Source organism: Brevibacillus sp. (assembly GCF_003521185.1).
In the GTDB taxonomy this organism is placed as follows: Bacteria; Bacillota; Bacilli; order Brevibacillales; family Brevibacillaceae; genus Brevibacillus; species Brevibacillus parabrevis.
In genome coordinates, this window is the sequence record NZ_DOTK01000034.1 from 226,242 (window position 1) to 268,069 (window position 41,828).

Here is a 41,828-nt window from a genome sequence, read left to right on the forward strand (position 1 = left end):
GGAGCGATTACCGAGTCCGACGTAACCTTGGCGAACGCATCGAATGCCATCATCATCGGTTTCAACGTGCGTCCTGAGCCAAACGCTCGCAGCATGGCTGAACAAGAGAAGATCGACATTCGCCTGCACCGCGTTATCTACACCGTCATCGAAGAGATCGAGCAAGCCCTGAAAGGCATGCTGGACCCTGTTTACAAAGAAAACATCATCGGTCAGGCAGAAATCCGCGAAGTATTCAAAGTATCCAAAGTCGGAAACATCGCTGGTTGCTATGTAACCGAAGGCAAGCTGAGCCGTGATGCAGGTGCCCGTCTGATTCGCGAAGGCATCGTCATTTACGAAGGCAAGCTGGACACCTTGAAACGCTTCAAGGATGACGCTAAAGACGTAAACGCAGGTTACGAGTGCGGTCTGACCTTGGAACGCTTCCAAGACCTGAAAGTTGGCGACGTTGTCGAAGCTTTCGTCATGGTTGAAGTGAAGCAATAATGATAGCGGGGGTGCAGATCGAACTGTTTCTGCCCGCTTGCCAAAACTTGAAAGAAAAACGGGCCATCGTCAAAAGTCTGATTGCCAAGCTGCGAAGCCGTTTCAATGTCTCCGCAGCTGAGGTGGCTTATTACGAGCAGTGGCAGCGTACCGTGTTGGGTATCGCTGCCGTTGCTAATGAAATGTCATTTTTACAACAAGAAATGCAGGCTGTGGTGCGATTTGTGGAAAACCATCCCGATGCCGAGTTGATTCGGGTCGATACGGAATACTACGAATAGGACAGCCAGCGGAGGTGAGAGTAAATGAACAAAACACGGATTAGCCGCGTCGGTGAAGAAATCAAAAAAGAACTGAGCCTCGTTTTGCAGCGTGGATTGAAAGATCCTCGCGTCGGCTTTGTCACAGTAACGGATGTAGAAGTAAGCAGCGATCTTCAGCTTGCCAAAGTATTCGTCAGCATTTTTGGGTCTGAGGAAGAGCGCAAAGCCTCTCTGGCAGGACTGACAAAAGCAAAAGGCTACCTGCGTACCGAAATTGGCAAACGCGTGAAGCTGCGCCATATCCCTGATTTCGTCTTCAAGCTGGACGAGTCGATTGACTACGGTACCAAAATTGAGTCGATCCTGCGGGAAATCTCCACAGAAGGAGAGAAACAGGATGAATCGTAATCAAGCAACAGTAGAGGAAGCGGCCCGTTTTTTGCGGGAGCATAACCGCTTCCTGGTTCTTTCCCATATCAGTCCAGATGGCGATGCTACCGGCTCCGCACTGGGAGTCGTGCTCATGCTAGAGCAGCTGGGAAAAGAATACGTGGTGGTAAACGAAGGGGAAACGCCGCTCAAGTTCAACTTTTTGCCGCGTTTTGACCGCTTGCGGGACCTTCGCAAACAACCGCTTGCTGAAACATTTGAGGCCGTAATCGCCGTAGACTGTGCCGATGAGTCACGGATGGGCGATGTACGGTCTTTATTTGCTTCTGGAGCCGCTTTGTTGAATATTGATCATCATCCGACAAATGACGATTTCGGAAGCGTCAATCTCGTTCGTCCGGAAGCGGCAGCTACGGCGGAGATTTTGTTCGATGTGGCAGAGCAGGCGGGGATTGCTTTTAACGAAGAACTCGCTCTGTGCATCTACACAGGGCTTTTGACGGACACAGGCGGTTTTCGCTATTCCAACACGACGCCGCGCGTCATGGAAATTGCCGCACGCTTGCTCAGCTATGGCGTGAAGCCGGGCGAGGTTGCGGAGCGCTGCCTGGAAGAGATCACTTTTGCCCATGTCAAAGTGCTGCGGCGTGCGCTGCAGACGCTGGAGCTGTCTCATGGAAGTCTCGTCGCTTCGATTGCCGTATCTGTCGGCGATTTTTCAGAAGCAAATGCTCAACGCGAGGATGCGGGTGGTCTGGTGAACTACTGCCGCAATATCGAGGGCGTCGAGGTAGGCGTTTCTTTTGTCGAGGCAGAGTCGGGAGTCGTCAAGGTGAGTATGCGCGCCCGCGATCGCGTCGACGTGTCTGCCATCGCCAAGCAGCTTGGCGGCGGAGGGCATGCCAAAGCATCCGGCTGCACGGTCAGGGGAACGATTGCAGAAGCGAAGCAAAAGGTATGGGACGTATTGGAACCAGCATTAGGAGTGAAACACGATGAGTAGCAACCATGGCGTGCTGGTAATCGACAAGCCGGCGGGTATGACCTCCCACGACTGCGTGGCGCGTATCCGTCGGCTGTATGGTACAAAAAAAGTCGGGCATACGGGAACACTCGATCCGGATGTGACCGGAGTGCTCCCGATATGTGTCGGGAACGCTACCCGGCTGGTGGAGTATTTGCAAGAACTGCCCAAGCGCTATTCGGTGGTCATGCGCCTCGGCTCCGCGACTACGACGGAGGACGCTTCGGGAGAGCTGCTGGAACAGGCGCAAGTAGACGCTGCGTCCATTACGCAGGAGCGCATCGAAAGCTTGTTTGCCTCCTTTTTGGGGGAAATCGAACAAGTGCCGCCGATGTTTTCAGCCGTCAAAGTAAATGGAAAGCGTCTTTACGACTTGGCGCGAGAAGGCACTGTGATTGAGAGACAGGCGCGCAAAGTTACGCTTTACGAGTTGACGCTTCAGGAGATCAAGACAGACCAAGACTATGTCGACATCTCTTTCTCCTGCACGTGCTCGAAAGGTACATACATGCGCACCTTATGTGTTGACCTCGGACGCTCTCTGGGTTATCCTGCCCATATGAAGCTGCTTCGGCGAATCAAGAGCGGTCCGTTCATGGAAGGGGAGGCGATTCCTCTTCAGGAACTGGAGGAGCGGGCTGCCAATGGGGGGGATCTCTCCCGTTATCTTGTCTCCATCCCACAGGCGATTTCATTTTTGCCGTCTTATCAGGTCAAGCCGGAGCGAACCCGCGCGGTACGCAACGGACTGGCGACTGCACTGCCGGGTGTAACGGCCGAGGTTGGCAGCTTGATCTGCCTGTTTGCAGGGGAAGAGCTGCTTGGCATTCATCGCGTGTGCCGTGGGGACAAAGGTCTTTTCGCCAAAGCAGAAAAAGTCTTTCCAGCCGAGGTGTAAACCGTGAAAACGATCTCCCTGACCTATCCACTACCGAATGAATTGCAAGCGAAGCCGTGCGCAATTGCACTTGGCTACTTCGATGGTGTACATATTGGACATCGCCGAGTCATTCAAAAGGCGATTGATACAGCAAAAGCGAACGGATGGGAAAGTACCGTTCTGACTTTTGACCCTCATCCGCGCGAGGTTCTTGGGCAGAGCGGCTATACGAGCTACCTGACTCCTCTGTCGGACAAACTGGAACAATTCGAGAAGATGGGGGTAGACACGACGTATGTCATGAAGTTCGATATCGGGTTTGCTGCGGTTTACCCGGAGGACTTCATTACCGAGTGCATGCTCCCGCTCGCTTGCCAGCATGTTGTGGTCGGATTTGATTACACTTTTGGATACAGAGGAATGGGAACGGCCCACACGCTGCAGGAGATGAGCAAAGGCCGCTATGGCCTCGACATCATCAGCCCGGTTAACCGCTTGGGCGAAAAAGTGAGCAGCACGATCATTCGCGAGTATCTCCACCACGGCAACGTAGAGCAAGTGCGTCACCTGCTTGGCCGTCCGTACAAGGTTCGCGGCAAAGTCGTGCACGGCGACAAGCGCGGGCGCACAATCGGCTTCCCTACAGCAAACGTTCGGGTCAACGCTCCGTATTTGATCGGCAAAAACGGCGTGTACGGAGTGCGGTTTACAGTCGATGCGAAAAGCTACTACGGGGTTATGAATGTGGGGATCAAGCCTACGTTTGAACTGGAGAAGAAAGAAAAATCGCTAGAAGTACACATTTTCGAGTTCTCTGGTGAGATTTACGACAAAGAGGTAGAAGTAGAGTTCCTCTTCTATATCCGCGAAGAGCAAAAATTCGCTGGTGTGGAAGCTCTGATTGCGCAAATTGGCCGGGATGTAGACGCGGCGAAGCAAAAGTTTGCGAGCGGAGTCTCGTAAAACGAATCTCTTTGCTTTTTCAAAAATGGTATGCTATAATTCAAAACGTTGTACAGATAACCGCAGCTTGGCTGTCCGATGCTCACCGACGGCAGACTCGGCTAACGGGATATAAAAAAAGGAGGTGAGTCATGATGGCATTGTCTCAAGAGCGTAAAACTCAACTGATTCAAGAGTTCCGTACTCATGACAACGACACCGGTTCTCCGGAAGTTCAAATCGCTATCTTGACCGAAAACATTAACAACCTGAACGGACACTTGCGTACGCACAAAAAAGATCACCACAGCCGTCGTGGTCTGTTGAAAATGGTAGGTCAACGCCGTAACCTGTTGACATACTTGCGTGAAGCAGATGTTCAACGCTATCGTTCGGTTGTAGACCGTCTGGGTCTGCGCCGCTAGTCAGCGTTTTGCAAAAAGCGGGTTCTTCCCGCTTTTTCTATCGTGTAGGGGAGCTTGGCACATCTGTTGTCAGGCTCTCTGAAACGATACAAATAAAGTGATTCAAGCGTGATGAAAATGGCTTCAAAAGAAGCTTTTTTTATTATCCAAAATGACTGCCAAAGCTCACCATTTAATTTTCATGGTGGCAGGAAATAATACATACAGGTAGAAAACAAAGTGTAGATATGCACATTGTCGTGAAGGAGGACTGCTAGCATCATGGAGCAACAATACCGTACATACGATTTTGAACTGGCAGGCCGCAAGCTGACCCTGGAATTTGGCAAAATGGCCAAACAGGCTCACGGATCGGTTCTGGTTCGGTACGGCGATACGGCAATCCTGTCTGCAGTTACAGTCTCGAAAGAGCCAAAAGCCCTTGATTTCTTCCCGTTGACTGTTAACTATGAGGAACGTCTCTATGCAGTCGGAAAAATTCCCGGCGGCTTTATTAAAAGAGAAGGTCGTCCAAGCGAAAAAGCGATTTTGGCAAGCCGCTTGATTGACCGCCCAATTCGTCCCCTTTTCGCAGAAGGATTCCGTAACGACGTACAAATTGTCAATACTGTTCTGTCGGTTGATCAGGACTGCTCACCGGAAATCGCCGCTATGATCGGTACGTCTGCCGCTCTTTGCGTTTCCGAAATTCCGTTTGAAGGTCCGATTGCCGGTGTCATCGTTGGGCGCATTGACGGCGAGTTCATCATCAACCCGACTGTGGAGCAGGCAGAAAAAAGCGATATTCACCTCGTAGTCGCAGGTACACACAAAGCGATCAACATGGTCGAGGCTGCCGCAAATCAAGTGCCGGAGTCTGTCATGCTCGAAGCAATCATGACAGGTCACGAGGTTATTAAGAAGCTGGTTGAGTTCCAAAACCAGATCGTGGCAGAAATCGGCAAAGAAAAAATGGAAGTCATCCTGCATGAAGTCGATCCGGAAATCGATCAGGCTGTGCGCGCATTTGCAGAAGCACGTCTGAAAGAAGCGGTTCGGATTGAAGAAAAGCAGGCTCGTTACGACGCGATTGACGCGATCAAGGACGAGACGAAAGCGCATTTCGCTGCCAAAGATCCGGAAAACTATCCGGAGCAGGAAAAGATGATTGGCGAAGTGTTGGGCAACATCGTCAAAGACGAAGTTCGCCGCCTCATTACCGAAGAAAAAGTTCGTCCGGATGGACGGGCTCTTGGCGAAATTCGCCCGCTTTCCAGCGAGACAAGCATCTTGTCCCGTACGCACGGTTCCGCGATGTTCACCCGTGGTCAAACACAAGCTTTGAGCGTGTGCACGCTTGGGGCGCTGGGTGATGTGCAAATCCTGGACGGACTCGGTCTGGAAGAGTCGAAGCGATTCATGCACCATTACAACTTCCCGCCATACAGCGTAGGTGAAGCTCGTCCACTGCGTCCTCCAGGCCGTCGTGAAATCGGGCACGGGGCGTTGGGTGAGCGCGCGATTGAGCCGATCATTCCATCTGAACACGAGTTCCCGTACACGATCCGACTGGTTTCCGAAGTCATCGAGTCCAACGGTTCGACGTCGCAAGCTTCCATTTGCGCGAGCGTATTGGCTCTGATGGATGCAGGGGTGCCGATCAAAGCACCTGTAGCAGGTATCGCAATGGGCTTGATCATGAGCAAGGACGAACAGTCTTTCTCGATCTTGACAGACATCCAAGGCATGGAAGACCACTTGGGCGATATGGACTTCAAAGTGGCTGGCACCGAAGCGGGTGTAACCGCGATCCAGATGGATATCAAAATTTCCGGGATCAACCGCGAAATCTTGGAGCAAGCTTTGGAGCAAGCGCGTGAAGGTCGTTTGCACATCCTGAAGCACATGATGAGCACCATTTCCAAACCGCGTGAAGAGCTGTCTCCTTATGCGCCTAAGATATTGACCATGTCGATCAATCCGGAGAAAATCCGCGATGTCATCGGCCCACAAGGTCGCGTCATCAACAAGATTATCGAAGAAACCGGCGTAAAAATCGACATCGAGCAAGATGGACGAGTTTTCATCGCTTCGATCAATCACGAAGCGAATCTGCGTGCGAAACAAATCATCGAGGACCTGGTTCGCGAGGTTGCTGTCGGCCAGATTTATCTGGGAACCGTCAAGCGCGTAGAGAAGTACGGAGCGTTCATCGAGCTGTTTGCAGGCAAAGAAGGCTTGTGCCATATCTCCCAATTGGCAGAAGAACGCGTAGCCAAGACGGAAGACGTAGTTGCTGTTGGCGACAAGGTGCAAGTGAAGGTGACAGAGATTGACGATCAAGGTCGCATCAATCTGTCCCGCAAAGCTGTACTCAAAGAGCAAGCTGCGGCTCAGGCCGAAAATGCTCCGACCCAAGCAGAATAATCAACAAACAAAAGGCTTCGTCACTCGAAGAAATTCGTGTACGGAAGCTTTTTTCTTTTGGCCAAAAATGTCTAAGTCACTCGGTATGCTCATACATTGGACAAAGAGAGACTTGTACGTACATAAGGAGGGCTGGCTCCACGATGGCGGAAAGAAAGAGCAGGCTTTGGGTTACGGTCTTTGTCGCAGTCGGAATGATCATGCTGCTGCAATACCAGCCAATTCACGAATATATCAGCTTTGTGAAAAAGGAACAGACCGTAACGGCGGAAAAAATTTTGGATGAAAAAGAACGGTTGCGCGCCCAGGTGGAGAAGTGGAAAGCCGAGCGGGATGAAGCGCCGATCGACGCGGTCATTGATCCGACATGGAAAGCCATTCCCGGCTACAACGGGCGAATCGTCGATGTGGACGCTTCCGTCGAGAAAATGTTGGCAACGGGAGTAGCAGGACCGGAAATGTTGGTATATAAAGAAGTACCTCCCGCGATTTCACTTGACCAGCTTGGAGCACAGCCGATCTATCGCGGAAATCCGAAAAAGCCGACGATCTCCTTCATGATAAATGTGGCCTGGGGCAACGAATATTTGGACTCCATGCTGGATACGTTGGATAAGCATCAAGTGAAGACGACGTTTTTTCTGGATGGCTCGTGGGTCAAACGCTATCCGGAAGAGGCGAAAAAAATTGCAGCGCGTGGACACGAGATTGGCAACCATGCCTACTCGCACCCTGACATGAGCACCCTGGGCACGCAGCGCATTCATCAAGAGATCAGTCGGACACAGGAGATCATCAGCAAGACGCTGGGGATCAAGCCCATCTTGTTCGCCCCTCCTTCGGGTGCATTCAACAAGCAGGTGGTTCAAATTGCCCACTCCTCGTACCAGATGAAGACGATTATGTGGACGGCGGATACGGTAGACTGGAAAAAGCCTTCTCCCAGCTTCGTGATTAAAAAGATCAGCGGTTTGATGAGCAACGGAACATTGGTGCTGATGCACCCGACAGCCGCGTCACAGGCGAGTCTCGACCAGTTGCTGACAATCGCCAAGAAAAAGGGGCTTCAGCCCGTCACCGTCTCGGAAGTTTTGTCCAGCCGCCGACTCCCGTGATGGGAAAACAAGCTCATTTATTGTGGAGACAAAAGAAGTTTGCTATAGTTAGACGTGTTTACAGCCATTTCCCGGAAGTTGCGGATAGAGAGATGATCAACCGAGGAGGATTTGCGTGATACAACGTCATACATGTGAAAACGGTCTTCGAATTGTGACGGAAAAAATTCCGTCCGTTCGCTCTGTTGCTTTGGGCATCTGGGTGGGGACCGGTTCGAAATATGAACAGGAGAAAAACAACGGGATTTCCCATTTTCTTGAGCATATGTTTTTTAAAGGTACAAGTACCCGGTCTGCGAAAGAAATCGCGGAGACTTTTGATGAGATCGGCGGAAACGTAAACGCCTTCACATCGAAAGAGTACACCTGCTATTATGCGCGAGTGCTCGACCAGCACGCACCGATCGCGTTAGACGTGCTTTCCGATATGTATTTCCACTCTGTCTTCGACGCAGAGGAACTGGAAAAAGAAAAAAATGTCGTCATTGAAGAAATCAGCATGTACGAGGATACGCCTGACGATCTTGTGCACGATTTGATTGCCAGGGCTACTTACAGCAAACACCCGCTCGGCTACTCGATTTTGGGTACGGAAGACGTCCTGCGCAGTCTGAAACGCGACGATTTGCTGAGCTACATCGACGCCCACTACCTTCCGTCCAATACAGTGGTGACGGTAGCGGGGAACTTTGATGACAACCTCATTGAAGAGATCAAGAAGCGCTTCAGCGGCTTTTCGCGCCAAGGCAAGCTGGCGCCTCTGTCAGAACCCGAGTTTGCTGCGAATGTAATCGCCCACAACAAAGCGACTGAGCAGGCGCACTTGTGCCTGTCCCTGCCAGGGTTTAAAGTCGGTCACCCGGATGTGTACTCGCTCATTTTGCTGAACAACGTATTGGGAGGCAGCATGAGCTCGCGTCTCTTCCAGGAAATTCGCGAAGAGCGGGGATTGGCATACTCGGTCTATTCGTACCATTCTTCCTACAAGGAAGCGGGAACTTTCACTGTGTATACGGGCACAGCGCCTGAGCACGTGGGTCAAGTGTTCGATATCGTGACAAACGTCCTGCGCGATGTGGCTGACCGCGGCATCTCCGACAAAGAGCTGAACAAAGGAAAAGAGCAGCTGAAAGGCAGCCTGATGCTCAGCCTGGAAAGCACCAACAGCCGGATGAGCCGCCTTGGCAAAAACGAGCTGCTCCTGGAACGCCACCTCAATCTGGACGAGATCATCGCCAAAATCGACCGCGTCTCGCACGAATCTGTCCTGGCTGTCGCGCAGGAGCTGTTCCGCTCGAAGCTGGCGATGGCGATGGTAAGCCCGCTTGAGGGATACCCTGCCAACGTGAAAAACGACATTTTGCTATAGCTTTTCCCTTTGCGAAAAATCCGGCATAGCCCGGATTTTTTTGCGTATATCAACAGTAACGCAAACAAGGACAAAGGGGGGCTTGGCCAATGCGGCTTAGCGAACTGGGCGGCAAAGAAATCATCGGCTTGGACAACGGGGAAAAAATGGGGGTGATCAGCGACTCCGACCTCGTCATCCAGCCGGAAAACGGCGCGATTCAGTCGATCATTTTGCCAGGCAGCAGCTTTTTTGGCTTCGGCAAAAAACGCGAAGACCTGGTGATCCCGTGGAGCTCCATCGTGAAAATCGGTCCGGACATGGTCATCGTCTCGCTCGGACAAGAAGAGACACAGGCTTCGCAAAAGTAGGCTCTGCTGTCACCGAAGTAGCGCAAGCCGAATAGGATGGGGGTAGAGCGCATGGACTTCCGACAACTTTTTCAAAAGGAAAACCTTTGCGTTCCGATCATTTAATGCAGTAAAATGTGTGGAAAGGGGAACGCAGCATGCTAACGGGCATACATGTTGCCTTCATTGGCGGAGACGCTCGCCAGCTGGAAGTCATCAAGCGATGCATTCAGCTGGACGCCAGTGTCACGTTAGTTGGCTTCGACAACCTGGAAAGCAATTTTACAGGGGCAACGAAGAGACCATTAACATGCGATGTGTTGAAAGACGTGGACGCCCTCATCCTGCCCATCGTAGGAACCGATGACCAAGGCTTTGTGGAAAGCATTTTTTGCTCCAAACAAATGCAGCTTCTGGATCAACACGTGGAGAGCTTGCCTAAGCATTGTGTGGTATATACGGGAATGGCTAAACCTTACCTGAAAAAACTGTTGGCATCCAAGCAAGTTCCGCTTGTGGAACTGCTGGATCGAGATGACGTAGCCATATACAACTCCATCCCTACTGTGGAGGGAGCGCTGATGATGGCGATTCAAAATACGGATATCACGATTCATGGATCTTCGTCAATTGTTTTGGGATTGGGACGAACAGGTTTGTCTATGGCCCGGGCCCTGCATGCACTGGGAGCCCGTGTAAGAGTGGGGGCTAGGCGTCAGGAACACTTGGCACGCATCTATGAGATGGGATTGACTCCCTTCCCGATCAGTGAGCTAAAGCAACAAGTCACGAATGCTGATTTCATTTTTAATACCATCCCGCAGCTACTACTCACGGCAGAGGTAATCGCTCAAATGCCGCAGTCGGCGTTTATTCTCGATCTTGCCTCCAAACCGGGAGGGACAGATTTTCGATACGCCGAAAGAAGAGGCATTAAAGCGCTTCTCGCTCCCGGATTGCCTGGAATCGTTGCACCGAAAACCGCAGGGCAGATTTTGGCCCAGACTTTGTCTCGTCTCATTGCGGAGCAGAGGAAAACCAGGGGGGAGTCATCATCATGAGCAGTCTGCAGGGGAAGACCATTGGTTTCGGATTGTCTGGATCGCATTGCACGTTTGAAGAGACGATGCCGCAGATCAAGCGATTTGTGGATGCTGGAGCAAGAGTCATCCCGATTGTTTCGAATACAATCATGACGACGGATACGCGTTTTGGCACCTCGCAAAGCTGGCAGCAGCAAATCAAGGATTTGACAGGGGAGGAACTGATTTCAACGATTCCCCAGGCAGAACCTTTGGGCCCTTCAAAATTGTTGGACGTTATGTTGATTGCACCATGCACAGGCAGCTCGACCAGCCGCCTGGCAAACGCGATTACCGACAGCGCCGTCCTCATGGCGGCCAAAGCGACCATGCGCAATTTGCGACCGCTTGTCATCGCAATCTCCACGAACGATGGTTTGGGATTAAATGCTGCCAATATTGCCAAGCTGTTGGCGGCGAAGAATATCTATTTCGTGCCATTCGGGCAGGATGCTCCGGATAAAAAGCCAAACTCGCTCGTAGCCCGCATGGATCTGTTACTGGAAACATGCGAGGCAGCATTGGAAGGTAGGCAATTGCAACCCTTGCTCATCGAAAGGTTCAACTACTAAACAAAACGACAGAAAAAACAATTTACCTGCTTTTTTGCGATTAGGAGGAGAGTAAGAGATGGCTAACCAACTGACTTACAATGTAGCAGTAGTCGGTGCGACTGGCGCAGTCGGACAACAAATGATTCGCTTGCTGGAAGAGCGCAACTTCCCCATTAAACAGCTCAAGCTGCTTGCTTCTGGACGTTCTGCCGGCAAGACGGTCACGTTCAAGGGACAAGAAGTTGTCCTGGAAGAAGCAACTCCTGATAGCTTTGCGGGAATCGATTTTGCCTTGTTTAGCGCGGGTGGCTCCGTGAGCAAGGAACTGGCTCATCATGCAGTGCGCCACGGTGCTGTCGTCATTGACAATACCAGCGCGTTCCGGATGGACCCGGATGTTCCTCTGGTGGTGCCTGAAGTAAACATGGATGCCGCTCTCGCCCATAATGGAATCATTGCGAATCCGAACTGCTCCACCATTCAGATGGTAGCCGCTCTGAAACCCTTGTATGATCGTTTTGGAATAGACCGCATTATCGTTTCTACTTACCAGGCAGTTTCTGGCGCAGGCCAATCGGCAATCAATGAGTTGCACGAACAGAGCCGCGACGTGCTTGACGGCAAAGAGGCACAATGTCAGGTTCTGCCTGTTGGCAAGCTGCCTGTTCACCATCAAATTGCCTTTAACGCGATTCCGCAAATTGATGTGTTTACCGACAACGGTTTTACTTACGAAGAGATGAAAATGGTGAATGAAACCAAAAAAATCTTCGGTGATGACACGGTGCTGGTTTCTGCCACATGCGTACGCATTCCGGTCGTTTACGGACACAGTGAGTCGGTATACGTCGAATTGAAACAGGATTACGACCTGAACGAAGTAAAAGCACTCTTGGAAAACGCCCCTGGCGTAGTGGTGGTAGACGCGCCGCAAGAACAGCAGTATCCTCTGGCTACGGATGCTACTGGCAAGCTGGATATTTTTGTCGGCCGCTTGCGTCGTGATCTCCATCACCCTCGAGGACTGCATATGTGGATCGTATCTGACAACCTTCTCAAAGGTGCAGCATGGAATACAGTACAAATCGCTGAAGAACTCATCAAAGCAAGAGCATAGGGGAGAGGTTTGTGAAGATTCTCGTCCAGAAGTTCGGTGGTTCTTCCTTGACGACGGAAGATTGCCGGATGCGGGCAATCTACCATATAGAAAAGGCGATCGACGAAGGCTATGCCCTCGTCGTTGTCGTATCGGCCATGGGGCGCAAGGGTGACCCATATGCAACCGATACTCTTTTGCAGTTGGTTCGCTCCAATGGGAACCAACTGCCTCGTCGTGAAATGGATATGCTGATGCATACGGGGGAAATCATCTCCGCTACAGTCATGTGCAGCATGTTGAACGCGCGTGGAATCAAAGCGACGATTTTGACAGGCGGTCAGGCCAACATCGTGACCAGCGACGATTTTACCAACGCGCAAATTACGACCATTGACCCGAGCCGCATTTTGCAAGACTTGCAAGCGGGTCAAGTGGTGATCGTTCCCGGGTTTCAGGGAAGGACGGTCGATTGGGAAATTACGACGCTCGGCCGCGGGGGCAGCGACACGACAGCAACAGCGCTCGGCGTTGCCCTGCAAGCGGAAATGGTGGACATTTTTACCGATGTGGAAGGCATCATGACAGCGGACCCGCGGATCGTCGAAGAAGCGCAGCCGCTGGAAATGGTGACTTACACGGAAATTTGCAACATGGCTCACCTCGGAGCAAAAGTCATCCATCCACGAGCGGTAGAAATCGCGATGCAGGCCAACGTGCCGATTCGTGTCCGCTCTACGTTTTCGGACGACCCTGGCACACTTGTGACGACCATGCTGGAGATCGGCAAAAAAGGCTACTCGGTTCAGGACAGAGTCGTCATGGGGATCGCCCACGTGCCGAATATTACGCAGATCAAGGTAGCCAACAAGGAAGGGTACTACGATACACAGCTGCAAGTTTTCAAAACCATGGCAACCAATAATATCAGTGTCGATTTCATCAACGTGAATCCGTTAGGGGTTGCTTACACGGTTCACGATGAGATGGGAGCCAAAGCAGCCGAGCTGCTGACGGACATGGGATATGAGCCGCAGCTCTTGCCGCATTGCGCGAAAGTGTCGGTAATCGGGGCAGGAATGACGGGAGTGCCGGGCGTCATGGCACAAATCGTAGAGGCATTGACGCAGGAAGACATCCAGATTCTTCAGTCAGCTGACTCCCATACGACCATCTGGGTTTTGGTGCATGAGATGGATATGGTGCGGGCCGTACGCGCCTTGCATCAGCAGTTCAATCTCCATGCCCACCATATGTGAGCGATCTTATCTTCATTTTTGATGCCTACTGATCACAACAAGAGGAGTTGGAAAGCTAGTGGCACGTTTTGGTCGGCTTGTTACCGCGATGGTAACGCCTTTTAATGAACAATTACAGATCGATTTCGATAAAACGGAACGCCTGATCGATCACCTGATCGCAAACGGAACGACAGGGATCGTGCTGAGCGGCACAACTGGCGAATCGCCGACGCTCTCCCGTGCGGAGAAGCTGGAGCTGTTTCGCCACGCAGTCGCTTATGCAAAAGGGAAGTGCCATATTATCGCTGGAACAGGCAGCAATGACACCGCAGCGAGCATCGAGTTCACCGAGGCTGTTCAATCGATTGGCGTAGATGCCGTGATGGTCGTCGCTCCTTACTACAGCAAGCCGTCTCAGGAGGGCCTGTACGCTCATTTCAAAGCGCTGGCAGAGTCCACAGAGCTTCCGGTCATGCTGTACAACGTGCCGGGCCGTTCTGTCGTGAATATGACTGCGGAGACGACCTTGCGCTTGGCCCAGCTGCCCAATGTGGTCTGCATCAAAGAAGCATCCGGCAATTTGAGCCAAATGGCGCAAATTATCGAGCATGCTCCGGAAGGCTTTGAGCTGTACAGCGGTGATGACGGACTGACTTTGCCGATTTTGTCCATTGGCGGAGTGGGGATTGTCAGTGTAGCCAGTCACGTTGTCGGCCGGCAAATGACGGAGATGATGGACGCTTTTTTCCAGGGCAACCATGCGGAAGCGGCGAGCATTCATCGCAAGCTCGTGCCTGTGTTCGACGGACTGTTCGCTTATCCAAGTCCTGGGCCGACAAAAGTCGCTCTGGAAAAACTGGGAGTAGCCACTGGTGGAGTTCGTCTGCCATTGGTCGAGCTGAACGAACAGGAAAAAGCGTTTGTCCACTCCTTGTTCGCCTAAGAAGCCCAATAACAAGAAGACCAAGAGCCATTCCATAAACGGGATGGCTCTTTTTCCTTGTGTTCAGGTTTTCACTTCGGGTATAATGAAAACAAGTGATTTGGGGCGGTTTTTTTGAGTGGACATGACAACTAAATATAGGAGGTTACACGTTTGGCAAAGTCGAATCACTCTGTTCTCATTTTCGCCCTGGGCGGAGTCGGCGAAATTGGGAAGAATATGTACGTGGTACAAAGCGGGGACGACATCGTAGTGATTGATGCCGGATTGAAATTCCCGGAAGAGGAAATGCTGGGAATTGACATGGTGATTCCGGATATCACCTACTTGGAAGAGAACCGTGATAAAGTTCGGGGTATTATTATTACGCATGGACACGAAGACCACATCGGCGGCCTCAGCTACGTGCTGAAGCATTTGAAAGTCCCGGTTTATGCGACAAAACTTACCCTCGGTCTGATTGATGCAAAATTGAAAGAAGCGGGTATTCTAAACGAAACGAAACGAGTATTGATCAACAGTGATTCAGAGGTTGTCCTCGGGAAAATGAAAGCGACCTTTTTCCGGGTGAATCACAGTATCCCGGATTGCGTGGGAGTATGCCTGGACACACCGGAAGGCTACGTCGTCCACACCGGGGACTTCAAGTTCGATCAAACACCAATCAATAACCAGGCAGCCGACTTGGCCAAAATGGCGATGATTGGCGATCGTGGAGTGCTGTGCCTGTTGTCGGACAGTACCAATGCAGAACGTCCAGGATTTACCGGATCGGAGCGCTCTGTTGGCATCGCGATCAAGGATGTTTTCAGCAAGGCGACGGGACGCATCGTCGTTTCTACCTTCGCATCCAACGTTCACCGCATTCAGCAGGTCGTGGATGCAGCGGTGCAGTTCAACCGCAAGCTGACGGTTGTTGGCCGAAGCATGCAAAATGTCATGAATATCAGCAGAGAGCTGGGTTATTTGTTCGTTCCGGACGGCTTGATTGTCGAGAGCGACGAAATCAACAAGCTGCCTGCTGAGCAAGTCGTTATTTTATCTACTGGAAGCCAAGGAGAGCCAATGTCTGCGCTCACACGCATGGCCCGATCCGCCCATCGGAAAATTGACATCCTTCCAGGAGATACGGTCATCATCGCAGCGACCCCGATTCCGGGGAATGAAAAGTATGTTGCACGCACGATTGACCAGCTTTCGAGAATTGGCGCTGACGTCATTTATGGCGGCCATGGACCAAACGGAACCGTCCACGTCTCCGGTCATGGCAGCCAGGAAGAGTTGCGCCTGATGTTGAATTTAATGAAGCCTAAGTACTTTATTCCTGTTCACGGCGAATACCGGATGCTCAAAACGCACTCGCTCCTCGCTGAACAGGTTGGCATCCCGGAGGAGAACATCTTTTTGCTGGATAACGGCGACACGGTGGAAATCTCCGGTGGACGGGCGCGTTACGGCCCGAAAGTCCACGCGGGCAATGTCCTGATCGACGGCCTTGGTGTCGGCGATGTAGGAAACATCGTACTTAGAGATCGCAAATTACTGTCACAAGATGGCATACTGGTAGTTGTCGTTACACTCAGCAAACAAAATGGCACGATTCTTTCTGGTCCAGACATCATCTCTCGCGGTTTCGTCTATGTGCGTGAATCCGAGGAATTGCTGGATGAAGCGAATCGCATAGTGACCCAAACACTTGTCAAGTGCATGGAAGAAAACGTAAATGAATGGTCATCCCTCAAAAACAATGTAAAAGAATCGTTGGGACGTTACCTGTACGAACAAACTCGTCGCCGTCCGATGATCTTGCCGATTATCATGGAAGTGTAAGCAAGCAAAAGAGTCAGGAATCCTCTGTAACCACGGGGGTTCCTGGCTTTTTTTGGCTTGCCCGGGCGCATGATTTTCCCACCTGCTATCCATACTACAGAGGAAAGGGAGGGAGTATCATCCATGTCGAAGCAACCATACAACCAATTTTTAAATAAGCCCCCATTTGCAAGCACAGCACTGAACAATAACAAAGGCCCAGCGCCACAAAGCTCACCTCCGGAAGAGCAGGAGCCTGCCGTTGCTCCGCCTGAAGCGCCTGCGCAGGAAGATCCGAAGAAAAAGCTCTTGGACTCCATCACCCAGCTGGGGCAAACGAATGTTCCGCAACTGGAAAGCAATATTTATTGTATGACCATTATCGGGCAAGTAGAAGGGCATATTCAGCTGCCTCCGCAAAACAAGACGACCAAGTACGAACACCTCATTCCGCAGCTCGTGGCAGCCGAGCAGAACAACAAAATCGAAGGCGTACTCGTCATTTTGAACACGGTCGGGGGAGACGTTGAAGCAGGGCTGGCGATCGCCGAGATGGTGTCGTCGATGTCCAAGCCGGTCGTGACGCTCGTTCTTGGCGGCGGACACAGCATTGGCGTGCCGATTGCAGTTGCCGGCTCGTATTCTTTTATCGCGGAGACAGCCACGATGACGATTCATCCGATCCGCTTGACTGGCCTTGTGATCGGCGTGCCGCAAACGTTTGAATACCTGGACAAAATGCAGGATCGCGTCGTCAGCTTTATCGCTCGCCACTCCAACATCTCCGAAGAAAAGTTTCGCGAGTTGATGACGCGCACAGGCGAGTTGACCCGCGACATCGGAACAAACGTCATCGGTGTCGATGCCGTCAAGTACGGCTTGATCGATGAGGTCGGAGGCTTGGGCAAGGCGTTGAAAAAGCTGAATGAGCTGATCGAGAAAGCACGCAGCGGGGAGGAGCGCGTTCTCCAATGATTTTGTACTCGATTATCCCGACGGAAACGGTATTTGCCAATATGGAGCAGGTCGAAAAGCAGGAGCTGGAAGAAATTACGAACGGTCACGCTACGATGTTGGTAGAGCGCACCGGACCGTATGAAGGAAGAATTGTCCGTTTGATCAGTCCAGACCCGCAAGATTATTTGAAACCGCACTATGCCCCTGGACAAAAAGTTCAATTTCGCCCCGAATGGCTCGTCTAAGAAGTCCTGTATTTCTATGAATTTCCTGTGTTATACTAATTGTGTACGAACAGCAGCCGAACAAAATACGGCTGCCTTTTTACCATTTTGTACATATCTGGAAAAAGCACAAGAAGGAGGCGTGCCATTGAGTAGAAGAAAAAAAGAGCGGTCGCAAGCGGCATTGGCCTCGGTTGTCAAAATAGAGCTGCTGGGATTGCTCATTATTGTGCTGTCCTTGATCGGACTGCTCGAAAGCGGGTGGCTGGGCAAAAACGTTCTGGCTTTTCTGTTCCGCTTTATTGCGGGCTCCTGGGATTTCTTGCTCCCGGTGCTGATGATTGTCATGGCTGTGTTCATGATGTTTACCCGCCAGGCACCGCGCTTGACGTATCGCGTGCTTGGCATCGTGCTGATCATGGTGGCGATTTTGACCTGGGACCACATGATTTTGTACAAGCAGATCACGGCAGACGGCAAGTTCGCGGAGCAGAGCATCATCCGCGTGACCTGGGACCGGGTCTGGCTGGATCACAGTCAAAAAGTATCCACAACCGGAGTAGGCGGAGGCATGGTAGGCGCTCTGTTCTTTGCCGTCACGAACGGTCTGGTCGGGACGATCGGGACGGGCTTGATGATCGTCTTCTTGTTCCTCGTCGGCCTCATGTTTCTGTTCAATCTGTCTTATGTGAACATTGTGATGTTTCTCCGCGACAAAATGGCGCTTTTTTACGGAAAAGCAAAGGAGACCGTCAAAGACTCCGTGCAGCTTTTGCAGGAAGAGAGCGAGCGCAGAAAACAAGCGACGAAGGAAGCCGACGAACAACGCAAGCAAAAGCTGGCAGAGACCGCCGATCAAGAGGCGACTCCGCTACCTGTTAGAGAGATCAGGACGGCGCACGATGAGCAGGCAAATGAACAGCTCGTCATCCCGGTGATTCGCGACTTTGCCGACCGGATTGCTCTGGAGGATGAAGAGACTGTAGAGCCAGCCGCAGCAGCACGTCCGGCGAAGACTGCCACAGCGCAAGCGACACAGGAAATTACGTTTGCCCTGGAGGGAGACGAAGAGATTTTCGGGACGCTGGAGACAGCAGAAGAACAGCCAGCCGCACCTTATGAGCTGCCGAGCTTGCAGATGCTCGCCAGACCGCGCCAAGCAGGTACAGCCAAAGACGTCGATCACACCTCGAATGCGGCCAAGCTTGTGCAGACGCTAAAAAGCTTCGGCGTCAGCGCGACGGTTTCCGAAGTGCACCGCGGGCCAGCAGTCACCCGGTACGAGGTTCAGCCTGCCACCGGGGTAAAAGTGAGCAGAATTGTCAGTTTGACAGACGATTTGGCCTTGGCTCTGGCTGCCAAAGACATTCGCATCGAGGCTCCAATTCCAGGGAAGTCGGCAATCGGGATTGAGGTACCGAACTCCGAGGTAGCGGTCGTATCGCTGAGAGAAGTGCTGGAAGCGCCGCAATACCAGGATGCGCCTGGCAAGCTCACCGTAGCTTTGGGCCGTGATATTTCTGGCGAGCCGATTGTCGCTGACCTGACGAAAATGCCGCACTTGCTTGTGGCCGGAGCCACGGGAAGCGGGAAGTCTGTCTGCATCAACGGCTTGATCATGAGCATTTTGTTCAAGGCAAGACCGGACGAAGTCAAGCTGATGATGGTCGATCCGAAAATGGTCGAGCTGAACATTTACAACGGAATCCCGCATTTGCTGGCTCCGGTAGTGACCGACCCGAAACGGGCGTCTGTCGCCCTGAAAAAAGTCGTGGCCGAAATGGAGCGGCGCTACAACCTGTTTGCGAAAACGGGCAGCCGCAACATCGAAATGTACAACGCCCAGGTGCAAGGCACACCTTTGCCGTACATCGTCGTCATCGTCGACGAGCTTGCCGACCTGATGATGGTAGCTCCTGGTGAAGTGGAGGACGCCATCTGCCGCTTGGCACAGATGGCGCGTGCATCGGGGATTCACTTGATCATTGCCACACAGCGCCCGTCTGTCGATGTCATCACGGGTGTCATCAAGGCGAACATCCCTTCCCGCATTGCCTTCGGCGTGTCTTCCATGGCGGACTCCCGCACGATTTTGGATATGGGAGGAGCCGAGAAGTTGCTCGGCCGAGGAGATATGCTGTCGTTGCCGATGGGAGCATCCAAGCCGATTCGCGTTCAGGGCGCTTTTGTATCGGACAAAGAGGTGGAGGAAGTCGTCCGCTTTGTCAAAGAGCAGCAGGAAGTTCGCTACAACGAAGAAATGATTCCTGGCGAAGTGCAAGAGGAACAGCAGGCTGTCGTGGATGACGAGCTGTACGATCAGGCTGTACAGATCGTGTCCGAAGCACAGACTGCTTCCGCATCGCTGTTGCAGCGCCGTTTGCGGGTCGGTTATACGAGAGCCGCACGGTTGATCGACATGATGGAAGCGCAAGGGATCGTAGGGCCGTATGAAGGCTCCAAACCGCGAGAGGTTCGCGTTCCGCGTCCTTCTATCGAATCCAATATATCCTAGGGATGGACTTTGCTGGAAAAACATAGCCAGCAAAGTCTTTTTTTTGCTGGCGAGAGGGATATTTTTTTTCGTTTCCACCCGTTGTTCAAAAAGATTTGACTTGCATGATACACGCCCCTCATGTAAAATTTTTAACAGATTGAGGGAAATTGTTGCTATCACGTCTCATGAGAATCAGAGGTCTGACGTCCTACCTGTTGGGATGGCTCGAAGGACAACAGGAGTGAATTGACGATGAGCATTAAAGGAAACGTTCGATCACTTTTCCTCTTGGTTATGGATAAAATCAAGAGCGATATTGAAAGCGGACAGCTGCGTGCTGGTGAACGCCTCCCGTCCGAAGCCGAACTATCCAAACAGTTAGGTGTAAGCAGGGCAACACTTCGCGAGGCGCTTCGTCTTCTGGAAGAAGAGAAAATTGTCATTCGTAGGCATGGAGTCGGTACTTTTATCAATTCAAAACCTGTTTTTTCAGGGGGAATTGGGGAACTCTTTAGTGTGACGGATGCAATTGAGCGTCAAGGGTACGCGGCAGGAACGATGATCCTGAAGACATCCTTTGGCGAATCTGGGGAAGACGAGCGTAAGAGCTTGGCCTTGAATCCAGGCGAAGGCGTGCTGATGGTAGAACGCATTCGGACAGCTGACGGCGAACCTGTGGTCTATTGCATAGACCGTATTCCCGCGCGCTTGGTGCCAGAAGGCTATACGGCTGGCGGAGAGTCCATTTTCAAATGGCTGGAGAGCGCTACTGGGGTGCGGATCGCTTATGCGGTGGCTCACATTGTACCCATGGGCTACAATGAAAAGGTTTCCAATCTGCTGCATTGCGACAAATCCACACCGCTGCTCTTGCTCAAGCAGATTCATTACGACGAAAGTGAAAAGCCTGTTTTATACTCCCATAACTACTTCAGAGCTGACAAAATTCACTTTCACGTCGTGCGGAGACGGTTGTAACCGTGAGGGAAACCTCACTCAACAATTTTCATCAACTAAAAACAGGGGGTAATCTCAGATGAAGAAAGTTCTATCCGTGCTTTCTGTGGCAACACTCAGCCTGTCGCTGGTTCTTGCCGGATGCGGAAGCAAACCAGAAGCACAACCTCAAGGTCAAACTGGAGGCGCTGAAGGCGGTGCCAAAACAGCTGTCAAAATTGGTATGGTTACTGACGTTGGCGGCGTAAACGACAACTCCTTCAACCAAAGTGCTTGGGAAGGTCTGCAAAAATTCCAAGCCGACATGAATCTGCCGAAAGACAGCGTTAACTACCTGCAATCTACAAGTGATGCTGAGTATGTACCTAACCTGACTCAATTTGTAAAAGACAAATGGGATCTGACTTGGGGTATCGGTTTCCTGATGGGCGACCACCTGAAAAAAGTTGCTGACGAAAACAAAGATGCAAAACTGGCGATCATCGATGCTGAAGTAGACGCGCCAAACGTAGAATCCGTACTCTTCAAAGAGCACGAAGGTTCTTTCCTCGCTGGGGTAGTTGCAGCGAAAATGTCCAAAACGAAAACAGTTGGTTTCGTGGGCGGCGTTGAAATTCCAGTTATCAAACGCTTCGAAGTTGGTTTCGAAGCAGGTGTGAAAGCTGCTGATCCTAGCGTAAAAGTAATCAAAGTATACACAGGTGCATTTGACAAGCCTGACCTTGGCAAATCCACTGCTTCCCAAATGTACGGTCAAGGCGCTGACATCATCTTCCACGCTTCCGGCGGTACAGGTGATGGCGTATTTAACGAAGCAAAAGACCGCAAAGCTAAAGGCGAAAACGTTTGGGTAATCGGTGTAGACAAAGACCAATCCCTGACTTTCGGCGATGAGATCACTCTCACTTCCATGGTAAAACGCGTTGACGAAGCTGTATATCGTGTATCCAAAGACCTGTCCGAAGGTAAATTCGAGGGCGGTAAAATCAAATGGCTCGGTCTTGCTGAAGACGGTGTAGGCTTGGCTTCCACATCCACGAAGAACGTTCCAGAAGACGTACTGAAGCTGGTTGATGAGTACAAGCAAAAAATCGTTAAAGGCGAAATCCAAGTGCCAGACAAGTAAAACGATGAAGCGGCAAAGGGACAAGGCTGGTTCGAGGAACTGGCCTTGTTCTTTACCTTCACATTAACCCAAAAAAATGGGGTGAGCATGGTTGAGTTCGGTAAAAAAAGTAGTTGAGATGCGAGGGATTACCAAGCGGTTCCCAGGGATTGTGGCAAACGATAACATCACGCTTTCTGTCAAGCAAGGCGAAATTCATGCGCTTCTCGGCGAGAATGGCGCAGGCAAGTCGACGTTAATGAACATTTTGTTTGGCCTGTATCAACCGGATGAGGGCGAAATCCTCATCAACGAAAAAGCAGTGAAAATTACAAGTCCGAACGTTGCCAACGAACTTGGCATCGGGATGGTACACCAGCACTTTATGCTTGTGGAGACGTTTACGGTAACAGAAAACATTGTATTGGGAAACGAACCGAAAAACGGGTTGCAAATAGATATCCAGAGCGCGGAAAAAGCGGTGGAAAAGCTTTCGAATCAATACGGACTAAAGGTTGATCCTAGAGCAAAGATTCAGGATATCTCCGTAGGTATGCAACAACGCGTAGAGATCTTGAAAACGCTTTATCGCGGGGCCGACATCCTGATTTTCGACGAGCCGACTGCTGTTCTGACCCCTCAAGAAATTCATGAACTCATTGAAATCATGCATAACTTGGTCAAAGAGGGCAAGACCATTATTTTGATTACCCACAAGCTGAAAGAGATTATGGCGGTATGTAATGCCTGCACCATCATCCGACGCGGAAAAGTGATTGACTCTGTATTGATTAAGGATACCAATCCGGATGAGCTTGCTGCGAAAATGGTCGGACGTGAAGTCAGCTTCCACGTGGACAAGATAGCAGCAAAACCGAAGGAAACGATCCTTGCTGTCGAAAACGTGACAGCGATGGGCAACCGGGGTGTCAACGCACTGAACAATCTCAGCCTCGAAGTTCGCGCAGGCGAAATTCTCGGGATTGCAGGCGTAGACGGCAACGGACAGAGCGAACTGATTGAAGTATTGACCGGGTTGCGCAAAGCGACCAGCGGCCGTGTCCTTCTCAATGGTAAAGAAATCACCAACGAATCTCCGCGCAGCATTTCCGAATCGGGCTTGTCCCACATTCCGGAAGACCGTCACAAGCGCGGATTGGTTCTCGATTTCACCATGAGCGAGAATATGGTATTGGAAACGTATTTCCATCCAACGTTTAACAAAAACGGTTTTCTCGATTATGGCGCGATTGACAAGCATGCGGCCAAACTTATCGAAGAATTTGACGTGCGCACGCCTTCGATCTACACGCCAGCGCGCGCTTTGTCCGGTGGTAACCAGCAGAAGGCGATTATTGCCCGCGAAGTGGACAAGAACCCTGATCTGTTGATTGCGGCGCAGCCTACTCGCGGTTTGGACGTCGGGGCGATCGAGTTCATCCATCGACGTCTGATTGAACAGCGCGACAACGGAAAAGCGGTTCTCCTGCTCTCGCTTGAGTTGGATGAAATCATTAACGTATCCGACCGGATTGCCGTTATTTACGAAGGCAGCATTGTAGGAATCGTCGATGCCAAAGCGACAAGTGAACAAGAGCTGGGCTTGATGATGTCCGGTGGAAAACGAATGCCTGGAGGAGGAAACGATGAATAAAGTGATAGCCGTCTTTACAAAAGAATCGTTCCTCGTCCCTGTAGTGGCAATCATTCTCGGCTTGTTGACGGGTGCGATTGCGATGCTGGCAGGGGGCTTCAACCCGATTCAGGCTTACATGGCCCTGATTGAAAAAGTATTCGGAAGCGCGTACAACTTCGGGGAAACGATTCGCCAAATTACGCCGCTGATTTTTACGGGTCTTGCAGTGGCGTTTGCCTTTCGGACAGGTCTTTTCAACATCGGGGCTGAGGGGCAGTTCATCGTAGGGATGATCGCTGCTACAACCGTTGGGGTTTCTTTTGACCTGCCTGCCTACATCCACGCTCCGCTCGCTGTTATTGCGGGTGCGGTAGCAGGTGGCTTGTGGGGTTCCATTGCCGGTTACTTGAAAGCCGCTCGCGGCGTGAACGAAGTAATCACGAGCATCATGTTGAACTGGGTTGCTCTGTATTTGGCTAACTGGGTGATGAATGCTTTCTTCATTCCAACTGGCCAACAACGTTCGGAAATGATCAAGGAATCATCGATGATCACGATCACATGGCTTTCGCAAATGTTTGACAGTGCCCGTCTGCACTGGGGAACACTGATTGCTGTCCTTGCCGCTATTTTCTTCTACGTCATTCTTTGGAAAACAAAGTCGGGCTATGAATTGCGCGCAGTAGGTCTGAATCCGCACGCATCCGAATACGCCGGGATGAACGTCAACCGCAATGTCGTAAAAGCGATGTTCATTGGTGGAATGTTTGCGGGAATCGGTGGAGCTTGCGAGATTTTGGGAGTCTTCCATTATCAAGCGATCATGACGGCGCAGCCTGGCTATGGTTTTGATGGAATTGCGGTTGCCCTGATCGGCGGAAATACGCCATTGGGTGTCGTGCTTGCCGCGATTTTGTTCGGTATCCTCACGTTTGGGGCGGCTGGAATGAAATTCGGCGCGGGCGTTCCTGTTGAGTTGATCCGTGTCGTAATCGCCTCGGTTATTTTCTTCGTGGCGGCACACGGCATCGTGAAGATTTTTGTTAAACCAATCTTGCAGAAGAAAAAGGAAGGTGGGCACTGATGGATTGGGGATTAATTATTAGCAACCTCGTTCATGATACCATCGTGTTTTCCACTGCCTTGATTTTTGCCTCTTTGGGCGGGCTCTACTCGGAGCGCTCTGGTGTCGTGAATATTGCCCTGGAAGGCATGATGATCATCGGTGCTTTTACAGGTGCCGTGCTGACCTACGCGTTTCAGGATTCGCTGGGGCCTTTGGCTCCTTGGATTGGCTTTATCTTGGCCGGGGTTGCCGGAGCGATTTTCGCGCTTCCGCATGCGGTGGCTTCTGTCACCTTTAAAGCGGATCAAACGGTCAGCGGCGTGGCCCTGAACTTTTTGGCGGCGGGCTTGTCTGTCTACTTGACGAAAATTATTTTCAACGGCGCAGGCCAGACAACGACCTTGTCGAGCGTCTTTACAAAATGGAGCATTCCGGTTCTCCATGACATTCCGTATTTGGGACATGCCATCTTTGAGGCGTACCCAACCAGCTTCCTTGCGTTTATTGCCGTGTTCTTTACCTGGTATTTGATCTTCAAGACGCCATTCGGTCTGCGTCTGCGCGCAGTTGGTGAGCATCCACGCGCTGCTGATACAGTGGGGATCAACGTGAAAAAAATGCGTTACACAGCTGTCATGATCAGTGGGGCGCTGGCTGCATTGGGCGGTGCGACGATCTCTTTGACCACGACGAGCAACTTTTCCCATAACACCGTATCGGGACAAGGGTTTATCGCCATTGCGGCGCTGATTTTCGGAAAATGGCATCCGGCTGGAGCCATGGGAGCAGCTCTGTTCTTCGGGGTTGCCCAGGCGATCAAGTCTTTGGTGCAGATTTTCGGTTTGACCAAGTACATTCCGACTGAATTTATTTTCATGCTTCCGTACGTGCTGACCATCTTGGTCATGGCCGGTCTGGTTGGACGCTCCAGCGCTCCAGCTGCCTTGGGCAAGCCGTACGATACAGGCTCTCGTTAAGTAAAAGTTGACATAATTTGCGTCTGGAACCGGTTCCATCCCCTGTGCGATAATTTTTGATGTGAGATTGCACGGGGAGGGAATAGAATGAACCGCTGGCTACAAAAGCACAGCCGTTTACGTTCTGCCGGGATTCTGGGCGCATTTTTTGTTTGTCTTTGTTTCGTGGCAATCGGTACAGCGCAAGCAACAGAACCAGGTCCGGTGATATCGATTGTGGTGGACGGACGGGGAGTGGACTCGGATGTGCTGCCGCTGAAACAGAACGGACGGATGCTGGTGCCGATTCGCGTGATCGGGGAAGCGACTGGCGCGCAGGTTACATATGATGCCACCAACCGAAGAGTAGCGTTTAATCAAAAAGGCGAACACGTGTCTTTGGATATAAACAGTCGACTCGCCTATGTGAACGGGAAGCGCGTCACGCTGGAGACGGCGCCGATCATTGTCAACAAGCGGACGCTGGTGCCGCTCCGGTTTGTCAGCGAGGCGCTCGGCTATCAGGTAGAGTGGGATGCACTCGCTTCCGTGGCCCATGTGCAAACAAAGCCTGTCGAAGATCGCGCCGTAAGCGTACCGGAAGCCGGGAATCCGTACGTGGTTCAGCAAAAGGATACGCTGGGAGCGATTGCGCTTCGGCACGGGACGACGATGAGTGCGATCAAGCAAAACAACTACTTGTCAGGCGATCAGTTGACAGTAGGGCAAATTTTGTTTTTGCCGCACGCTGCGAAAAAAGCGGAGCACCCGCTGTCGAGCAAAGTGGGAGATCAGCGTCTGCTAGGAAAAGGCTATTCGTTTCCTTTTGACGATGCGAGCTGGTACGAGCCTTACGGCGACAGCTTCGGATCGGATCGAGAATGGACGGAAAGCAATAGCGGAAGTGTCCGCAGGCACGAAGGCATCGATATCATGGCCCCGAAAGGAACGCCTGTCTACTCGGTTTCCGATGGGACGATTAATCGGGTGGGCTGGAACACTTACGGTGGCTGGCGAGTCAATATTACGGATAAAAATGGGCAGTTTCGCATGTATTACGCTCACTTGAGCGCCTACGCACCGGGATTGCGAATCGGCGGCGAGGTCAAGGCAGGACAGTTGATCGGCTTTGTCGGGGATACGGGCTACGGAGGAACGGGCACCGTGGGGATGTTCGCTCCGCATCTGCACTTTGGGCTGTATCGCAACGACAACGGACGGGCTGTCGATCCGTATGACTATTTGCGTTTCTGGGAGCAAAAGAAAGTAGTAAGCTTGTTTGCTTAATGGGACAGACTATACGATAGGGAATCCTGATCAATGAAAAGGAGGACTTCGTATGTGGATTTGTCCGTACTGTGGCGGAAATCACGGTTTGCCTTTTCACGACGAGCAGTTGGACGGGGTGCTTTGCCTTTCTTCCGATTGCGGCCGATTCGTGGAGGAAGACGCTGTTTCAGATAACACCCGCGACTGGGATTATATGGATTTGTAGCAAAAAGAGCGAGTGCGCCGGAAAAGGGCGGCTTGCTCTTTTTGCTTGTAAACAGGGAGAAAACAAAGCACAAGACGGCGAGGAAGAGAGTCGTACGGAAAGCCAGGGGAGCATACGATGGAAGACGGGGCAATTATAATGGAAGATTCTGATGAAAGATGGCCTGCCAATTGGTTACAATAGAGAAGTATACGCAGATGGAGAAGGGAGAAGTTGCAATGAAAGCACAGACGTCTGATATCGCGTTTCAAAGCTCCCAAATTAACGGGATGAACGTACATATCCTTCCGACCGCCAAATTCAAAACAACGACAATTGTGACGATGATTGAGCAGGCTTTGTCGGAGGAACACGTGACCAAGACGGCGCTTTTGGCCATGGTCATGAAACGGGCAAGCGAGCGTTTTCCGGAAACGAAGCTCCTGCGCGCGCACCTCGATTTTTTGTATGGCGCCATTTTTGATGTGGATGTCATGAAAAAGGGCGAACGGCAAATCCTGCAAATCTACATGGAGGTGCCGAATGAAAAGTACCTGTCCGAAGGCGATGCCCTTCTGGAACAGGCGATTCAGTTCGTAGGCGACATGCTGGTGCGCCCTTATGTACAAGACAATGCTTTTGCGCAGAAGTATGTGTCGCAGGAAAAAGAAACATTGAAAAAACGGGTCGAAAGCCTGATTGATGACAAGATGAAGTACGCCAACCAGCGGGTAACGGAAGAGATGTGCAAAGGCGAGCCTTTTGCCCTGTTGGTTCAAGGACGGGTGCAAGACTTGTCTGCCATCACGGGACAAGAGCTGTACCGCTATTTTAAAGAAATCACAACGTCCAACCCGATCAACGTGTTCGTAGTGGGGGACGTGGAGCCAGACGCAGTGGCCGCAGCGATTCGCACCCATATCCCGCTGGAGCGCAAAGAAGTTGGCGAGCTGCAAATTGGTGGCGCAGCCAAGACGGTTTCGGAGGAAAAAGAAGTCGTCGATCGACTCGACGTGAATCAGGCCAAGCTGAATATCGGCTGCCGGACACAAGTCACGTACAAGGATGACGATTATCCGGCGCTGCTCTTGTACAACGGCATTTTGGGCGGATTCCCGCACTCCAAGCTGTTTGTCAATGTGCGGGAAAAAGAGAGCCTCGCTTACTACGCTGTATCGCGTCTGGAAAGCCACAAAGGCATCATGATGATCATGTCCGGCATCGAGGTGGGCAAATACTCGCGCGCGGTGGAAATCATCAAGGAACAGCTGGAGCAGATGCGCGCAGGCAACATCTCCGAAGAAGAACTGTCGCAGACGCGAGCTACGTTGTCCAACCAGTTCCGTGAGTTGCTGGACAGTGCCCGCGGCATGATCGATTTTACCTACAATGGCGTCATCAGCGGCCGCAAGCGGAAGCTGGACGAATTGCTCGCCGGGATTGAACAGGCCAGCATCGAAGATATCAAACGGGTGGCGAACAAGGTAGCGATCGATACGATCTACTTGCTGCGCGACAAGAAGGGAGAGGCGTAATCATGCAGACGACCGTTTTTGACCAAGTAAATGAAACCGTCTACCACGAAACATTGGACAATGGGCTGCAAGTCTACCTTGTTCCCAAGCAAGGGTTCAGCAAGACGTACGCCGTTTTTACTACGCGTTACGGCTCGATCGACAGCCATTTCAAAACGCGCAGCGGGGAAGAAATCAATGTGCCGGACGGGATCGCCCATTTTCTCGAACACAAAATGTTTGAGAAAAAAGACCGGGATGTCATGCACGAGTTCAGCAAGAACGGCGCATCGTGCAACGCCTTCACGAGCTTTAACCGCACAGCTTATCTGTTTTCGTGCACAGACAAGCTGGATGACAACCTGAATCTGCTGCTGGACTACGTGCAAGACCCGTACTTTACAGATGCCAGCGTGGAGAAAGAAAAAGGAATCATCGGCCAGGAAATTACGATGTACGACGACAATCCGGACTGGAAAGTCTACATGAACCTGCTCAAGGCCATGTACCAAAAATATCCGATCAACATCGAGATTGCCGGCACGATCGAGACGATCTCGCATATCACAAAAGAGTACCTTTACCAGTGCTACGAGACGTTTTACCATCCGTCGAACATGCTGCTTTTGGTGGTGGGCTCGTTCGAACCGGAGTCGATCATGAAGCTGATCCGCGAGAACCAGACGAAGAAGGAGTTTCCTCCTGCTCCGCAGATTACCCGCGTGTTCCCGGATGAGCCTGCCGCTGTGGCGCAGGCCAAAGTCGAAGCGTTTCTCACGGTCGGTCTTCCGAAGTGCATGATCGGCATCAAGGAAAAAGAAACGGGACTGTCGAAGGAAGCGCTGCTGAAACGGGACTTGACGACAAAGCTCATTTTGGACATCGCGTTTGGAACCAGCTCCGCCATCTACGAGCGGCTGTACGAAAGCGAACTGATTACGGAGAGCTTTGATTTTGACTACAGCAGCGAAAAAGACTACGCCTATACGATTATCGGGGGAGATACGCCAGACCCGGACCGTTTGGTGGCGACTATCAAAGCGGAAATCGCACAACTCAAGCAAACAGGCATCAACCAGGAAGAGTTCGAGCGGGCCAAGCGGAAAAAGATCGGAAATTTCCTGCGCTCGCTCAATTCCGTGGAGTTTATCGCGAACCAGTTTACAAGCTTCAAGTTCAACGGCAACGATTTGTTCTCCGTCGTGCCGACGCTGGAGTCGATTACATTGGAAGAAGTGGGTCAACGTCTGAACGAGCATTTTCTGGAGGAACAGATGGCAGTTTCTATCGTGCGTTCCGCTTCGCCGCAAGAGTAAGGAGTGGGCATGATGGAAAAGACGCCTTGGGCGTTTATTTCGGGAGCCTCTGGAGAAATCGGCCAGGCGATCGGCACCTATCTGGCTGAGGCAGGGGTTCCGCTTTACCTGCATTACAACCGTTCGGAAAGCAAGCTGGATCGTTTGGTGCAGCTGTGCCAGGAAAGAAATGTACCTTTTTGCAAGCTACAGGCGGATTTGCGGGAGCCGGCGCAAATTGCCGCGATGTTTGCCCAGATGCCGTCACCGCCGCTGTTGATTGTCAACAACGCTTCGGCCGATCACGTCGGACTGTTTACCGACGTGTCGGTCGAGATGTTTGACGAGCTGGTCGCGCTGAATGTTCGCTCTGCTTTTTTGGTCTGCCAGGCTGCGTTGCCGGCCATGCTCCGTGAGCGATATGGACGGATCGTCAATGTTTCTTCGATTTGGGGGCTTACGGGCGGTTCCTGCGAAGTGCTGTATTCGTTGACGAAGGGCGCGATCAACACGTTTACCAAAGCGTTGGCCAAGGAAATGGCGCCCAATGGCATCACGGTGAACGCCGTAGCCCCCGGCGCGATTGCTGGCGGGATGATGGCGCGTTTTTCCCCTGACGAAGTGGAGATGATCGCAGAGGAAATTCCGGCGAACCGGCTTGGCGATCCGCGCGAGGTGGCGGCTGTTGTGCGGTTTCTGTTATCGGCAGATGCCAGCTATGTGACGGGGCAGATCATTAGCCCGAACGGCGGCTGGTATACATAAGCTTGGGCGTGCATAATTTCCGAGAAATAGTGGAAATCTACCTCCTGTGTGGGCAGCAGAAGACTCTATTGCCCCAACGAAAAAAGGAGGGAATTTCCTTATGTCGATTCTGGACAACTTTCGCGACTGGAAAGAATTTCTCGGAGACCGAGTAGAACAGGCCAGACAGGCTGGGATGGAAAGCCAGACGCTGGAAAACGTAGCGTATCAGATTGGAGGCTATCTCGCCGAGCAGGTTGATCCGAAAAATGATCAGGAGCGCTTGCTGAAACAGCTTTGGGACGCGGGCGATCAACAGCAACAACAAGCGCTGGCTTCCCTCATGGTGAAGCTCGTGCAAAATCCAGATAGCCTGAACAAAGGCAATTAGTCTTTTAAATCCCCTATTCACGGGGATTTTTCTTTTCGCGTTTGTTTGTCGAACGATACGAACGTGATATACTACAGAGGAAGATTATTCTGTCTTGGCGGAGAGGATTCTATATGGAAGCGAAAAAAGAATGGTACATGGAGTACGAAATTGCCCGTAACCGTCCTGGTTTGTTGGGTGACGTGTCTTCTATTCTGGGGATGTTGAACATTAATATCGTCACGATCAACGGTGTCGATACGATGCGCCGCGGCATGTTGCTTTTGACAGATGACGATGAAAAAATGGAGGTTTTGCGCAACGTTGTGCAAAAAATGGACAACATAACCATAACGAGGTTACGTCCCCCTACCATGCTGGATCGTCTCGCTGTTCGCCATGGACGCTACATCGAGCGTGACAGCGAGGACAAAAAAACGTTCCGCTTCGTCCGTGACGAGCTGGGGCTGTTGGTAGACTTCATGGCTGAGATTTTGAAAAAAGAGGGCCATCAACTAATTGGAATCCGGGGAATGCCTCGTGTCGGGAAGACAGAATCGATGATTGCAGCCAGCGTGTCTGCGAACAAGCGCTGGACGTTTATTTCATCTACTTTGCTGCGGCAGACAGTGCGCAATTCCTTAGCCATTGATGAATTGTCTACTGATCATGTATATTTGATAGATGGAATTGTTTCAACGCTGCGATCGACAGAGAAGCATTACACCTTGCTTCGGGAGATTATGAACTTTCCTGCCGCGAAGATCATCGAGCATCCGGACATTTTTGTAAGAGAATCAGAGTACGAAATATCTGATTTTCATTACATTATCGAGCTTCGTCACTATCCGGATGAGGAAATTACATACGAGCTGATCAACAATCGCGGCTTCGATAATTTTGACATGAATTAAGGAGGGGCAGCTGTGTCTGAGCTAGGTCAAGTCCTGCAAAGGGCCCGCGAAGAAAAAGGAATCACGCTCGACGACATCCAACGAATCACCAAGATACAGCGGCGATATTTGGAAGCCATTGAAAGAGGTCATTTTCATGTACTTCCCGGCCACTTTTACGCGCGTGCGTTCATTAAGAGTTATGCGGAAGCCGTTGGTCTCGACCCGAATCACATCCTGACGCATTTTCAGGCCGATTTGCCAGCCCAGCCACCTACGGAGCAAGTGGAAAGACTGCGTCGCAGGAGAGTTGCTTCCGCGAACAACCCGCTACAGGCAGGAAGATGGGTTACCAAGACGTTGCTGGTGCTTTTCATTGCCTTGATTATTGGCGTTATTTACATCGCAGCGGTAAATAACAACGGCAATACAATCACCCAGCCTGTACCAAGCGGAACGGTCAATCCTGGAGCGGAAATCGTCACTCCGGGCAATGGTGGAGGGGCTACTACTTCTCCGATTGCGCAGCAGCCGCAACCGCCATCTACTGTCACACCTACTCCTGATCCGGGAACGACAACGCCGGAGCCGGGAGAGGTAGCCTCTTCAGCGACGATCACATTCGAGTCGCAGCAAGGCTCCATGTACAATTACTCTTTGCAAGGCGGAGAGAAAATTACGGTTCATTTGAAAGTGAAGGAAGACAGAAGCTGGTTCGGTGTATCGGAAGGAAAAGGCAAGAAGTATGTGGAGGAAGGCGAACTGCGAAAAGGCGCCAAGGAAGAGATCACGATTGAATTGAAGAAATCGGCGTATGTCCGCCTCGGAAAGCCGACGGCCTTGGAGCTGACCGTGAACGGAGCTGCGGTCGATACATCCAAAATGAAGTTCATGCCGTCGAACCTTACCATCAAAATGAAAGAGGCAACAGCACAGTAGGCAAGCATTATGCTTGCCTTTCGTACTTTCGTCTCTTTTGACACTTCCTTTAGGCTTATATTATACTGGATAGGTGTAATATGGGCTGGTATGACCAATTGGAGGAAAGAGGAAAAAAGATGGCAGAGAAGGTAGGCACGCGTGAAAAAGTAGCGATTGTTACGCTGGGCTGTGAGAAGAATTTGGTCGATTCCGACATGATGGCCCATCTGATAGATGAAAAAGGCTATGAACTGGTTGACAATCCGGAAGAAGCAACCGTGGTCATCGTCAATACCTGTGGCTTCATTGATGCCGCCAAGGAAGAATCTGTGAACAAGATTCTGGAGATGGGCGAGCTGAAGGAAGCCGGCAAGCTGAAATCGCTTGTGGTGGCAGGCTGTCTCACACAACGCTACAAAGAGGATATCTTGAACGAGATCCCTGAAGTGGACGGCATTGTCGGAACAGGCGATTTTATGTCGATTACAGGGATCATTGAAGAATCGCTGGAAGGCAAGCGTCCGATTTTTGTGGGCAACCCAATCTTTGCGTACGAAGATGTCGTCAAGCGAAAAGTGAAAGAAGGCACGTATTCGGCATACATTAAAATTGCCGAGGGATGCGACAATGCCTGTACCTTCTGTAGTATCCCCCTGATGCGCGGCGGATTCCGCAGCCGGACGATCGAGTCCATTCTGGAGGAAGCCCGCCATCTGGCGCAGCAGGGGATTGTGGAGATCAGCTTGATTGCCCAGGACTCCACGAACTACGGTACAGATATTTACGATGGCAAGTTGATGCTTCCCGAGCTGCTCAACCGGCTCGCCGAAGTGGAGGGAATCGAGTGGATTCGTCTGCATTACGCATACCCGGGCTTTTTTACAGACGAATTGATTCAAACGTTTGCTACGAATCCAAAGGTATGCAAATACATCGACATGCCATTGCAGCACTCAGAAGACCACATTCTGAAAAGAATGCGTCGTCCGGGTCGCCAAACGGATATTCGCGAGCTTGTCGGTAAAATCCGCGCGCAAGTACCGGATGTTGCCCTGCGAACTTCCTTGATTGTAGGCTTCCCTGGCGAAAACGAAGAGGACTTTGCCAAGTTGTCCGACTTCGTGAAAGACATCCGTTTTGACCGTTTGGGTGTGTTCACTTATTCGAATGAAGAGGACACCCCGGCTTCCCGTCTGCCTGATCATGTGGACGAAGAGGCCAAGGAAAAGCGGGCGAACATGCTGATGGAAATTCAGCGTGAGATTGCAAGCGAGCGCAATGGCCGCTTTGTCGGCCAGGAGCTGGACGTCCTGATTGAGCGTTACGAAGGGCGCAACGACATTTATGTAGGCCGGACGCAATACGATGCCCCGGAAATTGACGGGGAAGTATTCGTAACCGGATTCAAAGGCAAATTAGGCTCAATCGTAAAGGTAAAGATCACACACTCCTATGAATACGATTTGGCCGGGGAGGTAGTCTAGGTGAATCTCGCCAACCGCATCACCCTCGCCAGGATTTTCCTGGTGCCGGTAGTTATGTTTTTTCTGCTGGTGCGTTACAACATCGGGACATTTTCCATTGGCAGCCTGACGATGACGTATAACGAGCTGATTGCGGCTTTGGTGTTTATCCTAGCAGCCAGTACGGACGGACTCGACGGTTACATTGCACGCAAACGCAAGATCGTGACCAATCTCGGAAAATTTTTGGACCCGCTTGCCGACAAGCTGCTCATCTCTGCTGCCTTGATTTCCTTGGTGGAGATGCAGCGGCTGGAGGCGTGGATTGCGATTGTGATTATCAGCAGGGAGTTTGCTGTAACAGGTTTGCGCCTTGTTGCTGCGGCTGAAGGACAGGTAATTGCTGCCAGTGCTTTGGGTAAACTGAAAACATGGGTGCAGATCGTGGCGATTACAGCCGTCATGATCCGCAATTTCCCATTCGGCTTTTTCGGGATTCCCTTCGATGAGGTAGCCACTTGGGCCATGGTTGTGATTACGCTTTATTCCGGGTACGACTACTTTGCGAAAAATCGCAACGTCATCCAATACTCGTAGTTACGGGTATTGGTCTCTTTTTTCACAAGACTCTTCTCTTGCGCCACTATCGGTGATAAACTGTTTGGTTAGAGGCTTTTCTACTCTCAAAGAGAATGGATGAGGAAAATGAGAGCGGAGATTATCGCAGTAGGTACCGAGCTTTTGCTAGGCCAGATTGCCAACACCAATGCTCAGTTTCTCTCGCAAAAACTGGCGGAAATTGGTGTCGGAGTGTATTTTCATTCCGTTGTCGGCGATAACACGCAGCGGTTGCAGCAGGTGATCGCCCTCGCAGCCGACCGTTCCGATCTTGTCATTTTTACGGGTGGGCTTGGACCGACTCAGGATGACCTGACAAAAGAAACAGTGGCAGGGCACGTGGGCGTCGGACTGGAGACAAATCCGGAAGCCATGGAAAGAATTGAACAATTCTTTTTGCAACGTGGGATTGTCATGACGGAAAACAATCGGAAGCAGGCGCTGGTTCTCTCAGGCAGCCATGTCTTCCCCAATGACTTCGGGATGGCGCCTGGGATGGCGATCCGTCATGACAGTTGCACGTTCGTGCTTCTCCCTGGACCGCCTAGCGAGCTGTACCCGATGGTGGAGCATTACGTCATGCCGTACTTGACGGATCTGTTGCCGGAGAAGCGAGTATTTCATTCTCATGTGCTGCGCTTCTACGGGATCGGTGAGTCTGCTCTGGAGGAGCGGTTGCTGGATCTGATTGAAAAACAGGACAACCCGACGATTGCTCCGTATGCAAAAGAATTTGAAGTAACGCTGCGGATTACGGCGAGGGCCTCAACGGCAGAAGAAGGAGAAGTCTTGATTTTGCCGGTCGAGGAGGAGATTCGCAAGCGCGTTGGCGAGTACGTGTACGGGATGGGTGAGGATTCTTCCCTGCACGATGTATTGGTAAGCGAACTGAAAAAGCGAAACGAGACCATCGCGTGTGCAGAGAGCTGTACAGGCGGCACGATCGCTTCGCTCATTACTTCCGTTCCTGGCAGTTCGTCTGTTTTCCAAGGAGGCATCGTTTGCTATACAAACGATGTGAAAAAACAGCTGCTCGACGTGCCTGAAGAAGTGTTGTCCACAGACGGCGCAGTCAGCCGCCAGACAGCGCAGCTGCTTGCGGAGAATGTACGAGCCAAGCTGGGAGCCACATACGGAGTTTCCGTGACGGGTGTGGCTGGTCCCGATCCATCGGAAGGCAAGCCTGTAGGTCTTGTCTACGTAGGGATTGCGGGTGAAGGGATGCCAACAGTAGTCAAAGAGCTTCGCCTTGCAGGCAGAAGAAAGGCGATTGTTGGGCGTGCCGCCAAATTTGCGCTATTTTATGCGCTGCAAATGCAAAAAGAAAGGTGACGTTTTCATGACGATGTTTTCTGATTTTCCTTTACATAAATCCATTTTGCAGGCGATCCACGATATGGGCTTCGAAGAGCCATCGCCGATTCAGGCAGCCTGCATTCCGAAAGTGCTGGACGGAGGAGACTTGATCGGTCAAGCACAGACCGGAACGGGAAAAACAGCGGCTTTCGGGATTCCGCTTGTAGAAAAAATTACACCAGCCAATCGCGTACAAGCGATTGTGTTGACCCCGACTCGCGAGTTGGCCATCCAGGTTGCCGGAGAGCTTTTGCGCATCTCCAAGTACAACAAAGTGCGCACACTGCCAATCTACGGCGGACAGTCCATCGGTCACCAGATTCGCGCTCTGCGCCAAGGCGTACAGATCGTGGTGGGAACCCCTGGACGCGTCATGGACCATTTGCGTCGCAAAACGCTGAAGCTGGAGAATGTACATACGCTCATTCTCGATGAAGCGGACGAAATGCTGGACATGGGCTTCATCGAAGATATCGAAACAATCATCAATCATATGCCGGAAGAGCGCCAGACGTTGCTCTTCTCTGCAACGATGCCGCCTGAAATCAAGCGTTTGGCTACCCGTTACATGAAACAGCCGCAAACGATCGCTGTCAGCCGCGAAGAAGTGACAGCGCCGTTGATCGAGCAAGTGTACTACAAAGTGTTCGACCGAAACAAAGTGGAGAGCCTGTGTCGCATTCTCGACAGCGAAGATGTAGAGCTTGGCATCATCTTTTGCCGTACCAAACGCGGCGTAGATGAGCTGTCCGAAGTGCTGCAATCCCGCGGATACTTGGCAGATGGCTTGCACGGTGACCTGTCCCAGGCACAGCGCGACAAAGTGATGAACTCTTTCCGTGAAGGCTCGATTGAATTTTTGATCGCAACAGACGTAGCAGCGCGCGGGATCGACGTAGGCAACGTCTCGCACGTAATCAACTACGACATTCCGCAAGACTCCGAAAGCTACGTGCACCGGATCGGCCGTACAGGTCGTGCAGGACGCAAAGGAATCGCCATGACATTGGTGACGCCGCGCGAAGTCAGACAGATGATGTTCATCCAGAAGCAGACAAAAGCGCAAGTGCTGTCCCGCAACGTACCGTCGCTTGAGGAAGTGGCGGAGCGCAAGCAAGAACAGCTTCGCGAGCAGCTGACAAGCCTTTTGGAGAGCGATGCGATCGCGGATATGTACCAAAAGGTTGCGGAATCGCTCGTCGCCCAATACCCGGCCGAGAAAGTCGCGGCTGCTGCGCTGCATCTGGCTTTCCATTCCGAAGCAGGCCAAATGCAGGAGGCAGAAGCGTACAACTTCGGAGAGACGGGTGCTGCAAAAGGCATGGTTCGCTTCTTCCTGAACGTAGGCCGCAATGCGAACATGAAGCCGCAAGATTTGGTGCGCGAGATTTCCGAGTCGGTAGGCATTCCTGGCAAATCGGTTGGCCGCATCGACATTTTCGAGAACTTCACGTTCGTGGAAGTGCCGGAAGAAGTGGCGGCATTCGTTTACGAGTCGCTGCGCCAAACCCGCATCAACGGCAAACGCATCAACCTGGAGCCGGCAAAGCCGCGCGGTGCAAAACGCTCCTAATTGCTCAGGTGAAAAACAGACAGCCATTTCTCTGGAACTATCCAGAAAATGGCTGTTTTTTACGATGCGAATATTTGTTCGCAAAAAACACTTGGCAAACGGTTCTATCTCGATGTATGATGAAGACAAGCAAAAGAGATGCGAAAAGTGAAAGGGTGTGTACCATTTGTCAGATCGTCGCGCAGCTTTGGAGAGTGCATTGCGTCAAATAGAAAAGCAGTTCGGAAAAGGTTCCATCATGAAGTTGGGAGAGGTGTCCAACGTTCAGATTTCGACCGTTTCCAGTGGTGCGTTAGCGTTGGATATCGCATTGGGTGTAGGTGGATTCCCACGTGGCCGTATCGTCGAGATTTATGGTCCTGAGTCTTCCGGTAAAACAACCGTAGCGCTCCATGCGATCGCAGAAGTACAACGTCAAGGTGGACAAGCGGCTTTCATCGACGCCGAGCATGCACTGGACCCTGTCTATGCAGCGAAGCTGGGCGTGAACATCGATGAGTTGCTGCTTTCCCAGCCGGATACAGGGGAGCAAGCATTGGAAATTGCCGAAGCGCTGGTGCGCTCCGGTGCAGTAGATATCATCGTCGTGGACTCTGTAGCAGCACTGGTTCCAAAAGCAGAGATTGAAGGCGAGATGGGGGATTCCCACGTAGGTTTGCAAGCCCGCCTGATGTCGCAAGCTTTGCGCAAACTGTCCGGTGCGATCAACAAGTCCAAGACAATCGCGATCTTCATCAACCAGTTGCGTGAAAAAGTAGGCGTGATGTTCGGTAACCCAGAGACAACTCCAGGTGGACGCGCTCTGAAATTCTACGCCAGCGTGCGTCTGGATGTTCGTAAAGCAGAATCGATCAAAGTCGGTAACGATATCCTTGGCAGCAAGACCAAGATCAAGGTCGTGAAAAACAAAGTAGCGCCACCGTTCAAAGTCGCTGAAGTGGACATCATGTACGGGGAAGGGATCTCCAAAGAGGGCAGCATCCTCGATATCGGTTCCGAAATCGATGTGGTACAAAAAAGTGGTGCTTGGTACTCCTTCAACGAGGAGCGCCTCGGCCAAGGACGGGAAAACTCGAAAGTCTTCCTCAAAGAAAACCCGCATATTGCTTCCCAAATCGAGACAAAGGTTCGCGAGTATTTCAGCCTCAATCCAGGCTCTGTTCCTGAAGCAGAACCAGTCGTCGATCCTGAGCAAGACGAAGAGCCAGCATTTGACCTTGAGTAATGGAGCATAAGTGAACAGCCTGTCGATGAGACAGGCTGTTTTCTGTGACAGACGTCCCGAGGCTTTTCTATGTTCTATTAGATTGAACAACAAAGCCGAAGAAAGGAGTGGGCCAAAATGAAGAGCGGCCAAATCACTGCCGTTCACCGCGACAACAAGCAAAAACAGCGGTATCACATTGATTTGGATGGGGAGTATGCGTTTACGGTACATGAAGACATACTGGTAAAGTACAACCTATTTAAAGGCACCGATGTGGACGAGTCGTTTTATTGTGAAGTGCTGGTGGCGGAAGAGCGACACAAGGCGTATTTGGGCGCCCTGAAATACTTGGGGATGCGCCCGCGCACCCGCAGTCAGTTGCAAGCGTATTTGCTGGACAAAGGCTTTGATGCAAAAGTTGCCGATGAGATTTGCCAGCGTTGCGAAGATCACGGATACATAGACGATGAAGCATTTGCCAAGCAGTGGGTGGAAGAACGGCTGCGCCTGAAGCCGCGAAGCTCCTACATGCTGCGCATGGAACTGGCGCAGCGCGGGGTAGACAAGGCGATTGCCGAAGATGCCGTGCAAGGCGTTTCAAGAGAGGCTGAACTGGAAGCTGCCCGCGCTTTGATAGAGAAGAAAGCGCGGCGGATCACAGGAGCGCCGAATCCTGACGAGGAGCGAAAACTACTCGCCATGCTGATGCGCAAGGGCTTCTCGCATTCCATCATCCAGCAAGTTCGCACAGAATTGCGTCAGAGAAGGGACGAAGAGCGCTGACTCTATTTGCATGATCTTGACAATTCTTGTTCACAAATAATAAAATAGGTTTGTATTTACTTGGTGTATCATAACTTTTGACGCTTTGCTCACTCGTTGCCTGTGAAACAACTGAACAACCGTGCGATAGCAGTACGGATTCAGCGGACCGAGTAAAATCGGTCTTGTTTTTTAGCGAATGCTCTATGTGAGAGCAAAACGAAAGCGGCACTCCATGAAAAACGAATGCTTGGAAAGCGGGGAGATCTTACAATAAGGAGGTGAAACGAAAAAGTCTATGGAGCCTATACTAACAGTTGTCATCGTGCTCGTCGCCCTGCTCATCGGCTTGGGTGCTGGCTACTTCATTCGAAAATCGATTGCGGAAGCAAAGATCTCCAGTGCGGAGGAAGCTGCACGCCAGATCGTCGAGGAAGCGAAACGGGACGCCGAAGCCGTTAAAAAGGAAAAGGTGCTGGAAGCCAAGGATGAAGTGTTCAAACTTCGTTCCGAAGCAGAAACCGAGTTGCGCGAAAGACGCAACGAGATCCAGCGTCAGGAACGGCGCATTCTTCAAAAAGAAGAAACGCTGGACCGCAAGATGGAACAGTTGGAGCGCAAAGAGGAAGAATTGGCTGAGCGCGACCGCGCCATCGCAGAACTGCAAAGCAAGGTAGAGCACTTATATAAAGAACAAGTTTCCGAGTTGGAACGCATTTCCGGATTGACGCAGGATGAGGCGAAAAATATCATTCTGACTGACGTGGAAAATACCGTTCGCCACGAAATGGCCGTGATGATCAAAGAGATAGAGACGCAGGCCAAAGAAGAGGCGGACAAGCGCGCTCGCGAAATTATTACCACCTCCATTCAGCGCTGTGCAGCTGATCACGTAGCAGAGACAACCGTTTCTGTGGTGACGTTGCCAAACGATGAGATGAAGGGACGGATTATCGGACGGGAAGGACGAAACATCCGTGCTTTGGAGACGTTGACGGGAATCGATCTGATCATCGACGACACTCCGGAAGCAGTCATCCTGTCTGGCTTTGATCCGATCCGTCGGGAAATCGCCAAGACAGCGCTCGACAAGCTCGTTGCAGACGGACGCATCCACCCGGCCCGCATTGAGGAAATGGTGGAAAAAGCGCGCCGCGAAGTAGACGAGCGTATCCGTGAATACGGAGAACAAGCAACATTTGAAACTGGCGTACATGGCCTGCATCCGGATCTGATCAAGATTTTGGGACGACTGCGTTATCGTACCAGCTATGGTCAGAACGTGCTGAAGCACTCGATGGAAGTGGCTCATCTCGCTGGCTTGATGGCAGCAGAACTGAAAGAAGACGTGAAGCTGGCCAAACGTGCAGGTCTTCTGCACGATATCGGAAAAGCGATTGACCATGAAGTGGAAGGCTCACACGTGGAAATCGGTGTGGAGCTGGCCAAGAAGTACAACGAGCATCATGTTGTTGTCAACAGTATTGCTTCTCATCACGGTGATACCGAACCAACTTCCGTCATTGCCATGCTCGTGGGAGCGGCAGATGCTCTGTCTGCTGCACGTCCAGGCGCACGCCGTGAGACATTGGAAACTTATATCAGACGTTTGGAGAAACTCGAAGAAATCTCTGAGTCGTTCGATGGCGTAGAAAAGTCTTATGCGATTCAAGCGGGACGCGAAATTCGCGTAATGGTTCAACCTGACAAGATTGATGATGCGGAAGCTACCCGTCTGGCACGGGAGATCACAAAACGAATTGAAAATGAACTGGACTACCCGGGACATATCAAAGTAACGGTCATCCGTGAAACACGGGCAGTCGAGTATGCAAAGTAAAGTGGCTAATGGCCACTTTACTTTTTTTCGTGCGCCCAGCATG

The 41,828-nt window shown here is 51.5% G+C and carries 40 protein-coding genes (1 of these 40 only partly in view); all 40 read left to right on the plus strand.

The features are described 5' to 3' along the window. Positions 1–489: the 3' portion of a translation initiation factor IF-2 gene (gene infB / locus DEP07_RS09275; protein ID WP_173598871.1), read on the plus strand. The gene continues 2,091 nt to the left of window position 1, outside the view; only the last 489 of its 2,580 coding nucleotides appear in the window; its start codon lies off the left edge, out of view; the stop codon is at positions 487–489. Beyond that, positions 489–770 (plus strand): DUF503 domain-containing protein, encoded by a 282-nt coding sequence (locus DEP07_RS09280; protein WP_173596495.1) that lies wholly within the window; start codon positions 489–491, stop codon positions 768–770. The genes infB and DEP07_RS09280 overlap by 1 nt, the downstream gene beginning before the upstream one ends. Positions 771–794: 24 nt before the next feature. Further along, positions 795–1,160 (plus strand): 30S ribosome-binding factor RbfA, encoded by a 366-nt coding sequence (rbfA, locus tag DEP07_RS09285; protein WP_063227592.1) that lies wholly within the window; start codon positions 795–797, stop codon positions 1,158–1,160. Continuing rightward, entirely contained in the window at positions 1,150–2,145 is a 996-nt protein-coding gene (locus DEP07_RS09290) for a DHH family phosphoesterase (RefSeq protein ID WP_287102400.1), read from the plus strand. The genes rbfA and DEP07_RS09290 overlap by 11 nt, the downstream gene beginning before the upstream one ends. Then, positions 2,138–3,064 (plus strand): tRNA pseudouridine(55) synthase TruB, encoded by a 927-nt coding sequence (truB, locus tag DEP07_RS09295; protein ID WP_287102401.1) that lies wholly within the window; start codon positions 2,138–2,140, stop codon positions 3,062–3,064. The genes DEP07_RS09290 and truB overlap by 8 nt, the downstream gene beginning before the upstream one ends. Positions 3,065–3,067: 3 nt before the next feature. Beyond that, on the plus strand, positions 3,068–4,009 hold the full coding sequence (locus tag DEP07_RS09300) for a bifunctional riboflavin kinase/FAD synthetase (protein ID WP_063227589.1): 942 nt from the start codon (positions 3,068–3,070) through the stop codon (positions 4,007–4,009). 134 nt (positions 4,010–4,143) lie between these two features. After that, positions 4,144–4,413, plus strand: a complete 270-nt coding sequence (gene rpsO, locus DEP07_RS09305) for a 30S ribosomal protein S15 (protein ID WP_063227708.1) — start codon at positions 4,144–4,146, stop codon at positions 4,411–4,413. A gap of 261 nt (positions 4,414–4,674) precedes the next feature. Beyond that, complete coding sequence (gene pnp / locus DEP07_RS09310; protein ID WP_173596497.1) at positions 4,675–6,819, plus strand: polyribonucleotide nucleotidyltransferase; 2,145 nt, start codon at positions 4,675–4,677, stop codon at positions 6,817–6,819. A 143-nt stretch (positions 6,820–6,962) separates the two neighbouring features. Then, complete coding sequence (locus DEP07_RS09315) at positions 6,963–7,934, plus strand: polysaccharide deacetylase family protein (protein WP_287102402.1); 972 nt, start codon at positions 6,963–6,965, stop codon at positions 7,932–7,934. 115 nt (positions 7,935–8,049) lie between these two features. Beyond that, on the plus strand, positions 8,050–9,303 hold the full coding sequence (locus DEP07_RS09320; protein ID WP_122965234.1) for a M16 family metallopeptidase: 1,254 nt from the start codon (positions 8,050–8,052) through the stop codon (positions 9,301–9,303). Positions 9,304–9,392: 89 nt separating this feature from the next. Then, positions 9,393–9,653, plus strand: coding sequence for a YlmC/YmxH family sporulation protein (locus DEP07_RS09325; protein ID WP_122965235.1), 261 nt, complete (start codon positions 9,393–9,395; stop codon positions 9,651–9,653). Between the two features lie 137 nt (positions 9,654–9,790). Next, complete coding sequence (dpsA, locus tag DEP07_RS09330; protein WP_122965236.1) at positions 9,791–10,693, plus strand: dipicolinate synthase subunit DpsA; 903 nt, start codon at positions 9,791–9,793, stop codon at positions 10,691–10,693. Further along, positions 10,690–11,286: a dipicolinate synthase subunit B gene (locus DEP07_RS09335; RefSeq protein ID WP_063227583.1), complete on the plus strand. Its 597-nt coding sequence runs from the start codon at positions 10,690–10,692 to the stop codon at positions 11,284–11,286. Before dpsA ends, DEP07_RS09335 begins: the two co-directional genes overlap by 4 nt. A gap of 58 nt (positions 11,287–11,344) precedes the next feature. Beyond that, positions 11,345–12,385: an aspartate-semialdehyde dehydrogenase gene (locus DEP07_RS09340; RefSeq protein WP_063227582.1), complete on the plus strand. Its 1,041-nt coding sequence runs from the start codon at positions 11,345–11,347 to the stop codon at positions 12,383–12,385. 11 nt (positions 12,386–12,396) lie between these two features. Then, a complete protein-coding gene (gene dapG, locus DEP07_RS09345; RefSeq protein ID WP_122965237.1) occupies positions 12,397–13,623 on the plus strand; it encodes an aspartate kinase in 1,227 nt (408 codons plus the stop codon). 58 nt (positions 13,624–13,681) lie between these two features. Beyond that, the gene (gene dapA / locus DEP07_RS09350) at positions 13,682–14,548 is read left to right on the plus strand and encodes a 4-hydroxy-tetrahydrodipicolinate synthase (protein WP_122965238.1); all 867 of its coding nucleotides are present in this window, start codon (positions 13,682–13,684) and stop codon (positions 14,546–14,548) included. A 153-nt stretch (positions 14,549–14,701) separates the two neighbouring features. Then, positions 14,702–16,378: a ribonuclease J gene (locus DEP07_RS09355; protein ID WP_122965239.1), complete on the plus strand. Its 1,677-nt coding sequence runs from the start codon at positions 14,702–14,704 to the stop codon at positions 16,376–16,378. A gap of 123 nt (positions 16,379–16,501) precedes the next feature. Beyond that, positions 16,502–17,332, plus strand: coding sequence for a ClpP family protease (locus DEP07_RS09360; protein WP_122965240.1), 831 nt, complete (start codon positions 16,502–16,504; stop codon positions 17,330–17,332). Next, on the plus strand, positions 17,329–17,559 hold the full coding sequence (locus DEP07_RS09365) for a YlzJ-like family protein (RefSeq protein ID WP_063227577.1): 231 nt from the start codon (positions 17,329–17,331) through the stop codon (positions 17,557–17,559). Before DEP07_RS09360 ends, DEP07_RS09365 begins: the two co-directional genes overlap by 4 nt. A gap of 121 nt (positions 17,560–17,680) precedes the next feature. Beyond that, a complete protein-coding gene (locus tag DEP07_RS09370; RefSeq protein ID WP_287102403.1) occupies positions 17,681–20,053 on the plus strand; it encodes an FtsK/SpoIIIE family DNA translocase in 2,373 nt (790 codons plus the stop codon). Positions 20,054–20,287: 234 nt separating this feature from the next. Beyond that, positions 20,288–21,013, plus strand: coding sequence for a GntR family transcriptional regulator (locus tag DEP07_RS09375; RefSeq protein WP_122965242.1), 726 nt, complete (start codon positions 20,288–20,290; stop codon positions 21,011–21,013). 58 nt (positions 21,014–21,071) lie between these two features. Next, entirely contained in the window at positions 21,072–22,118 is a 1,047-nt protein-coding gene (locus DEP07_RS09380; protein ID WP_122965243.1) for a BMP family lipoprotein, read from the plus strand. A 118-nt stretch (positions 22,119–22,236) separates the two neighbouring features. Then, a complete protein-coding gene (locus tag DEP07_RS09385; protein ID WP_173596609.1) occupies positions 22,237–23,751 on the plus strand; it encodes an ABC transporter ATP-binding protein in 1,515 nt (504 codons plus the stop codon). Next, complete coding sequence (locus DEP07_RS09390) at positions 23,744–24,817, plus strand: ABC transporter permease (protein ID WP_122965245.1); 1,074 nt, start codon at positions 23,744–23,746, stop codon at positions 24,815–24,817. The genes DEP07_RS09385 and DEP07_RS09390 overlap by 8 nt, the downstream gene beginning before the upstream one ends. Further along, positions 24,817–25,776, plus strand: coding sequence for an ABC transporter permease (locus DEP07_RS09395; protein ID WP_122965246.1), 960 nt, complete (start codon positions 24,817–24,819; stop codon positions 25,774–25,776). Before DEP07_RS09390 ends, DEP07_RS09395 begins: the two co-directional genes overlap by 1 nt. 87 nt (positions 25,777–25,863) lie before the next feature. Continuing rightward, positions 25,864–27,042 carry a stalk domain-containing protein gene (locus tag DEP07_RS09400; protein ID WP_122965247.1) on the plus strand — a complete coding sequence of 393 codons (1,179 nt, stop codon included), beginning with the start codon at positions 25,864–25,866 and terminating at the stop codon, positions 27,040–27,042. Between the two features lie 52 nt (positions 27,043–27,094). Next, positions 27,095–27,250 (plus strand): hypothetical protein, encoded by a 156-nt coding sequence (locus tag DEP07_RS09405; RefSeq protein ID WP_167470329.1) that lies wholly within the window; start codon positions 27,095–27,097, stop codon positions 27,248–27,250. Between the two features lie 218 nt (positions 27,251–27,468). Further along, positions 27,469–28,764 (plus strand): EF-P 5-aminopentanol modification-associated protein YfmF, encoded by a 1,296-nt coding sequence (gene yfmF, locus DEP07_RS09410; protein WP_122965248.1) that lies wholly within the window; start codon positions 27,469–27,471, stop codon positions 28,762–28,764. A 2-nt stretch (positions 28,765–28,766) separates the two neighbouring features. Continuing rightward, the gene (gene yfmH / locus DEP07_RS09415; protein WP_122965249.1) at positions 28,767–30,059 is read left to right on the plus strand and encodes an EF-P 5-aminopentanol modification-associated protein YfmH; all 1,293 of its coding nucleotides are present in this window, start codon (positions 28,767–28,769) and stop codon (positions 30,057–30,059) included. 9 nt (positions 30,060–30,068) lie between these two features. Continuing rightward, positions 30,069–30,803, plus strand: coding sequence for an elongation factor P 5-aminopentanone reductase (ymfI, locus tag DEP07_RS09420; protein ID WP_173598866.1), 735 nt, complete (start codon positions 30,069–30,071; stop codon positions 30,801–30,803). 100 nt (positions 30,804–30,903) lie between these two features. Continuing rightward, positions 30,904–31,173: a DUF3243 domain-containing protein gene (locus DEP07_RS09425; RefSeq protein WP_122965251.1), complete on the plus strand. Its 270-nt coding sequence runs from the start codon at positions 30,904–30,906 to the stop codon at positions 31,171–31,173. A 113-nt stretch (positions 31,174–31,286) separates the two neighbouring features. After that, complete coding sequence (locus DEP07_RS09430; RefSeq protein ID WP_122965252.1) at positions 31,287–32,066, plus strand: YmfK family protein; 780 nt, start codon at positions 31,287–31,289, stop codon at positions 32,064–32,066. A gap of 12 nt (positions 32,067–32,078) precedes the next feature. After that, on the plus strand, positions 32,079–32,984 hold the full coding sequence (locus DEP07_RS09435; protein WP_122965253.1) for a helix-turn-helix domain-containing protein: 906 nt from the start codon (positions 32,079–32,081) through the stop codon (positions 32,982–32,984). Positions 32,985–33,103: 119 nt separating this feature from the next. After that, positions 33,104–34,450, plus strand: coding sequence for a 30S ribosomal protein S12 methylthiotransferase RimO (gene rimO, locus DEP07_RS09440; protein ID WP_287102404.1), 1,347 nt, complete (start codon positions 33,104–33,106; stop codon positions 34,448–34,450). Continuing rightward, positions 34,451–35,026 carry a CDP-diacylglycerol--glycerol-3-phosphate 3-phosphatidyltransferase gene (gene pgsA / locus DEP07_RS09445; protein ID WP_063227562.1) on the plus strand — a complete coding sequence of 192 codons (576 nt, stop codon included), beginning with the start codon at positions 34,451–34,453 and terminating at the stop codon, positions 35,024–35,026. It abuts the gene before it with no gap. Between the two features lie 108 nt (positions 35,027–35,134). After that, entirely contained in the window at positions 35,135–36,379 is a 1,245-nt protein-coding gene (locus DEP07_RS09450) for a competence/damage-inducible protein A (RefSeq protein WP_287102405.1), read from the plus strand. A 7-nt stretch (positions 36,380–36,386) separates the two neighbouring features. After that, on the plus strand, positions 36,387–37,976 hold the full coding sequence (locus tag DEP07_RS09455) for a DEAD/DEAH box helicase (protein ID WP_122965255.1): 1,590 nt from the start codon (positions 36,387–36,389) through the stop codon (positions 37,974–37,976). A 166-nt stretch (positions 37,977–38,142) separates the two neighbouring features. Then, positions 38,143–39,201: a recombinase RecA gene (gene recA / locus DEP07_RS09460; RefSeq protein WP_122965256.1), complete on the plus strand. Its 1,059-nt coding sequence runs from the start codon at positions 38,143–38,145 to the stop codon at positions 39,199–39,201. A 117-nt stretch (positions 39,202–39,318) separates the two neighbouring features. Further along, positions 39,319–39,966: a regulatory protein RecX gene (locus tag DEP07_RS09465; protein WP_173598865.1), complete on the plus strand. Its 648-nt coding sequence runs from the start codon at positions 39,319–39,321 to the stop codon at positions 39,964–39,966. Between the two features lie 277 nt (positions 39,967–40,243). Further along, complete coding sequence (gene rny / locus DEP07_RS09470) at positions 40,244–41,785, plus strand: ribonuclease Y (protein WP_122965258.1); 1,542 nt, start codon at positions 40,244–40,246, stop codon at positions 41,783–41,785. Positions 41,786–41,828 lie beyond the last annotated feature (43 nt).

Coding starts and splice junctions, on each gene's coding strand:
- rimO (WP_287102404.1), top strand. CDS start 33,104: ATGGCAGAGAAGGTAGGCACGCGTGAAAAAGTAGCGATTGTTACGCTG.
- DEP07_RS09405 (WP_167470329.1), top strand. CDS start 27,095: ATGTGGATTTGTCCGTACTGTGGCGGAAATCACGGTTTGCCTTTTCAC.
- pnp (WP_173596497.1), top strand. CDS start 4,675: ATGGAGCAACAATACCGTACATACGATTTTGAACTGGCAGGCCGCAAG.
- DEP07_RS09380 (WP_122965243.1), top strand. CDS start 21,072: ATGAAGAAAGTTCTATCCGTGCTTTCTGTGGCAACACTCAGCCTGTCG.
- DEP07_RS09455 (WP_122965255.1), top strand. CDS start 36,387: ATGACGATGTTTTCTGATTTTCCTTTACATAAATCCATTTTGCAGGCG.
- DEP07_RS09465 (WP_173598865.1), top strand. CDS start 39,319: ATGAAGAGCGGCCAAATCACTGCCGTTCACCGCGACAACAAGCAAAAA.
- DEP07_RS09430 (WP_122965252.1), top strand. CDS start 31,287: ATGGAAGCGAAAAAAGAATGGTACATGGAGTACGAAATTGCCCGTAAC.
- DEP07_RS09395 (WP_122965246.1), top strand. CDS start 24,817: ATGGATTGGGGATTAATTATTAGCAACCTCGTTCATGATACCATCGTG.
- DEP07_RS09385 (WP_173596609.1), top strand. CDS start 22,237: ATGCGAGGGATTACCAAGCGGTTCCCAGGGATTGTGGCAAACGATAAC.
- dpsA (WP_122965236.1), top strand. CDS start 9,791: ATGCTAACGGGCATACATGTTGCCTTCATTGGCGGAGACGCTCGCCAG.
- yfmF (WP_122965248.1), top strand. CDS start 27,469: ATGAAAGCACAGACGTCTGATATCGCGTTTCAAAGCTCCCAAATTAAC.
- DEP07_RS09325 (WP_122965235.1), top strand. CDS start 9,393: ATGCGGCTTAGCGAACTGGGCGGCAAAGAAATCATCGGCTTGGACAAC.
- yfmH (WP_122965249.1), top strand. CDS start 28,767: ATGCAGACGACCGTTTTTGACCAAGTAAATGAAACCGTCTACCACGAA.
- rny (WP_122965258.1), top strand. CDS start 40,244: ATGGAGCCTATACTAACAGTTGTCATCGTGCTCGTCGCCCTGCTCATC.
- rpsO (WP_063227708.1), top strand. CDS start 4,144: ATGGCATTGTCTCAAGAGCGTAAAACTCAACTGATTCAAGAGTTCCGT.
- DEP07_RS09340 (WP_063227582.1), top strand. CDS start 11,345: ATGGCTAACCAACTGACTTACAATGTAGCAGTAGTCGGTGCGACTGGC.
- DEP07_RS09290 (WP_287102400.1), top strand. CDS start 1,150: ATGAATCGTAATCAAGCAACAGTAGAGGAAGCGGCCCGTTTTTTGCGG.
- DEP07_RS09280 (WP_173596495.1), top strand. CDS start 489: ATGATAGCGGGGGTGCAGATCGAACTGTTTCTGCCCGCTTGCCAAAAC.
- rbfA (WP_063227592.1), top strand. CDS start 795: ATGAACAAAACACGGATTAGCCGCGTCGGTGAAGAAATCAAAAAAGAA.
- DEP07_RS09450 (WP_287102405.1), top strand. CDS start 35,135: ATGAGAGCGGAGATTATCGCAGTAGGTACCGAGCTTTTGCTAGGCCAG.
- DEP07_RS09335 (WP_063227583.1), top strand. CDS start 10,690: ATGAGCAGTCTGCAGGGGAAGACCATTGGTTTCGGATTGTCTGGATCG.
- DEP07_RS09365 (WP_063227577.1), top strand. CDS start 17,329: ATGATTTTGTACTCGATTATCCCGACGGAAACGGTATTTGCCAATATG.
- DEP07_RS09315 (WP_287102402.1), top strand. CDS start 6,963: ATGGCGGAAAGAAAGAGCAGGCTTTGGGTTACGGTCTTTGTCGCAGTC.
- ymfI (WP_173598866.1), top strand. CDS start 30,069: ATGATGGAAAAGACGCCTTGGGCGTTTATTTCGGGAGCCTCTGGAGAA.
- DEP07_RS09425 (WP_122965251.1), top strand. CDS start 30,904: ATGTCGATTCTGGACAACTTTCGCGACTGGAAAGAATTTCTCGGAGAC.
- DEP07_RS09390 (WP_122965245.1), top strand. CDS start 23,744: ATGAATAAAGTGATAGCCGTCTTTACAAAAGAATCGTTCCTCGTCCCT.
- DEP07_RS09375 (WP_122965242.1), top strand. CDS start 20,288: ATGAGCATTAAAGGAAACGTTCGATCACTTTTCCTCTTGGTTATGGAT.
- DEP07_RS09360 (WP_122965240.1), top strand. CDS start 16,502: ATGTCGAAGCAACCATACAACCAATTTTTAAATAAGCCCCCATTTGCA.
- truB (WP_287102401.1), top strand. CDS start 2,138: ATGAGTAGCAACCATGGCGTGCTGGTAATCGACAAGCCGGCGGGTATG.
- DEP07_RS09400 (WP_122965247.1), top strand. CDS start 25,864: ATGAACCGCTGGCTACAAAAGCACAGCCGTTTACGTTCTGCCGGGATT.